Origin of the sequence: Micromonospora humidisoli, from assembly GCF_016900955.1 — a bacterium.
Lineage (GTDB): Bacteria > Actinomycetota > Actinomycetes > Mycobacteriales > Micromonosporaceae > Micromonospora > Micromonospora wenchangensis.
Genome location: NZ_JAFEUO010000003.1, coordinates 678839 through 733676, shown reverse-complemented (window position 1 = coordinate 733676; position 54838 = coordinate 678839). Strand labels below are relative to the sequence as shown.

Annotated in this window: 61 protein-coding genes (2 of these 61 cut by a window edge); 43 read left to right on the top strand and 18 right to left on the bottom strand. The window is 73.2% G+C overall.

The window, feature by feature from the left end; genetic code table 11:
* Positions 1-821: the final stretch of a helicase-associated domain-containing protein gene (locus JQN84_RS14210; protein ID WP_204958805.1), read on the top strand. 1645 nt of this gene lie to the left of the window's left edge; only the last 821 of its 2466 coding nucleotides appear in the window; its start codon lies off the left edge, out of view; its stop codon occupies positions 819-821.
* A 30-nt stretch (positions 822-851) separates the two neighbouring features.
* Here the strand turns inward: JQN84_RS14210 and JQN84_RS14205 are convergent, their stop codons facing one another.
* Together JQN84_RS14205 and JQN84_RS14200 are read right to left on the bottom strand one after the other, a co-directional pair.
* On the bottom strand, positions 852-1103 hold the full coding sequence (locus JQN84_RS14205; RefSeq protein ID WP_204958804.1) for a fatty acid desaturase family protein: 252 nt from the start codon (positions 1101-1103) through the stop codon (positions 852-854).
* A gap of 153 nt (positions 1104-1256) precedes the next feature.
* The gene (locus JQN84_RS14200; RefSeq protein ID WP_204958803.1) at positions 1257-2144 is read right to left on the bottom strand and encodes a L,D-transpeptidase family protein; all 888 of its coding nucleotides are present in this window, start codon (positions 2142-2144) and stop codon (positions 1257-1259) included.
* Positions 2145-2315: 171 nt separating this feature from the next.
* On the opposite strand from JQN84_RS14200, the gene JQN84_RS14195 reads away from it, so the two are divergent.
* Both JQN84_RS14195 and JQN84_RS14190 read left to right on the top strand, forming a co-directional pair.
* Positions 2316-3995 carry a DNA repair helicase XPB gene (locus tag JQN84_RS14195; RefSeq protein ID WP_204958802.1) on the top strand — a complete coding sequence of 560 codons (1680 nt, stop codon included), beginning with the start codon at positions 2316-2318 and terminating at the stop codon, positions 3993-3995.
* A gap of 309 nt (positions 3996-4304) precedes the next feature.
* Complete coding sequence (locus JQN84_RS14190) at positions 4305-4601, top strand: hypothetical protein (protein ID WP_204925850.1); 297 nt, start codon at positions 4305-4307, stop codon at positions 4599-4601.
* Positions 4602-4752: 151 nt separating this feature from the next.
* On the opposite strand, the gene JQN84_RS14185 is transcribed toward JQN84_RS14190, so the two are convergent.
* Complete coding sequence (locus JQN84_RS14185; RefSeq protein ID WP_204958801.1) at positions 4753-5508, bottom strand: TIGR03089 family protein; 756 nt, start codon at positions 5506-5508, stop codon at positions 4753-4755.
* Positions 5509-5608: 100 nt separating this feature from the next.
* On the opposite strand from JQN84_RS14185, the gene JQN84_RS14180 reads away from it, so the two are divergent.
* Together JQN84_RS14180 and JQN84_RS14175 are read left to right on the top strand one after the other, a co-directional pair.
* Positions 5609-5890, top strand: a complete 282-nt coding sequence (locus JQN84_RS14180; protein ID WP_204958800.1) for an SCO0607 family lipoprotein — start codon at positions 5609-5611, stop codon at positions 5888-5890.
* A 248-nt stretch (positions 5891-6138) separates the two neighbouring features.
* Positions 6139-8448, top strand: coding sequence for an esterase-like activity of phytase family protein (locus JQN84_RS14175; RefSeq protein ID WP_204958799.1), 2310 nt, complete (start codon positions 6139-6141; stop codon positions 8446-8448).
* A gap of 58 nt (positions 8449-8506) precedes the next feature.
* On the opposite strand, the gene ligD (JQN84_RS14170) is transcribed toward JQN84_RS14175, so the two are convergent.
* Together ligD (JQN84_RS14170) and ligD (JQN84_RS14165) are read right to left on the bottom strand one after the other, a co-directional pair.
* On the bottom strand, positions 8507-9415 hold the full coding sequence (gene ligD, locus JQN84_RS14170) for a non-homologous end-joining DNA ligase (protein ID WP_204958798.1): 909 nt from the start codon (positions 9413-9415) through the stop codon (positions 8507-8509).
* Complete coding sequence (ligD, locus tag JQN84_RS14165) at positions 9408-10346, bottom strand: non-homologous end-joining DNA ligase (RefSeq protein ID WP_204958797.1); 939 nt, start codon at positions 10344-10346, stop codon at positions 9408-9410. The genes ligD (JQN84_RS14170) and ligD (JQN84_RS14165) overlap by 8 nt, the downstream gene beginning before the upstream one ends.
* Before the next feature lie 86 nt (positions 10347-10432).
* Here ligD (JQN84_RS14165) and ku point away from each other — a divergent pair, with 86 nt between their 5' ends.
* Positions 10433-11434, top strand: a complete 1002-nt coding sequence (ku, locus tag JQN84_RS14160) for a non-homologous end joining protein Ku (RefSeq protein WP_204958796.1) — start codon at positions 10433-10435, stop codon at positions 11432-11434.
* Between the two features lie 61 nt (positions 11435-11495).
* Here ku and JQN84_RS14155 read toward each other — a convergent pair whose 3' ends face one another.
* Positions 11496-11888, bottom strand: coding sequence for a PPOX class F420-dependent oxidoreductase (locus JQN84_RS14155; protein ID WP_204958795.1), 393 nt, complete (start codon positions 11886-11888; stop codon positions 11496-11498).
* Between the two features lie 189 nt (positions 11889-12077).
* Here JQN84_RS14155 and JQN84_RS14150 point away from each other — a divergent pair, with 189 nt between their 5' ends.
* The 7 genes from JQN84_RS14150 to JQN84_RS14120 all read left to right on the top strand — a co-directional run bounded on the left by JQN84_RS14150 (position 12078) and on the right by JQN84_RS14120 (position 23970).
* Positions 12078-12725 (top strand): FKBP-type peptidyl-prolyl cis-trans isomerase, encoded by a 648-nt coding sequence (locus JQN84_RS14150; protein ID WP_281901028.1) that lies wholly within the window; start codon positions 12078-12080, stop codon positions 12723-12725.
* A 140-nt stretch (positions 12726-12865) separates the two neighbouring features.
* Positions 12866-13690, top strand: a complete 825-nt coding sequence (locus tag JQN84_RS14145; RefSeq protein ID WP_204958973.1) for an SCO6745 family protein — start codon at positions 12866-12868, stop codon at positions 13688-13690.
* A 314-nt stretch (positions 13691-14004) separates the two neighbouring features.
* Positions 14005-15798, top strand: a complete 1794-nt coding sequence (locus JQN84_RS32275) for a hypothetical protein (protein WP_204958793.1) — start codon at positions 14005-14007, stop codon at positions 15796-15798.
* On the top strand, positions 15795-19277 hold the full coding sequence (locus tag JQN84_RS14135) for an AMP-binding protein (RefSeq protein ID WP_204958792.1): 3483 nt from the start codon (positions 15795-15797) through the stop codon (positions 19275-19277). The genes JQN84_RS32275 and JQN84_RS14135 overlap by 4 nt, the downstream gene beginning before the upstream one ends.
* Entirely contained in the window at positions 19274-20248 is a 975-nt protein-coding gene (locus JQN84_RS14130; RefSeq protein WP_204958791.1) for a hypothetical protein, read from the top strand. Before JQN84_RS14135 ends, JQN84_RS14130 begins: the two co-directional genes overlap by 4 nt.
* A 5-nt stretch (positions 20249-20253) precedes the next feature.
* Positions 20254-22179: an ABC transporter ATP-binding protein gene (locus tag JQN84_RS14125; RefSeq protein WP_204958790.1), complete on the top strand. Its 1926-nt coding sequence runs from the start codon at positions 20254-20256 to the stop codon at positions 22177-22179.
* Positions 22180-22182: 3 nt separating this feature from the next.
* Positions 22183-23970 carry an ABC transporter ATP-binding protein gene (locus JQN84_RS14120; protein WP_204958789.1) on the top strand — a complete coding sequence of 596 codons (1788 nt, stop codon included), beginning with the start codon at positions 22183-22185 and terminating at the stop codon, positions 23968-23970.
* Here the strand turns inward: JQN84_RS14120 and JQN84_RS14115 are convergent.
* Entirely contained in the window at positions 23961-24212 is a 252-nt protein-coding gene (locus JQN84_RS14115; protein ID WP_372445977.1) for a hypothetical protein, read from the bottom strand. The two genes, JQN84_RS14120 and JQN84_RS14115, sit on opposite strands and share 10 nt — an antisense overlap.
* Positions 24213-24596: 384 nt before the next feature.
* Here JQN84_RS14115 and JQN84_RS14110 point away from each other — a divergent pair, with 384 nt between their 5' ends.
* The 3 genes from JQN84_RS14110 to JQN84_RS14100 are packed head-to-tail and all read left to right on the top strand — an operon-like array spanning position 24597 to position 27455.
* A complete protein-coding gene (locus JQN84_RS14110; RefSeq protein WP_204958788.1) occupies positions 24597-25253 on the top strand; it encodes an HAD family hydrolase in 657 nt (218 codons plus the stop codon).
* Between the two features lie 42 nt (positions 25254-25295).
* The gene (locus JQN84_RS14105) at positions 25296-26432 is read left to right on the top strand and encodes a glutathione-independent formaldehyde dehydrogenase (protein WP_204958787.1); all 1137 of its coding nucleotides are present in this window, start codon (positions 25296-25298) and stop codon (positions 26430-26432) included.
* A gap of 9 nt (positions 26433-26441) precedes the next feature.
* On the top strand, positions 26442-27455 hold the full coding sequence (locus JQN84_RS14100; RefSeq protein WP_204958786.1) for an NADPH:quinone reductase: 1014 nt from the start codon (positions 26442-26444) through the stop codon (positions 27453-27455).
* A 202-nt stretch (positions 27456-27657) separates the two neighbouring features.
* Here JQN84_RS14100 and JQN84_RS14095 read toward each other — a convergent pair whose 3' ends face one another.
* On the bottom strand, positions 27658-29307 hold the full coding sequence (locus tag JQN84_RS14095; RefSeq protein ID WP_204958785.1) for a fatty acid--CoA ligase: 1650 nt from the start codon (positions 29305-29307) through the stop codon (positions 27658-27660).
* Positions 29308-29391: 84 nt separating this feature from the next.
* Between JQN84_RS14095 and JQN84_RS14090 the strand changes: the two genes are divergently transcribed.
* Positions 29392-29883 carry an NUDIX domain-containing protein gene (locus JQN84_RS14090; RefSeq protein ID WP_204958784.1) on the top strand — a complete coding sequence of 164 codons (492 nt, stop codon included), beginning with the start codon at positions 29392-29394 and terminating at the stop codon, positions 29881-29883.
* 259 nt (positions 29884-30142) lie between these two features.
* Here JQN84_RS14090 and JQN84_RS14085 read toward each other — a convergent pair whose 3' ends face one another.
* Positions 30143-31816: an MDR family MFS transporter gene (locus tag JQN84_RS14085; RefSeq protein ID WP_204958783.1), complete on the bottom strand. Its 1674-nt coding sequence runs from the start codon at positions 31814-31816 to the stop codon at positions 30143-30145.
* A gap of 109 nt (positions 31817-31925) precedes the next feature.
* Positions 31926-32474 (bottom strand): type 1 glutamine amidotransferase domain-containing protein, encoded by a 549-nt coding sequence (locus JQN84_RS14080; RefSeq protein ID WP_204958782.1) that lies wholly within the window; start codon positions 32472-32474, stop codon positions 31926-31928.
* A 122-nt stretch (positions 32475-32596) separates the two neighbouring features.
* Between JQN84_RS14080 and rfaE2 the strand changes: the two genes are divergently transcribed.
* Positions 32597-34516 (top strand): D-glycero-beta-D-manno-heptose 1-phosphate adenylyltransferase, encoded by a 1920-nt coding sequence (rfaE2, locus tag JQN84_RS14075; RefSeq protein ID WP_204958781.1) that lies wholly within the window; start codon positions 32597-32599, stop codon positions 34514-34516.
* Positions 34513-35385 (top strand): glycosyltransferase family 2 protein, encoded by an 873-nt coding sequence (locus JQN84_RS14070; protein ID WP_204958780.1) that lies wholly within the window; start codon positions 34513-34515, stop codon positions 35383-35385. The genes rfaE2 and JQN84_RS14070 overlap by 4 nt, the downstream gene beginning before the upstream one ends.
* Before the next feature lie 147 nt (positions 35386-35532).
* Here JQN84_RS14070 and JQN84_RS14065 read toward each other — a convergent pair whose 3' ends face one another.
* From JQN84_RS14065 to JQN84_RS14055, 3 genes are read right to left on the bottom strand one after another with little or no spacing between them, the layout of a single operon-like run.
* Positions 35533-36660, bottom strand: coding sequence for a glycosyltransferase family 9 protein (locus tag JQN84_RS14065; RefSeq protein WP_204958779.1), 1128 nt, complete (start codon positions 36658-36660; stop codon positions 35533-35535).
* Between the two features lie 7 nt (positions 36661-36667).
* A complete protein-coding gene (locus JQN84_RS14060) occupies positions 36668-37201 on the bottom strand; it encodes an Hsp20/alpha crystallin family protein (protein ID WP_204958778.1) in 534 nt (177 codons plus the stop codon).
* On the bottom strand, positions 37198-37704 hold the full coding sequence (locus JQN84_RS14055; protein WP_204958777.1) for a DUF2231 domain-containing protein: 507 nt from the start codon (positions 37702-37704) through the stop codon (positions 37198-37200). Before JQN84_RS14055 ends, JQN84_RS14060 begins: the two co-directional genes overlap by 4 nt.
* Positions 37705-37853: 149 nt before the next feature.
* On the opposite strand from JQN84_RS14055, the gene JQN84_RS14050 reads away from it, so the two are divergent.
* Positions 37854-38474 (top strand): pyridoxamine 5'-phosphate oxidase family protein, encoded by a 621-nt coding sequence (locus JQN84_RS14050; protein WP_204958776.1) that lies wholly within the window; start codon positions 37854-37856, stop codon positions 38472-38474.
* A gap of 58 nt (positions 38475-38532) precedes the next feature.
* Here JQN84_RS14050 and JQN84_RS14045 read toward each other — a convergent pair whose 3' ends face one another.
* The 3 genes from JQN84_RS14045 to JQN84_RS14035 all read right to left on the bottom strand — a co-directional run bounded on the left by JQN84_RS14045 (position 38533) and on the right by JQN84_RS14035 (position 40139).
* Complete coding sequence (locus JQN84_RS14045; protein WP_307821209.1) at positions 38533-39120, bottom strand: HAD family hydrolase; 588 nt, start codon at positions 39118-39120, stop codon at positions 38533-38535.
* A 72-nt stretch (positions 39121-39192) separates the two neighbouring features.
* Positions 39193-39345: a hypothetical protein gene (locus tag JQN84_RS14040; protein ID WP_204958775.1), complete on the bottom strand. Its 153-nt coding sequence runs from the start codon at positions 39343-39345 to the stop codon at positions 39193-39195.
* Between the two features lie 149 nt (positions 39346-39494).
* Positions 39495-40139, bottom strand: a complete 645-nt coding sequence (locus JQN84_RS14035) for a TetR/AcrR family transcriptional regulator (protein WP_204958774.1) — start codon at positions 40137-40139, stop codon at positions 39495-39497.
* Positions 40140-40269: 130 nt separating this feature from the next.
* On the opposite strand from JQN84_RS14035, the gene JQN84_RS14030 reads away from it, so the two are divergent.
* Both JQN84_RS14030 and JQN84_RS14025 read left to right on the top strand, forming a co-directional pair.
* Positions 40270-40815, top strand: a complete 546-nt coding sequence (locus JQN84_RS14030; RefSeq protein ID WP_204958773.1) for an SRPBCC family protein — start codon at positions 40270-40272, stop codon at positions 40813-40815.
* Between the two features lie 51 nt (positions 40816-40866).
* Positions 40867-41229, top strand: coding sequence for a hypothetical protein (locus JQN84_RS14025; RefSeq protein WP_204958772.1), 363 nt, complete (start codon positions 40867-40869; stop codon positions 41227-41229).
* Positions 41230-41492: 263 nt separating this feature from the next.
* On the opposite strand, the gene JQN84_RS14020 is transcribed toward JQN84_RS14025, so the two are convergent.
* Positions 41493-42710: a tyrosine-type recombinase/integrase gene (locus JQN84_RS14020; RefSeq protein ID WP_204958771.1), complete on the bottom strand. Its 1218-nt coding sequence runs from the start codon at positions 42708-42710 to the stop codon at positions 41493-41495.
* The gene (locus JQN84_RS14015; RefSeq protein ID WP_239485289.1) at positions 42710-43111 is read right to left on the bottom strand and encodes a hypothetical protein; all 402 of its coding nucleotides are present in this window, start codon (positions 43109-43111) and stop codon (positions 42710-42712) included. The genes JQN84_RS14020 and JQN84_RS14015 overlap by 1 nt, the downstream gene beginning before the upstream one ends.
* A 220-nt stretch (positions 43112-43331) precedes the next feature.
* On the opposite strand from JQN84_RS14015, the gene JQN84_RS14010 reads away from it, so the two are divergent.
* From JQN84_RS14010 to JQN84_RS13910, 21 genes are all read left to right on the top strand, one after another.
* Positions 43332-43601 carry a helix-turn-helix domain-containing protein gene (locus JQN84_RS14010; RefSeq protein WP_204958770.1) on the top strand — a complete coding sequence of 90 codons (270 nt, stop codon included), beginning with the start codon at positions 43332-43334 and terminating at the stop codon, positions 43599-43601.
* Complete coding sequence (locus JQN84_RS14005) at positions 43598-44725, top strand: hypothetical protein (RefSeq protein ID WP_204958769.1); 1128 nt, start codon at positions 43598-43600, stop codon at positions 44723-44725. Before JQN84_RS14010 ends, JQN84_RS14005 begins: the two co-directional genes overlap by 4 nt.
* Positions 44725-45444, top strand: a complete 720-nt coding sequence (locus tag JQN84_RS14000; RefSeq protein ID WP_204958768.1) for a hypothetical protein — start codon at positions 44725-44727, stop codon at positions 45442-45444. The genes JQN84_RS14005 and JQN84_RS14000 overlap by 1 nt, the downstream gene beginning before the upstream one ends.
* The gene (locus tag JQN84_RS13995; protein ID WP_204958767.1) at positions 45441-45689 is read left to right on the top strand and encodes a hypothetical protein; all 249 of its coding nucleotides are present in this window, start codon (positions 45441-45443) and stop codon (positions 45687-45689) included. Before JQN84_RS14000 ends, JQN84_RS13995 begins: the two co-directional genes overlap by 4 nt.
* Positions 45689-45979 (top strand): hypothetical protein, encoded by a 291-nt coding sequence (locus tag JQN84_RS13990; RefSeq protein ID WP_204958766.1) that lies wholly within the window; start codon positions 45689-45691, stop codon positions 45977-45979. The genes JQN84_RS13995 and JQN84_RS13990 overlap by 1 nt, the downstream gene beginning before the upstream one ends.
* The gene (locus JQN84_RS13985; RefSeq protein WP_204958765.1) at positions 45976-46203 is read left to right on the top strand and encodes a DUF6011 domain-containing protein; all 228 of its coding nucleotides are present in this window, start codon (positions 45976-45978) and stop codon (positions 46201-46203) included. The genes JQN84_RS13990 and JQN84_RS13985 overlap by 4 nt, the downstream gene beginning before the upstream one ends.
* On the top strand, positions 46200-46439 hold the full coding sequence (locus JQN84_RS13980; RefSeq protein ID WP_204958764.1) for a hypothetical protein: 240 nt from the start codon (positions 46200-46202) through the stop codon (positions 46437-46439). The genes JQN84_RS13985 and JQN84_RS13980 overlap by 4 nt, the downstream gene beginning before the upstream one ends.
* A 4-nt stretch (positions 46440-46443) precedes the next feature.
* Positions 46444-46857, top strand: a complete 414-nt coding sequence (locus tag JQN84_RS13975) for a hypothetical protein (RefSeq protein ID WP_204958763.1) — start codon at positions 46444-46446, stop codon at positions 46855-46857.
* A complete protein-coding gene (locus JQN84_RS13970) occupies positions 46854-48260 on the top strand; it encodes a hypothetical protein (RefSeq protein ID WP_204958762.1) in 1407 nt (468 codons plus the stop codon). The genes JQN84_RS13975 and JQN84_RS13970 overlap by 4 nt, the downstream gene beginning before the upstream one ends.
* The gene (locus tag JQN84_RS13965) at positions 48253-49164 is read left to right on the top strand and encodes a hypothetical protein (RefSeq protein WP_204958761.1); all 912 of its coding nucleotides are present in this window, start codon (positions 48253-48255) and stop codon (positions 49162-49164) included. The genes JQN84_RS13970 and JQN84_RS13965 overlap by 8 nt, the downstream gene beginning before the upstream one ends.
* Entirely contained in the window at positions 49161-49442 is a 282-nt protein-coding gene (locus JQN84_RS31390; RefSeq protein ID WP_204958760.1) for a WhiB family transcriptional regulator, read from the top strand. The genes JQN84_RS13965 and JQN84_RS31390 overlap by 4 nt, the downstream gene beginning before the upstream one ends.
* On the top strand, positions 49439-49660 hold the full coding sequence (locus tag JQN84_RS13955) for a hypothetical protein (protein WP_204958759.1): 222 nt from the start codon (positions 49439-49441) through the stop codon (positions 49658-49660). Before JQN84_RS31390 ends, JQN84_RS13955 begins: the two co-directional genes overlap by 4 nt.
* Positions 49657-50307, top strand: coding sequence for a 3'-5' exonuclease (locus tag JQN84_RS13950; RefSeq protein WP_204958758.1), 651 nt, complete (start codon positions 49657-49659; stop codon positions 50305-50307). The genes JQN84_RS13955 and JQN84_RS13950 overlap by 4 nt, the downstream gene beginning before the upstream one ends.
* The gene (locus tag JQN84_RS13945; protein WP_204958757.1) at positions 50307-50690 is read left to right on the top strand and encodes a hypothetical protein; all 384 of its coding nucleotides are present in this window, start codon (positions 50307-50309) and stop codon (positions 50688-50690) included. The genes JQN84_RS13950 and JQN84_RS13945 overlap by 1 nt, the downstream gene beginning before the upstream one ends.
* Positions 50690-50869, top strand: coding sequence for a hypothetical protein (locus JQN84_RS13940; protein WP_204958756.1), 180 nt, complete (start codon positions 50690-50692; stop codon positions 50867-50869). Before JQN84_RS13945 ends, JQN84_RS13940 begins: the two co-directional genes overlap by 1 nt.
* Positions 50870-51018: 149 nt before the next feature.
* Positions 51019-52116, top strand: a complete 1098-nt coding sequence (locus JQN84_RS13935; protein WP_204958755.1) for an HNH endonuclease — start codon at positions 51019-51021, stop codon at positions 52114-52116.
* Positions 52113-52988: a hypothetical protein gene (locus JQN84_RS13930; protein ID WP_204958754.1), complete on the top strand. Its 876-nt coding sequence runs from the start codon at positions 52113-52115 to the stop codon at positions 52986-52988. The genes JQN84_RS13935 and JQN84_RS13930 overlap by 4 nt, the downstream gene beginning before the upstream one ends.
* Positions 52985-53287: a hypothetical protein gene (locus JQN84_RS13925; RefSeq protein ID WP_204958753.1), complete on the top strand. Its 303-nt coding sequence runs from the start codon at positions 52985-52987 to the stop codon at positions 53285-53287. Before JQN84_RS13930 ends, JQN84_RS13925 begins: the two co-directional genes overlap by 4 nt.
* 152 nt (positions 53288-53439) lie before the next feature.
* Positions 53440-53712 (top strand): HNH endonuclease signature motif containing protein, encoded by a 273-nt coding sequence (locus JQN84_RS13920; protein ID WP_307821208.1) that lies wholly within the window; start codon positions 53440-53442, stop codon positions 53710-53712.
* 164 nt (positions 53713-53876) lie between these two features.
* Entirely contained in the window at positions 53877-54380 is a 504-nt protein-coding gene (locus JQN84_RS13915) for a helix-turn-helix domain-containing protein (RefSeq protein WP_204958752.1), read from the top strand.
* Positions 54361-54838 carry the start of a terminase large subunit domain-containing protein gene (locus JQN84_RS13910; RefSeq protein WP_204958751.1) on the top strand. The gene runs 1142 nt beyond the window's last position, so 478 of the gene's 1620 nt are visible here — the first part of the coding sequence; its start codon is at positions 54361-54363; the stop codon falls past the right edge of the window. The genes JQN84_RS13915 and JQN84_RS13910 overlap by 20 nt, the downstream gene beginning before the upstream one ends.

Sequence of the window (54838 nt, the reverse complement as noted above, 5' to 3'; positions counted from 1 at the left end):
CCGAGCCGGAGTCGGCGGGTGGGGCCAGCGTGCACCGGGTCACCACGGCCAGCGTCCGGCGGGCCCTGGACTCCGGCTATACGGCCGACGACCTGCACGACCTGTTCCGGCGGCGGTCGCGGACCCCGATCCCACAGGGGTTGACCTATCTGGTGGACGACGTGGCCCGTCAGCACGGTGGGCTGCGGGTCGGCTCCGCCGGCGGGTACGTGCGCAGCGACGACGAGGCGCTGCTCGCGGAGGTGCTGGCCGACCGGCGGTTGACGGCGTTGGCGTTCCGCCGGCTGGCCCCGACGGTGCTGTGCACCCCGTACCAGGTGGGGCGGATGCTGACCGCGCTGCGTGACGCCGGGTACGCCCCGGTGCCGGAGGACGCCACCGGCACGACGGTGCTGGCCCGGCCCCGGGTGCGACGGGCCCCGACCCGGGTGCCGTTGACCGGGCGGGCGGTGGACCCGCTGGCCACGCCCCGGTTGGCGCTGCCCCGGCTGCTCGGTGTGGTGGAGCAGATCCGGCGGGGCGAGGCGGCGGCGCGGGCGGCCCGGCGGGCCCCGGCAGTGGTCCGTGGTGGTGCGGCCCGCGCGGCGGCCGGCCCGCTGCCCGCGCACGGTCACGCCGAGGCGCTGGCGGTGCTCCAGCAGGCGGTCCGGGACAAGGCGCTGGTCTGGGTCGGCTATGTCGACGCGCACGGGGCGACGCTGTCCCGGCTGCTGCGCCCGGTGTCGATCGGTGCCGGCTACCTGCGTGCCGAGGACGAGCGGACCGAGATGCTGCACACCTTCGCCCTGCACCGGATCACCGCGGCCGTCCGGGAGGAGTGACCGTTCGGCAGCCCCGTCAGTCGTTGCGACTCAGCGGCGGCTGCGGCGTACGGTGCCGATGACCGAGACGATGAGCAGCAGGGCGAACCCCGTGCCGGCGGCCTCGCCGACCGAGTCGATGAAGCCCTGCCGTTGCACCAGCCAGCCGAAGAGGAACCAGCCGACGACGGCGATCCCGGCGACGGCGTACCCGACCATGGTGGCCGTGGACACCTCGTCGGTCGGTGTCACCCGGTCGCCGTTCGACGCGTCCTCGGCGATCATCTCGTGATCGACGGTCATCCCAGCCCTCCCACCCCGTCCGGCCCCCGACTTCCAGGGTGGCACCCGGTCGCCAGGACGGACAGGGGGAAATACCCCCGATCCGGCCCCTATGGACAACTACCGACGGGCCGACGGCGAGACGGGCAGGGTGGGACGGATGGGACGGACGGCTCAGGTGCCGGGGCGGCGGCCGACCAGGACCACCCGGGAGCCGACCTTGCCCAGTTCCCACCAGCGCACCGCGTCGGTGTGCAGCAGGTTGACGCAACCGTGCGAGCCGATCCCCGCGTTGTGCAGGTAGGTGGTGGTCTCGTGGAAGCCGATCCCGCCGTTGAAGCGCTGCCAGTAGGGCAGCCACACCTCGTACGGGTTGGACCATTCCTTCAGGTTGCGCAGGTTCACCTTGTACGTGCCGGCGGGGGTGGCGTACCCGGCCATCCCGGTCCGGGTGACGGTGGGCTTGGCGACGACCTTGCCGTCGCGCATCACCCAGGTGGTCTGCCGGGTCAGGTCCACACAGAAGGTGGTGCCGGAGCCGGCGGAGCAGCGCTTGACGTCGGTGGTGGCCAGTCGCTTCGCCACGTCGAGCGTCAACGGGCCGGCGCGACCCTCGGCCGGGCGGATGTCGTACCGCTGCTGGAACTTCTTGATCGCGGCGCAGTCGGCGTCGGTCTGCCGGCCGTCCACGGTGACGGTGCCGAACCCACCCAGCCGGGCCAGGTACGTCTCCACCTCACGCTGGTGTTCACCCTGCTGGCAGCGGGTCAGGTTGGACTTCTGCGGGACGCGCGGCCGGTGCCCGGTCGACGCCTTCGGGGTCTTGGTGGCGCGGACCTCCGGTTGTGGCTTCTTCCGGGGCCGGGGCTTCGTGTCGGACCCGGTCAGCTGGTCGGGCAGGGAGGAGGCACCCGCCCCCGTTACCTGTTCCGCACTGCCGACCGGGGCGAGCCCTCCTCCTGTGCCACCCGGATCGGCCTGCGGCACGGACGCACACCCACCGGCGCCGACCAGCATGACCATGGCCAGGGCGACGACCCGGGCTCTGTGGCGGACCTGCATCGTGTGCCTCCCCGGGTTGGTCGTCCCACTGGTAGACGCGTGCGCTCTGGGAAACGTTGCACCCATTGCGAAGATTTTCTGGCAGTCTCCCACCCCCGTGCAACACTGGATGGTCGACCTGCGGCGGGATTCGCCGCCGGTCGGGGAATCCGGCCGAGGAGGGGACCTGGCGTGAGCGGTGGACCACTGATCGTGCAGTCCGACAAGACGCTGCTGCTGGAGATCGACCACCCGGACGCGCAGTCCTGCCGGATGGCGATCGCCCCCTTCGCCGAGTTGGAGCGTTCCCCGGAGCACGTGCACACCTACCGGCTCACCCCGTTGGGGCTGTGGAACGCCCGCGCCGCCGGCCACGACGCCGAGGCCGTGGTCGACGCGCTGCTGAAGTTCTCCCGCTATCCGGTGCCGCACGCCCTGCTGGTCGACGTGGCCGACACGATGGACCGGTACGGCCGGCTCCAGCTCGCCAACGACCCGGCGTACGGCCTGGTGCTGCGGGGGCTGGACCGGATGGTGCTGATCGAGGTCGCCAAGAGCAAGAAGCTCGCCGGCATGCTCGGCGACAGGATCGACGACGACACGATCCGGGTGCACCCGTCGGAGCGGGGTCGACTCAAGCAGGCGCTGCTCAAGCTGGGCTGGCCGGCGGAGGACCTGGCCGGGTACGTCGACGGTGAGGCGCACCCGATCGAGCTGACCGAGGCCGGCAAGGACGGTGGCAAGCCGTGGACGCTGCGGTCGTACCAGCGGGAGGCGGCGGAGGCGTTCTGGGCCGGCGGGTCCGGGGTGGTGGTGCTGCCGTGCGGGGCGGGCAAGACCATGGTCGGCGCGGCGGCGATGGCCGAGGCGAAGGCGACCACGCTGATCCTGGTCACCAACACGGTCGCCGGCCGGCAGTGGAAGCGGGAGCTGATCGCCCGTACCTCGCTCACCGAGGAGGAGATCGGGGAATACTCCGGCGAGCGCAAGGAGATCCGTCCGGTCACCATCGCCACGTACCAGGTGCTCACCTCGCGGCGCGGCGGCGCGTTCACCCACCTGGACCTGTTCGGGGCCCGCGACTGGGGCCTGGTCGTCTATGACGAGGTGCACCTGCTGCCCGCGCCGATCTTCCGGTTCACCGCCGACCTCCAGGCCCGCCGCCGGTTGGGCCTGACCGCCACCCTGGTCCGCGAGGACGGCCGGGAGGGTGACGTGTTCAGCCTGATCGGCCCCAAGCGGTACGACGCGCCGTGGAAGGACATCGAGTCGCAGGGTTGGATCGCCCCGGCCGAGTGCACCGAGGTCAGGGTCACCCTGACCGACGCGGAGCGGATGTCGTACGCGACGGCGGAGGCCGAGGAGCGTTACCGGATGGCGGCGACCGCCCGGACGAAGCTGCCGGTGGTGAAGGCGCTGGTCGGCCGGCACCCCGACGACCAGGTGCTGGTGATCGGGGCGTACATCGACCAGTTGCACCAGCTCGGGGAGTACCTGGACGCGCCGATCATCCAGGGTTCCACCACCAACAAGGAGCGGGAGCGGCTGTTCGACGCGTTCCGCTCGGGTGAACTGCGCACGCTGGTCATCTCGAAGGTCGGCAACTTCTCCATCGACCTGCCCGAGGCGGCGGTGGCTATCCAGGTGTCCGGCACGTTCGGCTCCCGGCAGGAGGAGGCGCAGCGGCTGGGCCGGGTGCTCCGGCCGAAGGCCGACGGCCGGCAGGCGCACTTCTACACGGTGGTCTCCCGGGACACCATCGACACCGAGTACGCCGCGCACCGGCAGCGCTTCCTCGCCGAGCAGGGGTACGCGTACACGATCGTGGACGCCGACGACGTCCTCGGCCCGAGGCTCCCCACGGTCGACTGACCTGCGCCGGCGGGGTGCCGGCAGCCGGTCGCGGCAGGCGTGCCCCACGCGCGGGGCGACTGCGGCCGGTCGGGGGTGCGCTGGTCCCTCGCGCGCCCGGGTCTGGTTGCGTCGCTCCTCTCGTTCTGCGTGCGGCGGGGGGTGGGTGGTCCCTCGTGCGTCCTTTAGAGCTGATGACGTCAGCGATTCGGCCGGCGTTTCCGCGACTCGCCCAGCCGGGGCTCGTCCCGCCCGACAGGCGGTCGTCTCCCCCGGCGGGTACGGTGTCCACAGTCGACAGTTGACACCGGCACGTCGAAGGGGATCCGAGTGAAGCGCCGAATTCTGCACGTCCTGACGATCGCGGTCGTCGCCGTCCCGGGGACCGCCGTGGCCGCCGCCCCGGCCTCGGCCAGCGACGCGCCCGGTTTCCTCTGCAACCTCACCCAGAACACCTGGCTGCGCACGGCACCGCACGGCCAGGTGTTGCGCACCCTGACCGCCGGGCGTGGGTTCCGCTGGCACGGCCAGGGCTGGTCCGAGGACAACGACACCTGGATCTACGGCCACGGTGCCGAGGACCCGTCCCTGGACGGCTGGGTCCCCGCCGGCAACACCACCTGCTGACCGAACCGCCGAGCAATCCCCTGGGTCGACCCCGGGACAGCGGCCGACCCAGGCCCGGTGATCAAGAGGTTTGCGTCAATCTGAAGATCAAAGTTGACGCAAACCTCTTGATCACCGGGGGAAACGGGGTCGGCGGCGGGTGCGGGCGGGGTTAGAGGGTGCGGGTTATGTGTTCGGTGGAGATGCGGGCAGCCGATCTGGTGGGGTCGGGGTTGGCGCAGATGACCACGGAGGCGCCGGCTGCCAGCGGGGCGAGCAGCCACTTCACCGGCTGCTCGTGTTCGGCGGCGTCGACCAGCAGGCGGTCGCCGGGACGCAGGTCGAGTTGGGTGGCGACCTCCTTCGCCAGGCGTCCCCAGACGGCGTAGGTCGTGCCGTCGGGGGTGGCCGGGGCGGCGGGGTGGACGGCCCCGTAGTCGGGCGGGGTGTCGGTGTGCCGCAGCACCTCGGCGGACCAGTCGAGCCACCCCACCGGCACGTCGGTCAACGCCCCGGGGCGGGTGCCGACGAGGTAGCGGTGCACCCCGTCGGGCACGTCCTCCAGCCAGTCGTCGAGGCGTTCCGGGGTGACGAACACCGCGTCGTACGCCAGATCGCCGCCCGGTTCGAGGACCGGCAGGCCGGCGGTGGCGCGCGGCCGGAACGACACCGCCATGCCCACCGACCAGGCCCCTAGCAACACCGCAGCGGTACGCCAGTGCGGCGGCAGCAGCACCGCGACCCGGCTGCCCGGCCCCAGCCCGCACCCGTCGCGCAGCAGACCGGCGGTACGCGCCGCCCAGCCACCGAGCTGACTCGCGGTCAGCGCGGTCCGCTCGCCCGTCGCGTCGTCGTAGTAGGTCAGCAGTGGCAGGTCGACCTGTTCGGGCGCATCGGTCGACGGGGTGACGGCGAGGTGGGCAGCCATCGGTCCTCCTGTCCGGACGAAACGCCCCACCCTACCGATCCGGGAAGAGTTGAGTACGCGTGCGCATGACAGCGTCGCCCGCCGCGACAAGACTCGACCCATGCGAACGAGGGTCATGATCATCCTTGCCGGAGTGGGCCTGAGCGGGCTGCTGTTGACCAGCGGCTGCGGCTATCGGGAGAGCATCTGCAGCGACGGCGAGTACCCGGCGATCGCGGTGGGCGGGCAGGGCGGCAGCGCCTGCTTCCCCGACGGCCAGGAGCCGACCGCCCCCTACGTCCGCTACCCGCAGGGCAAGGTCCCGCAGCACGTCGACGACGAGTGGGACGTCTACTGGCGGGACCACGGCATCGACGCGAACGGCGTCATCATCGACCGGTGAACCGGTCGGCCTGTCATCGGGCGGTGACCCGGTCAGCCCATTGCCGCGTGGTGGCCGGGTGGACCGTCATCGATCGGCGACCGGGTCGGCCCCGCCCGGCCACCGCCTTGACCGGGGAAGACCGGCCGAAACGACGAGGCCCGCGAGCCAGCTCACCGCCGGCCCGTCGCCGGCCGTTAACCCGCTGGTCGACCTGCGCTCGGTCACGCCTGCCAGCCTCCGTCCGAATCGAAACGTTCGGAGGAGCAGTGACAGCGAGAAGAGTGTTCGCCTCGACAGTGGTGACCGGCCTGACGGTGGCCACCCTGACCGTGCCCGGCAGCGCCGTCGCCGCCCAGGGTTACCCGGACCGGAAGCTCAACTTCGACCGCACCGCCACCTACCCGGTGTTCCAGAACCGGCCCGAAGGCGAGGACCCGGCCACCGCCACGGTCGCCGAGATCTCCGCGGTCAGCCCGAACGGCCGTACCCTGGTCTACACCGACGCGGCGGCCCGGCGGATCGGCTTCCTCGACATCGGCCGGCCGGACCAGCCGCGCGGCCTCGGCACCCTCTCCCTGGCCCAGTTGGGCGACGCCGAGGACGAGCCGACCTCAGTGGCGGTCGTCGGCCGGTGGGTGCTGGTCGTGGTGAACACCAGCGCCAGCTACACCGCCCCCTCCGGCCGCCTCGACGTGATCGAGCTGGCCACCCGGCAGCGGGTGCGCAGCATCGACCTCGGCGGGCAGCCCGATTCCATCGCGATCAGCCACGACGAGCGGTACGCGGCGATCGCCATCGAGAACGAGCGGGACGAGGACGCCACCCCACCCGGTCACAAGAAGGGTGACCTGCCACAGGCACCCGCCGGTTTCGTCCAGCTCATCGACCTCGACGGGAAGACGACGCCGCAGCGGTGGAAGCTGCGTACCGTCGCATTGACCGCGCCCGACGGCCGGGCGTTGCCGGTGCTGGCCGCCGCCGGGATCACCGAGCCCACCGACCCGGAACCCGAGTACGTCTCGATCAACGGGCGTAACCAGCTCGCGGTCACCCTTCAGGAGAACAACGGCGTCGTGCTGGTGGACGTGCCGACCGGCCGGATCACCCGGGCGTTCAGCGCCGGCACCGCCTCGGTCAGCGGCATCGACACGGTCAAGGACGGCCGGATCGACCTGACCGGCTCGATCACCGACGTCCCCCGTGAGCCGGACGCGGTCGCCTGGATCAACGACCGTTACCTGGCCACCGCCAACGAGGGTGACTGGCGGGGCGGCACCCGGGGCTGGTCGGTCTTCGACAGCCGGACCGGCCAGGTGGTCTGGGACGCCGGCAACACCTTCGAACGGCTGGCCGTCCGCTACGGGTTGCACAACAACGACCGGGCCGCCAAGAAGGGCACCGAGCCGGAGGGCGTGGCGATCGCCGAGTACCACGGCGTGCGGTACGCGTTCGTCGGGTCGGAACGGAGCAACTTCGTCGCCGTCTACGACCTCACCCGGCCCACCGCCCCGGTGCTGCGCCAGGTGCTGCCCGCCACCAACGGCCCGGAGGGGCTGCTCCCCATCCCCTCCCGGGACCTGCTCGCGGTCTCCAGCGAGACCGACGACGCCTCGGTGGGCGTCCGCGCCTCGGTGTCGCTCTACCGGTTGGGTGCGGACAAGCCGGGCTTCCCGAGCTTCGTCTCGGCCGACGACGCCTCGGGCGCGCCGATCGGCTGGGGGGCGCTCGGCGCGCTGTCCGCCGTGCCGGGCCAGCCACAGCAGCTCTACACCGTCACCGACGCCGCGTACACCCCGACCCAGATCCTGAGCGTCGACACCCGGAAGTCGCCGGCCGTGATCACCGGGTCGACGACCGTGACCGATGCCGCCGGCAAGCCGGTCGGATACGACACAGAGGGGATCTCCGCCCGACCGCAGGGCGGTTTCTGGCTGGCCGTCGAGGGCGCCAAGGGCAGCGAGAACAGGCTGGTCCGGCTGAACGGGGACGGGCGTACCGAGCAGACCGTGCCACTGCCGGCGGAGATCGCCGCCGGGCTGGGCAAGCAGGGCTTCGAGGGGGTCACCGCGAGCACCGACCGGCACGGCCGGGAGATCGTCTGGGCGGTGCTCCAGCGCGAGGTGGCCACCGACCCGACCGGTGTCGTCCGGATCGGCCGGTACGACGTGGCCGCCGACAGTTGGAGCTGGTTCGGCTACCGGCTGGAGGGCACCACCGTCCCCGGTGACTGGATCGGGCTCTCCGAGATCACCGTGGTCGGTGACCGGCTCGCCGTGATCGAACGGGACAAGCTCAACGGGCCGGCCGCCGCCGTCAAGCGGATCTACACGGTGCCGCTGCCGACCGGTCCGGCCGCCGCCGGCCCGCTGACGGTGCTGCCCAAGACCCTCGCCGTCGACGTGCTGCCGGCGCTGCGGGCCACCAACGGCTGGACCCAGGAGAAGCTGGAAGGGCTGACCGTCGGCGGTGACGGTCAGGTCTACGCGATCACCGACAACGACGGCGTACTCGACGCCACCGGGGAGACCGTGCTGCTGCGCCTCGGCACGTACCGGAAGGTCTTCGGGGTCCGCTGACCCGACGTCCCGGCCGACCCGCCGCAGCTCACGCGAGTCGGCCGGGACGTCACTCGGCTCATGCGGGCAGCGTCGGGCCGCCGTCGAGCAGCGGGGCGAGCAGGTCGCCGGACTTCTCCACCCGCCGCAGCACCTCCCCGGCGGTGTACGGCTTCGCCGCCGGCCGTTTCCCCGCCGCCCCCGACTCGACCTCGTCCCAGGTCAGCGGGGTGGACACCGCCGGCACCGCCTGCGCCCGCAGCGAGTACGGCGCGACTGTCGTCTTCGCCGCGTTGTTCTGACTCCAGTCGATGAAGACCTTCCCGGGCCGCAGGTTCTTCGCCATCCGCGACACGACCAGCTTCGGGTGTTCCTGCTCCAACTCCTGGGCGATCCGCTTCGCGTAGTCGGAGACGACGTCGGCGTCCTGGGTGGCGCTGATCGGGCAGCAGAGCTGCATGCCCTTCTTGCCGGAGGTCTTCGGGTACGCCGTGACCCCGTCGAGGGCGAGCCGGTCGCGCAGCAGGACCGCCACCCGGCAGCACTGCGGCAACCCCGCCGGCGGGCCGGGATCGAGGTCGACGACCATCAGGTCCGGGTGGGTGCCGATCCGCCACTGCGGGGTGTGCAGTTCGAGGGCGGCGAGATTCGCCAGCCAGACCAGGGTGGGCAGGTCGTCGGCGACCACGTAGTCGATGGTCTCCCGACCCTTGCTCGACCCGGGCACGGGCAGCGTCTCGGTGCGTACCCAGGCGGGGGTGGCGGCCGGGGCGTTCTTCTCGAAGAACGAGCCGCCGGTGACGCCGTTGGGGAAGCGGATCCTGGTCAACGCCCGGTCGGCCAGGTGCGGCAGCAGCACCGGGGCGATCCGGGTGTAGTAGTCGATCACCTCGCCCTTGGTGAAGCCGGCCTCCGGAAAGAGCACCTTGTCCAGGTTGGACAGCTCCAACGCCCGGCCGTCCACCTCCACCTTCACCCGCTCAGGCATCCTCCACCTCCCCGGGCGGCTTGTCGGGGCGCAGCCGCAGCACCCGGGGGAACCGTAGCCGCCCGTCCGGGGTGCGCTGGCCGTATCTGACCTCCACCACGATCCGGGGGGTCACCCAGATCGCGCCCCGGGCGTCCTCGCGCGGCAGGTCCCCGGCGAACGGCGACCCGGCGGCGCGCAGCGGTTCGAGCTGGCCCAGCAGGTCCCGTTCCAGGGCCGCGCCGATCCCGCCACCGACCCGCCCCCGGTAGGTGAGCCGACCGTCGGGGCCGGGCACCCCGACCAGCAGCCCACCGATCCTGCGCGCGCCGGGCCGCCAGCCGCCGATCACGAAGTCGGCTGTCACCTCCAGTTTGACCTTGACCCAGTCCGGCGAACGCACCCCGGGCCGGTAGACCGAGTCGGCCCGCTTGGCCAGCACCCCCTCCAGGCCGTGTTCCCCGGCCGCCTGGTAGGTCGCGGCACCGTCGGTGAAGCAGGGGGGCACCGCCCACCGGGCCGCGCCGAGCCCCAGGCCGTCGAGCGCCGCCCGCCGTTCGTGGTACGGCCACCCGGTGAGATCCTCGCCCCGCAACCGCAACACATCGAAGATCATGTACGTGACCGGGATGGTCGCCGCCAGCCGGGCCGCCTTCGCCCGCTCCCGCACGTGCATCCGCTCGGCGAGGGCGGTGAACGAGGGCTGCCCGGCCGGGTCGAACAGGACCACCTCACCGTCGAGCAACGCGTCGTCGACCTGCTCGGCCAGCGTCACCAGTTCCGGGTACGCGGCGGTGATCTCCACACCGGAGCGGGCGAACAGGTGCGGATGGCCGCCTGTCAGGTCGGCGAGCGCGCGGACCCCGTCCCACTTGAACTCGTACGCCCAGCCGGCACCCACCGGGAGCGGCCCGGTCATCGCGAGCATCGGCTTCAACGGAGCGCCGGGCACCTGTCCGACTGTAGTTGCGCACGGAAGCACGTGCGGGGGCTTCGATCGTTTGCGATCCTGGTCAGGTCGGGGAGAGGAGCATCGGGATGCGGGCGATCTGGAAGGGAGCCGTGTCGTTCGGGCTGGTCTCGATCGGGGTGAAGCTCTACTCGGCCACCGAGGAGAAGGACATCCGGTTCCACCAGGTGCACCGCGACGACGGCGGCCGGATCCGCTACAAGCGCACCTGCTCGGTCTGCGGCGAGGAGGTGAGCTACGACGACATCGCCAAGGGCTACGACCTGGGTGGTGGCGAGCTGGTGATCCTCACCGACGCCGACTTCGCCGACCTGCCGCTGACCAGTTCCCGGGCGATCGACGTGCTGGAGTTCGTCCCCGCCGAGCAGGTCGACCCGATCCTCTACAACAAGGCGTACTTCCTGGAGCCGGAGGGGACCGCCACCAAGCCGTACGTGCTGCTGCGCGACGCGCTGGCCGACTCGGAGCGGGTGGCGATCGTCAAGGTAGCGCTGCGCCAGCGGGAACAGTTGGCCACCCTGCGGGTCCGTGACGGGGTGCTGCTGCTCAACACGATGCTCTGGCCCGACGAGGTGCGTACCCCCGACTTCGGTTTCCTCGACGAGGACCTCAAGGTCCGCCCGCCGGAGCTGGCGATGGCCGCCTCGCTGATCGACTCGATGGCCGGGGAGTTCCGGCCGGACGCCTTCACCGACGACTACCGGGCGGCGCTGCAGGAGGTCATCGACGCCAAGGTGGAGGGCCGTGAGGTGGTCCAACCGGCGGAGGAGGAGGCGACGCCGGCCGCCGCGGTGGACCTGATGGCGGCGCTGAAGGCGTCCGTGGAGCGGGCCCGGGTGGCCCGGGGCGAGACCGGGGCCGGCGAGCCGACACCGATCTCGTCGGCCCGGTCGGCCAAGCAGGCGGCGAAGAAGACCACCGCCGGTAAGACCACCCCGAAGAAGACCCCGGCCACGAAGGCGGAGCCGGCGAAGAAGACCGCCGCGAAGAAGGCCACCGAGAAGAAGGCCACCAAGTCCCCTGCGAAGAAGACCACCGGGAAGAAGGCCGCCCCGCGCCGCAGCGCCTGAGCGGCGGACCCGCCCGACGCCCGGCGCGACGGTGGGCCGTCCGCCGGGCGTCGGGCGTCGGTCAGCCCCGGCCGAGCTTCTCGGTGGGGGTGATCCGGACGATCACCCGCTCCTCGTCGGGCTGCCGGAACGGATAGGTGTCCTGCCCGAGGTACTTCTTCGCCAGCCGGTCGATGTGCGCGTCGGCACCCTCGGTGACGAACTCGGCGGTGCCCTTCACCCAGAGGGTGCGGAAGTCGTCGGCCCGGTCGACCACGGAGACCGCGACCACCGGGTTGCGGGCGATGTTGTGGTATTTCTGCCGCCCCTTGGCGGTGTTGAACAGGATGTGCTCGCCGTCGACGTCCACCCAGACCGGGGTGACGTGCGGGGTGCCGTCCGCCTCGATGGTCGCCACGTGGGCGAGCTGCGGCTCGGCGAGCAGGGCCTTGTCGTCGTCGGTGAGGATCGCCATGGTCGAGAACCTACCGCCGGTCGGCTCCCGGCACCCGGAAAGAACGGCATGTGCCGGCACGACCCGGCCCGTTCGGGGACACCACGGGCGGGCGACGGCCCACCCTCGGCATCGATCCGGGTACCGTGTGCGCTGGCCACGGAACCGGGTCGCCGGGCCGGCCACCCACATCAGCAGGGAGTCGAGGACGTGAGCGAGCGTACGGAGAACCGTTCGGCGGGCCAGGGTCAGGCCCCGGAGACGAAGGCACAGCGGCGACTCGCCGCCCAGTTGGCGGCGCAGAAGGCCGCCGAGAAGCGCAAGCGCCGCCAGGCGTGGCTGGGCGCCGTCGCCGGCGTGGCCGTCATCGCGGTGATCGTCGGGGTGTTCGTGGTGGTCCGCAACGGCGAGAAGGACGACCCGAAGCCGGCGGCGGCACCGGCCGGCTGCACGGGTGACTTCCCCAAGCTGCCCGACGGGGCCGACCAGGCGCTGTGCACCAAGCCGCAGGCCACCAAGGGCGAGGGCGAGCTCACCGGGCTCAAGGCCACCCCGCTGATCCGGGGCACCGGCCCGGCCGCCCAGGCCGGCCAGCAGATCACCGTGAACTACGTGGGTGTGTCGTACAAGACCGGTGAGGAGTTCGACGCCTCCTGGAAGCGGTCCGAGCCGTTCACCTTCGGCCTCGGCCAGGGCAACGTCATCCCCGGCTGGGACCAGGGCATGCAGGGTCAGACCGTGGGCAGCCGGGTCCAGCTCGACATCCCCGCCGACCTGGCGTACGGCGACACGCCGCAGCGTCCCGGCGCGCCTTCCGGCCCGCTGCGGTTCATCGTCGACGTGCTGGCGGTGCAGTAGACCACACGGGTCTTCCGGCCGGCACCCACCGGCAGTAGGTTCGGGGTCACCGTGAGCGGCCGGTCCGCGCCACGGTGACCCCCACCGACCCGGAGGTGCGCGTGCCGCCGCTGGACGACCCCGGGCGGACCGCCCGGTTGATGTGGACGCACGTCGAACCCCTGCACGCGATCACCTACTTCCATCCCCGGGCCCGCGCCGCCTACGAGGCGATCGGGCTGCGCGGCTACTGGCGGGGTTACTTCGCGGGCCGGACCGCCCCGCTGGGGCCGGTCGACGCCGCCCCGGTGACCGCCGCCTTCTTCACCTTCGCCCCGCCGATGGTGAGCCGGGCGCTGCCGGCGGTGTGGCAGCTCGCCGCCCCCGAGGAGGCGTTGCGCGCCCGGCTCACCGGGGCCGTGCAGGCGCTCGCCGAGCTCACCTACGAACTTCCCGAGGCGCACCTGGCCGAGGCGGCCACGCTGCTGGAGGCCGCGGCCGTCGGGGCGGACACCGCCGGCCGGGTGCTCGGCGCGGCCAACGCCGCCCTGCCGCGCGGCGACTACCCGCTGGCCCGGCTCTGGCAGGCGGCCACCACGCTGCGCGAACACCGCGGGGACGGGCATGTGGCCGCGCTGGTCGCCGCCGGTCTGGACCCGATCGAGACGTTGGCGTTCCGGGTCGCCGTCAACCTGCCGGAGGAATACCTGCTCGGCCGGGGCTGGACCGGGGACGAGTGGGCGCGGGCGCGGGCCCGGCTGGTCGACCGGGGGTGGCTGACCGACGAGGGCGCCCCCACCGAGGCGGGGCGCACCGGCCTGCGGGCGGTCGAGGACGCGACCGACCTGGCCGCCGCCCGCCCCTGGCTGGCCCTCGGCCCGGACGGCACACAACGGCTCCGCGAGCTGCTGGTTCCGGTCGCGCGTGCCTGCCACACGGTCATCCCCCGGGACAACCCGATCGGGCTTCCCGCGCTCTCCTCCTGACCGCCCGGCCCGGACGACCCGAATCCGGACTACCGGTGTCGCACCGGGCAGTCACGTCCTAGCAGGTCATCGGTGGCCGACACACGTTGTTGACACATGTTTCATCGTCGGCGAGACTTCCTGATCGGGAGCGCTCCCACACCGGTGTGGAGTGTCGTCTCCTCCTCGCCGTGGCACTGCCACGGGAGCCTTCCACCCTCCAGGTCGGCTGCCGGCCGCCGCATGCCCTGTCGTCACCGCACGGCGGTGGCTGTCGTCGTACGAGCCGCATCGTGCGAACGCCGCAGCCTGCCCTGGTCGAGAAAGGCGGGACCGTGCGACGTACGAAATTCGACCAGTGGAGCCAGGAACTGCGCGACGTGCGTGATCCCGTCGAACTGTTCGGCGGCAGCGCCCAGACGGCCGTGCTGCGACTGCTCACCATGGCGGGCAAGGTGCCCTTCCGGTCCGCCTTCGACGGCCTGACCCTGCGCGAACAGGCGATCGTCAGGCACCTGCTCGGCCGGCAGCACCTCCGGCTGACCGCACCGGACGCCGACGCCTCCCCCGCCGGGTTCGTGCTGGCCCACTCGGCGTTGGGCAAGCTGACCATCCACGAACCGGCGCGCGGCGACGTGCCGGTCGAGGAGGTGGTGGCCGAACTCGCCCTGCCCGGGTGGATGGTCGAGATGATCGACGAGGAGTGGCTGCCGGCCCAGGCCGAGGAGGAGCACCAGCGCCGCGAACTCGACCGGATGCTGCGCACCTGGGACGCCGACGGCAGCCTGGCGGAGCGGCTGGAGGAGGTCATCGACTGGGTCGAACGGGTCGAGACCGTCCTGATCTTCGTCGAGCGTCGGGTGTTCTCCCGCTCCGACTCCGGCTCCAGCACCCTCATCCGCGACGGCGTGCTGCCCGCGTTGCGGGGTCGCCCACCGGCCGACTGGAGCCCGGAGGAGCGGCTCTTCGTCGCGTCCATCCAGTTGCTGTTCCGCACCGGCCGGGCGGTCCGGTTCGAGGAGTTCAACGGCCGCCAGCTCAACGCGGTCAGCCTCCGCAAGGTGCTGACCACCCGCTGTGCGGAGTACCTGCGCGCGCTCGACGGGCACACCACCGGGGAGCTGAGCACCGGGGAGTTGAGCACCGCGACCCTGGCCGAGTTGGCCACGCTCGCCGGTGAGCTGGTCGAACTCGTCGACGGCAGCGGTCACATCCGCTACCGGCGGATCAACGGCCTGACCTACGCCAAGGACGAGTACCTGCTGCCCTGGCAGGAGGGGCAGCGCAGCCAGGTCGAGCTGCCGCCGACCCTGACCGGCGTCCGGCCCGCGCCTGTCGACGGCGAGGACGCCGCCTCCTGGGTACGACGTGCCACCGCCGCCGCCCTGCACAGGGTGCACACGGGCGGCGACGAGCGCGAGCTGACCGGCATCCTGGAGGGCATCGTGCTGGGCGCGGTCGTCGGCAGCCGCGCCGACTATGGCATGTCCAGCGGCATCCGCGACCTGTCCCGCCTCGACGGTCCGGCCGGGCGGTACGACGAGGAGGTGGCGGGGCTGAAGAAGCCCGACTTCTTCTGCTGCGTGCTGCCCAGCCCTCAGATGGCAGCGGACCTGCCCGCCCCCGCCGTCACCGACATCCTGTGGCAGGTCGCCCAGCGGATGATGTACAACCGTTGGCACTTCGTGCCCGGCAACTTCGACCGGGTCGAGGTGCCCCGGCAGCGGCACTACTTCTTCCCGCCGCTGGTGCCCGACATCGCCGAGTGGGGCGACCTGCGCCACGGTGGACACAGCACCTCCCGCGTCCGCTACACCCTGCGGGCCCCCGGGGCGGCGATGTGGAAGCAACCGTTCACGGTCGGCGGCCGGCAGTACCGGGGCGCGTTCGACATCCGCCTGGTCCGCATGGACGGGCCGCCGTTCACCCTGGCCGACCTGCGGACCGCCTGCCGGTACTCGGCGCTGGTGGACGTGTTCTGGCGGGAGGTCGCCGGCTACGCCGACGCGCACGACGGCTGGACCCCGACGATCGACTCGTTCGGCGGCGACTGGTACACCAAGGAAGCCTGGCGGCACCCCGTCGACCGGCTCGACGCGGCACGGCAGACGGTCGGGGGGCCCGCGTGAGCGTCGACCCGCACCAGGTCGTCGTCAACGGCGAGGACCAGTACTCCCTCTGGCCGGCGGACCGGCCGCTGCCGGGCGGCTGGACGACGGTCTTCACCGGGCCGGTCGAGGCGTGCCTGGAGCACGTCGCGGCACACTGGACCGACCTGCGGCCCGCCTCGCTGCGTACCCCCGGGGGTGCCGACGGCGGCCCCGCCGCCCGGACCGGGCCGGCCACGGTGGACGCTGCGTCGTCGGTCGCCACCGGCCCCCGCCGCCCGTTCGGCGACACCCCGCTGCACGTCCTCGTCGACCGGGCGCTGGCCGCCGATCCGGAGCGCGTCGCGGTGCGCTGCGCCGGGGTCGCGGTCACCGCCGGGGAGCTGCGGGCCCGGGTCCGGCACGCCGCCCGGGTGCTGCGGGGCCACGGGGCCGGGCCGGAGACGCCGGTCGCGGTGCTGCTCCCCCGCTCGGTGGACGCGGTGGTGGCGATCCTCGCGGTGCTGGCCGCCGGGTCGGCGTACCTGCCGCTGTCGGTGCACGACCCGGCGGACCGGCGGGCCCGGATCCTCGCCGACGCGGGCGATCCGGTGCTGCTGACCGGCCCGGAGCACCGGGGCCTCGTGGACGCCGGCTACCCGTCGACCGTGCTCGACGTGACCGACCTGCCGGAGCCGGTGGGTGACGACGGTGACGGCGGCTGCCGGATCGAGAACCTGGCGTTCATCATGTACACCTCCGGCACCAGCGGCGCCCCCAAGGGGGTGCTCGGCACCCACCGGCAGCTCGTCAACTACGTGCACTGGTGCGCCGGGGAGTTCGCGTTCCAGCCCGGGGAGCGGGCGGTGCTGCACGCCCCGCTGTACTTCGTCGGGTCGGTGATGACGCTGTTCACGGCGCTGGTCGCGGACTGGGAGCTGGAGGTCGCGCCCGAGCCGGTCGCGTTCGACGACCTGATCGCGTTGACCGCCGCCGCCCCGTGCGGGTTCCTGAAGCTCACCCCGTCGCACGTGCGGGCGATGACCGCGCTCGGTGGCGTCGACGACGTCGCCCGCCAGGTGATGATCGGCAGCGAGCCGCTCTATCTGACCCCCGAGTTCGACGCGTGGATCAGCGGCAGCCCCAAGTCGGGCTTCGGCAACCACTACGGCATGAGCGAGACCGTCGGCGCGACCTGGTACTGGATCGGCGCGAACCGTACGGTCGGGCGGCGGCTGCCGGTCGGTGCCCCCATCCCCAACGCCGAGGTGCACATCCTCGACGAGCAGGGCCGGCCCGCGCCGCCGGGGCAGACCGGCGAAATCTGCCTCGGCGGGGCGGTGATCGGCCGGGGCTACCACGGCCAGCCGGTGCTGACCGCCCAGCGGTGGATCCCGCACCCGGGTGGCGACGGGCGGCGGCTGCTGCGCACCGGGGACCTGGGCCGGCTGGACCCGGACGGGGTGCTGGACGTGCTCGGCCGCGCCGACCGGCAGGTGAAGATCCGGGGCCAGCGCGTCGAACCGCCCGCCGTCGAGGACGCGCTGCGCCGTTGCCCCGGCGTCGCCGAGGCGGTGGTGATCGCCGAACCCGACGGCCACGACCTGCACCTGGTCGCCTACCTGCGGTCTGAGGAGGAGCCCCGGCCGACCGAGGCGCAGCTGCGCGCCCACGCCGCCGGTCTGCTGCCGGAGGCGTCCGTCCCGAGCCGGTTCCTGTACGTGGCGCAGTACCCGCTCACCCCGAACGGCAAGGTCGACACCCGTCGGCTGCCCACCACGCCGACGGTACGGCCCGCGCTGAGCACCACGTACGTCCCGCCCTCGGGTGAGCTGGAGACGGCGGTGGCCGGGGTGGTCGGCGCGGTGCTTCGGGTGGACCGGCTCGGTGTCGACGACGACTTCTTCGAACTCGGCGGCGACTCCATGCAGGTGGTCGAGGTCGTCACCCGGCTGGACGAGGAGCTGGGCCTGCCGGTGGGCATCGCCGACCTGTTCGACAGGCGCACGGTGCGCGCCCTGGCCGCCGGGATGCCCGACCACCAACTGCCGACCCCCGTGGCCACGGCGACGCCCGCCGGGGAACAGCCGGACCGGTCCCCGCACGCGGACACCGGCCAGCCGGCGGTCGGGGACGCGGCGGTCCAGGCCCGGTTCTCCGGGGGGTCCACCGGTTCCGCGCCGCTGACCTGGGGACAGCTGGCCATGTACCGGCCGATGCAGTGGTTCGGCGAGGCCAGCCGGGACTTCAACATCCGGCGGGTGCTGCGGCTGACCGCCCCGGTCACCATCGAGCGGGTCACCACGGCCTGGTCGGCGCTGGCGCTGCGGCACCAGGTGCTGCGGACCCTGATGACCGAGGACGCCGACGGGCCCCGCCAGCACCTGCTCGCCGACGGGTCGTACGCGCCACTGGTGCGGGACACCACAGCCGCCGACCTGCCGGAGGCGGCGGACGCCGCCGCCGCCGAACTGGCCGGCACCGCGTTCCGGCTGGACCGGGACTGGCCGGTCCGGTGGGCGCTGCTGCGCGTCGACGGGCTGGTCGAGGCGGTGGCCGTGGCCGCCTCGCACGTGTCGCTGGACGGCTGGTCGCTGGAGCTGCTGTTGGCGGAACTGCGCACCCTGATCGAGGGCGAACGGACCCTGCCCGCGCCGGGCTGGCAGCCGCTGGATCAGGCCGGCTACGAGGCGTCGCCGGCCGGGCAGCGCCGGGCCGCCCGGTCCCTGGCGTACTGGCGGGAGCGGCTGCCCCTGGTGCCGCAGCGGATCTTCGACGGGCCGGAGCAGGACGCCGGCCCGCTGCCGGTCGTCACCTGGCGGATGGAGTCCACCGCCGTGGCGGCGGCGGCCGGCGCGCTGGCCGAGCGGACGGGTGCGTCGTCGTCCACCGTGGTGCTGACCGCCGCGCTGCTGGTCCAGGCGGCGTTGACCGGCCGGGACCGGGCCGTGGTGAAGCTGATCGCCGGCAACCGGAACACCCCCCGCCAGCGGCAACTGGCCACCGGTATAGCCCAGAACGCGCTGCTGGTCTTCGAGATCGGCAACGGTGACGTCGACGACGCCGTGCGGCGCTGCTACCGCGACTCGACGGAGTCCTACTTCCACGCCACCTATCCGCCGGACGCCCTGGACGAGCTGATCGCGGCCGAGGGCGCGCAGGCCGACCTGTCGGTGTACTTCAACGACGCCCGCCTGGGTCGCGACTTCGACGTGCCGGCGGGGCCGCCCGACCGGGCCACGCTGACCGCCCTGGCGGCGCAGACCACCGTGCGGCAGGTCGCCGCCGTGGCCCGGCACGACATGACCTTCTTCCTGGCCATGCCCTACCTGGCAGGTGGCTGCGCGCTGCAGTTGCTGGCCGACACCCGGCGGGTGCCCGGCTCGGTCTGCGAGCGGGTGCTGCGGGGCGTCGAGACGCTGCTGTGCGAGGCCGCGCTGCGTCCGGTGGCCCTGCGGGACGTCGCCGCGCTGCTCGAACTCGGCCGCACCCGCCCCTCCGACCACCGGGAGTCCCGATGACCGATCCCTATCCGCTGCTGCGCCGGCTGGCCGCCACAGGCGACGACGCGCTCACCACCGTCGCGCTGCCGCCCGACGACCGCTACCAGGTCGTCACCACCACCGTCGACAAGGTGACCGCCCGGATCGTGGCCACCCTGCGGGACGGGTTCGCCGGTCGCAGCCCGGACGACTTTCCGCTGCTGGTGCTCGGCTGGGGACGCTGCCGGGTCGGCTCGACCGCCGTGACCAACCTGTTCGGCATGGCGCGGGCGGCGGCCTACTACCAGCCGGTCAAGACCATCGGCCGGTTCGTGCTCACCGGTGGCGAGGGTTCGCCGTGGAAGCTGCCCGACGGCGAGCCGGTGTTGTTCGCCAAGGAGATGGCCGGGCCGTACGTGCCGTTCGAGGCGCTGTTCAACCCGGCCCGCTGCCTCGTCGAGGCCGGCTGGCCGGTCGACCGGCTGCGCCTGCTGGTGCTGGACCGGCAGCCGCGCGCCTCGCTCGACTCGTGGATGGCCAAGTGGGAGGGCAAGATCGGGCGGGAGCGGGTGGTGGAGAACTTCGTGCTCAGCACGCTCAACTACGCGCGGATGCGGGCCTGGGCCGCCGCCGAGGGGCTGGCGGTGACGCACTTCCCGTACGAGTGCAGTCGCGCCCCGCAGGAGACGGTGTCCCGGTTGTTCGACCGCCTCGGCATCGGTCACCTGTACCGGCCGGAGATGCTCACCGGTTGGGGTGCGGCCGGTGACCTCAACTCCGACCAGTCAAAGATCCACAACCCGGTGGAGCCGGAGCCCTACGTCGTACCCGGTCTGCACGGCAACGCCGACGAGTACCGCTTCCGGGCCCGGTCGGTGACGGTGCTGACCGACGCGGAGCTGGCCGTGGCCGACAGCGCCGAGGTGGTGGAGTCGTACGAGGTCTCGGTGCGGTCCTGTGCGCAGGAGCTGGACCTGCCCGCGCCCCTGCGGGACGAGATCTTCGGCTGACCGTGATGACCGCCTCCCCCTCCGGCGTCGGGCCGTGGCGTGCGGCCGTCGCCGCCCGGCTGCGCATCGCCCGGCAGTGGCCCGCCGCCGGAGCCGGTTGGAGTGCCGTCGCGCTGGCGCTCAGCGTGACCCGGGGGGTGCTGCCGGTCGTCTTCGCGATCGCCGTCAGCACCACCGTCGGCCGGATCGGCCCGGTGCTGCACGGCACCGCCGGGGCGGCCGGGGTGTGGTGGCCGCTGGCCGTCGCCGGAGCGGCGCTGATCGTGGCGCAGTTGGCGGAGGCGGCGCAGAAGGCCGTCGCCGAGCAGCTCAGCCGCCGCGTCGACGGGCACATGTACCGGCGGCTCATCCAGGCGTCGTTGTCGACCCGGGAGATCACCCCGCTGGAGGACCCGGCGGTGCTGGACGAGCTGGGCGAGGCCGGGCACGAGCTGCGGTTCGCGTTCCGCACCCCGGGTGCCGCGTACGCCGGGTTGATCGCCCTCGTCGGGCCGTACACCCAGGTCGCCGGGTTCACGGTGGTGGTGGCGGTGGTGCTGGGGCCGTGGGCGGCGGCGGTCATGCTGGCGGTGGTGCTGCTGTTCCGGCACGGCCAGCGTGGCGGGTTGCGGCGTTACGCCCGGGTCATCCGCGACGTGGCGGCCCTGCGCCGGGAGAGCCGCTACCTGCGGGGGCTGGCGATGGGCCCGGCCGCCGCCAAGGAGCTGCGGGTCTTCGGGCTCACCGGCTGGCTGACCGAACGCTACCGGCAGGTCTACCGCCGGGCCCTGGCTCCCGTCTGGGCCGAGCGCCGCCGGATCTACCTGCGGCCCTACCTGGCGTACACGGCGGTGGGGCTGGTCGGCGTCGCGGCGGTGCTGGCGCTGGCCGGGGTGCGTGCCGCCGACGGGGCGTACGACCTGGCCGCGCTGGCGCTGGTGTTGCAGGCGGTGCTGGCCCTGATCCGGCTGGGCGAGTTCTACCCGGACTCCGACACCCAGACCCAGTACGGCATGAACGCCGCGACCGCCATCACCGCGTTCGAGCAGGCCATGGCCCGCTACCCGGAACCCGCCGACCGGGGCCGTGCCGGGCCGCCCGCCACCACCGCCCCGGCCATCGACTTCGCCGGGGTGCGCTTCGGCTACCCGGGCTCTGCCACTCCGGTGGTCGACGGTCTGGACCTGCACATCCCCGCCGGACGCTGCACCGCCCTGGTCGGGGTGAACGGCGCGGGCAAGACGACCCTGGTGAAACTGCTGGCCCGGCTCTACTCGCCGGACGCCGGTGCGGTGCGCGCCGACGGCGTCGACCTCGCCGATCTGCCGGCCCGGGACTGGCAGCGGCGGATCGCCGTGGTGTTCCAGGACTTCGTCCGCTACGAGCTGTCGGTGGCGGCCAACATCGGGTTCGGCGCGGTGGAGCATCTCGACGACCGGGCCGGGATCCGCCGTGCGGCGGAGGCGGCCGGGCTGCTCGACACCCTCGACGCGCTGCCGGACGGCCTGGACACGCTGCTGTCGCGCGCGTACGACGGCGGGGTCGACCTGTCCGGCGGGCAGTGGCAGCGCATCGCCATCGCCCGTGCCCTGTTCGCGCTCTACCACGGGAGCACGGTGCTGGTGTTGGACGAGCCCACGGCGGCGCTGGACGTGCGGGCCGAGGCCGAGTTCTTCGCCCGATTCGCCGAGCTGACCCGGGGCCGCACGACGGTGCTCATCTCGCACCGGCTGTCCAGCGTCCGGCTGGCCGACCGGATCGTCCTGCTCGACGGGGGGCGGGTCGTCGAGCAGGGCAGCCACGACGAGCTGATGGCGGCGGGCGGCCGGTACGCGGCGATGTTCACCCTCCAGGCGGAGCGGTTCGCCGAGGACGACGCGGACCGGGACACCGGCGGGGCCGACCGGGAGACCGACGAGGGCGCCGGTCCGCTGGCGCAGCGGGTGGGCTGAGCGATGCTGCGGGCGATCACCGGGCTGCTGCGGCTGTCGTGGCGGCAGGACCGGCGCAAGATGGCCGTGGCGCTGGCGTTGATGGCGGGCAACGCGGTGGCGGTGCCGGCGAGCGCGGTGGCGCTCAAGCACCTCACGAACGCGGCGGCGGCCGGCCGGGCCGGGGCGGCGGCCTGGGCGGGGCTGGCCGTCGCGGTGGCCGCGATCGCGGCGCTGACCTGCGCGCACTTCGCCCACATCGGGTACTTCGAGGTGTCCGAGCTCAACGTGCTCAGCACCGACGAGCAGCTCATCGAGATCAGCAACGGCACCCCGTACCTCGACCACCACGAGCGGCCCGAGCACGCCGACCGGATGGCGTTGGCCCAGGACGAGCTGCAACGCATCGGCGAGGGCCTCCAGGCGCTGCTGACCGGCGGGTCGCTGGCGGTCGGCCTGCTGCTGACCACCGTGCTGCTCACCCTGACCCATCCGGCGCTGGTGCTGCTGCCGCTGCTGGCCGCGCTGCCGGTGCTGGCCGGTCGCCGGGCGCAGGCCGCCGCCGACCGGGCCCGTGCGGACAGCGTCGTCGACACCCGGCAGGCCCGGCACCTGTTCGAGCTGACCACCACGGCGGCCTCGGCCAAGGAGCTGCGCCTGTTGGGCCTGGAGGGGCATCTCCAGCAGCGCTACGCCACGCACTGGCAGCGGGCCACCGCCCGGCTGTGGCGCGGCGAGCTGACCGCCGGGCTGTGGCGGGCCGCCGGGCAGGCCGTGTTCGCCCTCGGCTACGTCGCCGCCCTGGTCCTGGTCGTCCGCGACGCCGTACGCGGCCGGGCGGACGTCGGCGACGTGGTGTTGGCGATCATGCTCGCCTCGCAGCTCAACCATCAGGTCGCCGCCGCCGTGACGATCACCCAGCAGTTGGCGCGCAGCGGCCGGTCCCTGCAACGCCTGGACGAGGTGCGTGAGCTGGTGCCGCAGCCGGTCACCCCGCCCGACGCGCCCGCCACGCCGCTGCTCCCGCCCGCGCGCCTGCTGGAGGGCATCCGGCTGCGGCAGGTCACCTTCAGCTACCCGGGCGCGGCGGAACCGGTGCTGCGCGACGTCGACCTGCTGCTGCCCGCCGGCAGCACGGTGGCGGTGGTGGGCGAGAACGGCGCGGGCAAGACCACGCTGGTCAAGCTGCTCAACCGGTTCTACGAGCCCGACCGGGGGGCGATCCTGGTCGACGGGGTCGACCTGCGGCACCTCGACCTGGCCGCCTGGCGGGCGCGGACCACCGCCGCGTTCCAGGACTACGCGCGGCCGGAGCTGACCGCCCGGCTGGCGGTCGGCATCGGGGACCTGCCCCGGGCCACCGACGACGACGCGGTCCGCACCGGCCTGGCCCGCGCGCACAGCGAGGTCGCCGACAAGCTGCCGTACGGGCTGGACACCCGGCTGGGGCGCAGCCACGCCGACGGCGGGGTGGACGCCTCCGGCGGGCAGTGGCAGCAGTTGGCGCTCGGCCGGGCGATGATGCGTGACGCCCCGCTGCTGATGGTGCTGGACGAGCCGGCGTCGGCGCTGGACGCCGAGGCCGAGCACCGGTTGTTCGCCAGGTACGCCGACGGGGCGGCCCGGGTCGCCGCCGACAGCGGCGGGGTGACGGTGTTCGTGTCGCACCGCTTCTCGACGGTCCGCACCGCCGACCTGATCATCGTGATCGGTGAGGGCGGGGTACGCGAGGTGGGCACCCACGACGAGCTGATCCGCCTCGACGGCGTGTACGCCACCCTCTACGGCACCCAGGCCGCCGCCTACCGCTGAGTTCGGGGCCGCACGGTCGAGCCGGACCGCCGCTGCTGCCCGACCGGAACGGGGACGGTCCGGCGGTGGACGACCAACCCCGCCGGCCGTACGAAGATCGACCGTCGGGCCACCGCGTCGCCCCTGTCGTCCAGTTGGTAGACGTCGAGCCAGCACCAGCCGTCGTAGGTGATCCAGTCCAACACCCGGATGACCCGGCACCGGATGGGCTTGACGAACTGCACGCTGGCAGCCCGGCCCACCTGGATCAGGTCACCCCGCGCGGAGTGTGGCCATCGCAGGTCCTCAGCTGCCCGGTCACGACTCACGGCCCACCCAGATAGAGGGCGAGGGACCCCGGAGGGCCGTCGCAACACCGTTGCGCCAACCCCATGAGCGGCTGGCCAACCAGCGACAGGAAGGGTGGTCCCGCTTGGCGATCATGGAGTTGTGGTGCCGATTTTGGGGGTTTTACGGGCGTTTTGTTACCCACCACAACTCCATGATCGGCGAGGCAGCGCTGGTTGACGAACAGCGTGGATCGCCACGAACCGGCCCAGCCCCGCCGACGAGGACTGACCCCGCCGGGGCCACCACACGCCGACACCGGGCGACCGGGGTCGGGCGGGGTCGGGGAGGATGGCGGGGTGACGGTGGATGCGGTGGTGTTCGACCTGGACGGCGTGATCGTGGACTCGGAGCCGGTCTGGGAGGAGGTGCGCCGGGCGTACGTGGCGGCGCGGGGCGGCACCTGGCAGCCCGACACCCAGCGGCGGCTGATGGGGATGAGCACCGGTGAGTGGGCCGAGTACCTCAGCGGTGAGCTGGGCGTCGACCGCAGCGCCGAGCAGGTCGCCGTGGACGTCGTCGAGGAGATGGCCCGGCGGTACGCGGTGCGCGTACCGCTGATCGACGACGCCGACCTGGTGGTGCGCCGGTTGGCCGCGCGGTGGCCGCTGGGGTTGGCCAGTTCCTCGCCGACCCGGCTGATCGCGGCGGCACTGGCCGCCGCGGACCTCACCGCCGAGTTCCGGGTGACCCTGTCGACCGAGCGGACCGCCCGGGGCAAGCCCGCGCCCGACGTGTACCTGGCCGTCGCCGAACGGCTCGGGGTCGACCCGGCCCGGTGTGCCGCCGTGGAGGACTCCTCCAACGGGGTCCGCTCGGCCGCCGCCGCCGGGATGCGGGTGATCGCGGTGCCGCACGGGTCGTACCCGCTGGACCCGGACGCGGCGGAGCTGGCCGCGACGGTGCTCTCCTCGGTGCACGACCTCACCCCGGAGGTGGTGGACCGGCTCGACTGAAACCGCCCCCGTGACCCGGCCGGGCCGCCTAGCGTCGGGACCATGAGAGCTGTGGTGTACCAGGGGCCGCACGAGGTGGCGGTCAACGACGTCGAGGACCCGCGCATCGAGCACCCGGACGACGTCGTCGTGCAGATCACCACGACCGCGATCTGCGGCTCGGACCTGCACATGTACGAGGGGCGCACGCTCGCCGAACCGGGCATCGTCTTCGGCCACGAGAACATGGGCACGGTGGTCGAGGCCGGCACCGGGGTACGCGGGATCAGGGTCGGCGACCGGGTGTCGATGCCGTTCAACGTGGCGTGCGGGTTCTGCCGCAACTGCCGGGAACAGAAGACCGGCTTCTGCCTCACCGTCAACCCCGGCTTCGCCGGTGGCGCGTACGGCTACGTGGCGATGGGGCCGTACCGGGGTGGGCAGGCGGAGTACCTGCGGGTGCCGTTCGCCGACTTCAACTGCCTGAAGCTCCCGCCCGGCACCGAGCACGAGAACGACTACGCGATGCTCGCCGACATCTTCCCCACCGGCTACCACGGGGTGGCGATGACCGGGCTACGGCCGGGCGAGAACATCACCGTGATGGGTGGTGGGCCGGTCGGGCTGATGGCCGCGTACTCGGCGGTCCTGATGGGTGCCGCCGAGGTGTTCCTGGTGGACAAGGTGCCGGACCGGCTGCGGCTGGCCGAGTCGATCGGGGCGACCCCGATCGACTTCTCGGCCGGGGACCCGGTCGCCCAGATCTTCGACCGGACCGACGGGGTGGGCACCGACCACGGGGTGGACGCGGTCGGCTACCAGGCCACCGGGGAGGGCGGTGTGGAGCATCCGGCCTCGGTGTTGAACAGCCTGGTCGAGGTGGTCCGGGCGACCGGCGCGATCGGCGTGGTCGGCCTCTATCTGGCCAACGACCCGGGTGCGCCGGACGAGCACTCCGGCAAGGGTGAGCTGCTGTTCAAGATGGGCAAGCTCTTCGAGAAGGGCCTGCGGATGGGGACCGGGCAGGCCAACGTGAAGACCTACAACGAGTACCTACGGAACCTGATCATGGCGGGGCGGGCCACGCCGAGTTTCGTGGTGAGCAAGGAGTTGCCGCTGGACGCGGCACCGGACGCGTACCAGCGTTTCGACCGCCGCGAGGCGGGCTACTCGAAGGTGGTGCTCAAACCGGCGGCCTGAGGAGACGGCATGCAGACGATCGTGTACGAACGCACCGGTGACCCGTCGGTGCTCCGGCTGGTCGACCGGCCGGTGCCGGAGCCGGGCCCGGGGGAGGTGCTGGTCCGGCTGGCGGTGGCCGGGGTGAACCCGACCGACTGGAAGAGCCGCCGGCAGCAGCCGCTGCCGGTCGGCTGGCAGACCCCGGGGCAGGACGGGGCGGGCGTGGTGGAGGCGGTCGGCGCGGGGGTCGACCAGGGCCTGGCCGGGGAACGGGTGTGGGTCTGGGAGGCGGCCTGGCAGCGCCCGTGGGGTACGGCCGCCGAGTACACGGTGGTGCCGGTCCGGCAGGTGGTGCCGCTCGGGGACGCCTCCTTCGAGCTGGGTGCCTGCCTGGGCATCCCGTTCCTCACCGCGCACCGCTGCCTGACCGTCGGGGAGTACATGCCGGACACCCTGCACGCGGGGGCGCTCAGTGACCACGTGGTGCTGGTGCAGGGCGGGGCGGGCGCGGTGGGCAACGCGGCGATCCAGTTGGCCCGCTGGGCCGACGCCTGCGTCATCGCGACGGTGAGCAGCCCGGAGAAGGCGCAGCTCGCGGCGGCGGCCGGAGCCTCCTTCGTGATCAATTACCGGGAGCAGAACGTGGTCGACGAGGTCCGCAAGGTCTCGCCCGACGGGGTGCACACGATCGTCGAGGTCTCCGCCGCCCGCAACGCCGCCGTCGACGTACAGGTGCTGCGGGCCGGCGGGGCGGTCTGCGTCTACGCCGACGACGGTGGTGGCGAGGTGACCCTGCCGATCCGGCCGTTGATGGCCCCGAACGCCCGCTGGCAGTTCGTGCTGGTCTACACCGCGCCGAAGGCGGCCAAGGCGCAGGCGGTGACCGACGTGGCGGCGGCGGTCGCCCAGGGGGCGGTACGGGTGGGCGGTGAGGCCGGCCTGCCGTTGCACCGTTTCCCGTTGGCGCAGGCCGCCGACGCGCACCGGGCGGTGGAGGACGCGGTGGTGGGGAAGGTGCTGCTGGACACCGCCGGGCAGTAGTTCCGGACACCGCCGACCGGTGAATCTGAGGACATTTCGCAATCACCCGGACAGACGCGAGTAATTATCGCAACAATGGCATGGCGGGTCACCCCGCAAGGAAGGGCGGCCCCGGCGCGGTGCGAACGCCGGGGCCGCCCCTGGGGAGGGATGTTTCAGGAGTGACGTCCCTACCCCATCGGCGACGAGTCGCCGAAAAGTGTTACGGCCCCGCCAGCTCCCGTACCTCCAGGTCGCCGGCGGCGTACCGCGAACGCACCACCTTCTTGTCGAACTTGCCCACGCTGGTCCTGGGCACCGCGTCGATGACCGCCCACCGTTCCGGCAGCTGCCAGTGTGCCACCGATTCGGCGAGGAACGCACGGAGCTGCTCCACACTGGTCGACGCGCCCTCACGGACCACCACGGTGGCCAGTGGACGCTCACCCCACCGCCGGTCGGGCACCCCCACCACGCAGGCCTCCTGCACGTCCGGGTGGGCCATCAGCGCGTTCTCCAGCTCCACCGAGGAGATCCACTCCCCACCGGACTTGATCACGTCCTTGGCCCGGTCGGTGAGGGTGAGGAACCCGTCCGGCGAGAGCATGCCCACGTCACCCGTACGCAGCCAGCCGTCGTGGAACTTCTCCGGGTCGGGGGCGTCGTCACCGAAGTACCGGGCGGTCACCCACGGGCCGCGTACCTCCAGCTCGCCCACGGACGTCCCGTCGGCGGGCAACGGCTCACCCAGCGGGCCGACGATCCGGGCCGCCACCCCGGCCGGAATCCGGCCCTGCGTGTAGCGGAACCGCCAGGCGTCCTCCCCGGTCACCCCGGCCGGGGCCCGGGACACCGACCCCAACGGGGACGTCTCGGTCATCCCCCAGGCGTGGATCACCTCGATGCCGTGCCGCTCGGAGAACGCGCGCATCAGCGTGGGCGGGCACGCCGAACCGCCGACGATCACCTCCTTCAGCGACGAGGTGTCCACGTCGTGGGTATCCAGGTAGGCCAGCAGGTCGTTCCAGATGGTCGGCACCGCACCGGCCAGGGTGGGCCGCTCGGCGGCGATCATCTCGGCGATCGGCGCGGCCTGGAGGAACCGGTCCGGCATGATCAGCGACGCGCCGGAGAGGAACGCCGCGTACGGCAACCCCCAGGACATCGCGTGGAACATCGGCACGATGGCCAGCTCCCGGTGGCCCGGCCCGAGCCCGAACCCCTCCGGCAGGCACACCTGCAACGAGTGCAGATAGATCGACCGGTGCGAGTACGCGACCCCCTTGGGGTTCCCGATGGTGCCGGAGGTGTAGCAGAGCGCGGCGGCGTCCCGCTCGTCGACCTCCGGCCAGTCGTAGTGCTCGGGCCGGCCGGCCAGCAGGTCGTCCCAGTGGTGGAAGGTGACCCGGTCACCGGCGACCGCCCGCAGCGGCTCAGGGTCACCCCCGCCGACCACCACCACGTGCCGCACCGTGGTCAGCTCGCCGAGCACCCGGGCCAGCAGCGGGATCAACGTCGAGTCGACGAGTACCACCCGGTCCTGCGCGTGGTTGGCGATGTAGGCGACCTGGCCGGGGAAGAGCCTGATGTTCAGGGTGTGCAGCACCGCGCCCATGCTCGGCACGGCGAAGTACGCCACCAGGTGCTCGGTGTTGTTCCACATGAAGGTGGCGACGCGCTCGTCGCCGGTAACCCCGCACTCGTCGCGCAACGCGTGGGCCAGCCGGGCCGCCGCCCGCCCCACCTCGGCGTACGATATCCGGCGCGGCTCGGCCCCCGTCCAGGTGACCACCTCGGCCGTGCCGTGCACGGTGGCACCGTATTCGAGGATCCGGGCGACCTGAAGCGGGGCGTCCATCATCGTGCTACGCATGGGTGACAAGCTAGTGTCGCCGGTCACACGTTGGGAACCCCCGGAACGTCCGACCGTTACCGAGATGCTGCGTAGATTGTCCGGGTGAGTATCTCCTGGGCCGACTCGTACGTGGGACAGCTACGCGCCCTGGCCGGTGACCGGACGCTGATGTTCGTCGGCGCCCGGGCCGTGGTGCGCGACGACGCCGGGCGGGTGCTGTTGATCCGCCGGTCGGACAACGGCCAGTGGGCGCTGCCGGCGGGCGCAATGGAACTCGGCGAGTCGATCGCCGACTGCGCGGTGCGTGAGGTCCGCGAGGAGACCGGATTACGCGCCCTGCGGGTCAGCGCCTTCGCCCTCTACACCGGCCCGGACCGCACCCACACCAACATGTACGGCCACACCTACCAGATCTTCACCACCGCGTTCCGGGTCGACGACTGGGACGGCGAGCTGGCCCGGGTCACCGACGAGACGACCGACGCCGCCTTCCTGCACCCGCACGAGTTCCCCGCCCCGCTCTCCCTGTCGGTCCCGGAAACCCTCGCCGACCTCGACGTCTTCACCCAGACCAACCGCCTGATCCTCAAGTAACCCCCTCCCGCCCACCCCCGCCCACCCCCGCCCACCCCCGCCCTCCTCCCGCCGCCCGCCCACCCCGCCGGCCCCGGCCCGCCCGCCCCGCCCGCCCCGTCCGTCCCGCCGCCTTCCCGGTGATCAAGAGGTTTGCGTCAGTTGATCAAGAGGTTTACGTCAACACATCCGCGATTCTTGACGTAAACCTCTTGATCACCGGGGCGAGGCGGGCGGGGCGCGGGCAGGGCGCGGCGCGGACGGGGCAGGCGGGGGCGGGTCAGAGCATGGTTTGGGATTTGGCGTTGAGGTCGGCGGCGGCTTCCTCCTTGGACTCCCTGGTCAGGGGCTTGCCGCCGGGGGCGGGGGCGGTGCCGCCGAGCGGGTCGGTGCCACCGGTCGCGCCCTGCGGGCCGGCACCCCGGAGCTGGTCGTTCGGCAGGGCCAGGGTGACCAGCACGGCGAGCAGCGCGATCAGGCCGGTGGTCAGGAACACCAGGTGCAGCGACTCGACGAAGGACGCCTGGATGGCCGCCCGGACCGGACCGGGCAGGGCGAGGATCGTCGCCGGGTCGTTGATCGAGATGTTCGTGCCGCTGCCCGCCACCGCCGCCCGCTGCTCGGGCGGGAGCTGGGCGATCGCCCCGGGCAGCCGGTCGGCGAGCCCGCTGGCGAGCCGGGTGGAGAGCACCGCGCCCAGGATGGCCACCCCGAACGAGCCGCCCAGCGACCGGAAGAACGTCGCCGAGGAGGTCGCCGCGCCCAGGTTCCGGACGTCCACCGCGTTCTGCACGCCGAGGATGAGCGACTGCATGCACAGGCCCAGCCCGACGCCGATCACCACCATGTAGCCGAACGCCGCCCAGAGCGAGCTGTCCACCTGGAGCCTGGTGAACAGCAGCATGCCGACGACCAGCACCACCGAACCGGCCACCGGGAACCACTTGTACCTGCCGATCCGGCTCATCGCCCGGCCGGTCACGATCGAGGTGACGATGATGCCGGCCATCATCGGCAGCATCAGCAGACCGCTGCGGGTGGGCGAGGCGCCCTTGACGATCTGCAGATAGAGCGGGATGAAGATGATCGACCCGAACATCACCAGACCGAGCACGAAGCCGGCCGAGTTGGCCAGCGCGAACGTCGCCGAGCGGAACAACCCCAGCGGCAGGATCGGCTCGGCGACCCGGGCCTCCTGGAGCACGAACGCCACCCCGAGCACCGCGCCCGCCACGAACAGCCCGATGATCGTCGCCGAGCCCCAGGCGTACGAGTTGCCGCCCCAGCTCAACGCCAGCAGCAGCGCGCTCACCCCGGCGACCAGCAGCGCCGCGCCCAGCCAGTCCACGGTGTGCTCCCGCCGCTCGAACGGGATCAGCCGCAGCACGTGGTAGCAGACCACGATCGCCAGCAGCGCCAGCGGCACGTTCAGATAGAAGATCCACCGCCAGTTGGTCTCGGCGAAGTAGCCGCCGACCAGCGGCCCGGCCACCGAGGAGACGCCGAAGACCGCCCCGAACAGCCCCTGGTAGCGGCCACGGTCCCGGGGCGACACCACGTCGGAGATGATGGTGAACGCCAGCGTCATCAGGCCACCCGCGCCGATGCCCTGCACGCCCCGGGTGACGATCAGCTGGGTCATGTCCTGCGACAGGCCGGCCAGCAGCGAGCCGAGCAGGAACGTGCCGATCGAGAAGAGGAAGACGGGGCGGCGGCCGTACAGGTCGGCCATCTTGCCGTAGAGCGGGGTGGAGGCGGTCGAGGCGAGCAGGTAGGCGGTCACCACCCACGAGTAGTGGTCGATCCCGCCCAGCTCGCCGACGATGGTGGGCAACGCCGTACCGACGATGGTCTGGTCGAGCGCGGCCAGCAGCATGCCGGTCATCAGGCCGAACATCAACAGGCGGAGCTGGCGGGCCTGGAGCACCGGCTGGCCGTGGGTCTGGGCGGTCATCCCGCCTTCTTTCCCGCTCCCCCGCGAACATGCCTGCGGGCCGGGGAAACCTGCCCCGGACCCACCGACGGGCACGCGGGCGGACCCCGCGTGCCCGTCGCGGGACGGCTCAGTCGCCGGCGGCGAACCGGTCGACGATCGCGGCGCAGAACGCCGGCAGGTCGTCGGGCTTGCGGCTGCTGACCAGGTTGCCGTCGGTCACCACCTGTTCGTCGACCCAGGTCGCGCCGGCATTGGTCAGGTCGGTACGCAGGCTCGGCCAGCTGGTGATCCGGCGGCCCGCCACCACGCCCGCCTCGACCAGCGTCCACGGGCCGTGGCAGATCACCCCGACCGGCTTCCCGGCGGTGAAGAACGCCTGCACGAACCGGACCGCGTCCGGGTCGGTGCGCAGGAAGTCCGGGTTGGCCACCCCGCCGGGCAGCACCAGCGCGTCGTAGCCGTCGGCGTCCGCGTCGGCCGCCGTCACCGCCACGTCGTACGTCTTGGCCTGGTCGAGGTGGTTGAAGGCCTGGATGGTGCCGGGCTTGAGCGACACCAGCTCGGCGGTCGCACCCGCCTTCTCGACCGCCTCGCGCGGCTGCACGTACTCGACCTCCTCCACGCCGTCGGTGGCGAGGAACGCGATCCGCTTGCCCTGCAATGTCGTGGCTGCCATGTCGGTTTTCCCCTCTCCGGATACCTCTGGTCGGTTCCCGGGGCTCGGGGCCCGAAACGTGACCCCGGTCGCCGGCCAGGGCGGTGGGTTTGGCCTGGTCGGGGCGGGGGACCCCGGTGGGCATGGCAGGAGCAGCAGCGGAACAGCGCCGGCTCGCCACCGTCGTGGAGAGCTGGCGGGAACGCGCCGTCCTCGTCGTCGGCGACGCCATGCTCGACGAGTGGCGCTTCGCCGAGTCGGAGCGGCTGTGCCGGGAGGCCCCCGCGCCGATCCTCACCCTGCGCCGACGGATCACCGCCGCCGGCGGGGCCGCGAACACGGCGGTCAACATCGCCACCCTCGGCGGGCGGGCTCTGCTCGTCGCCCCGGTCGGCGCGGACGTGGCCGGCGACGAACTGCACGACTGCCTGGACCGGGCCGGCGTGTGGGACCGTACGGTCAGCGAACCGCACCGGCCGACGCCGGTGAAACGCCGGATGCTCGCCGGCAACCAGATCCTGCTCCGGGAGGACTCCGGTGACCCGGACGACCCGCTCGACGACGACGGCGTCGGCCGGCTGCTCACCGCCCTGAGCTGCGCCACCGAGGAGCTGCGGGCGGTGGCCGGCGGGGTCGCGCCCACGCTGGTGGTCTGCGACTACGGTCTCGGCGCGCTGCCCGCCCCGGTCCGCGCCTGGCTGGTCGCCCACCGGCACCGGTACGCCACCGTCGCCCTGGACGCCCACGACCTCGCCGACTGGCGGGGGCTGAACCCGACGGTGGTGACCCCCAGCTTCGCCGAGGCGACCCGGCTGCTGGCCCGCGCCGCCGCCGGCTTCGGCGCGCCGCCCGCCCCGACCCGTACCGGCGGCACCGGCCTGCACCTGGACCACCCGCCGAACGATCCGGCCGACGGGCCGTCGGAGCTGGTCGTGGGCACCGCCCCCGGCGGGGTCGGCCGGGCACCGACCGGCCCGACCGGGGAACCGACCCCGGGTGAGGGGCGGGTCGCGATGACCGGGGACGGGTTGAGCGTGACCGGGGCCGGGGTGACCGTCAACGCGACGGTCGGCGAGGGGGTCGACCGGGCCGGGCTGGCCCAGGCGCGACTGGCCGAGCTGCGGGCGCACACCGGCGCGGACGTGGTCGCGGTGACCCTGGACACCGAGGGTGCCATCGTCGGCGGCCCGGACGGCGCACCCCGGCGCAGCCACAGCACCCCCGTCCCGGCCAGTCACGCCGTCGGCGCGGGCGACGCGTACCTGGCGGCGATGACCCTCGCGCTGGCCGCCGAGGCGTCGCTGCCCACCGCCGCCCAGTTGGCCCAGCTCGCCGCGACCATCACCGTCTCGGACACCGGTACCTGCGTGTGCCGCCGGGAGGACCTGCTCGACGCGCTCGGCGGCGCACCCGACGGCACCGCCCACCCGACGCTGGTCGGCACCGGCGAACTGGACGCGATCGTCGCCGACCACCGACGGGCCGGCCGGTCGGTGGTGTTCACCAACGGCTGCTTCGACGTGCTGCACCCCGGCCACGTGCGTTACCTGGAACAGGCCCGTGCGCTCGGCGACCTGCTGGTGGTGGCGGTCAACTCCGACTCCAGCGTCCGCCGGCTCAAGGGTGCCGACCGGCCGGTCAACCCGGTGGAGGACCGGATCGCCCTGCTCGCCGCGTTGTCCTGCGTGGACCACGTGGTGGTCTTCGAGGAGGACTCGCCGGCCGACCTGATCGAGGCGGTCCGCCCCGACGTGTACGTCAAGGGCGGCGACTATCCGCCGGAGATGGTCCCGGAGGCACCCCTGGTCCGCCGGCTCGGCGGTCAGGTGCGCACCCTCGGCTACGTGCCGGACCGGTCCACCTCGGCGATCATCGACCGGATCCGCGCACAGGCCGCCAGCAGCCTGGGCACCGCCACCGACCCGCCGGCCGGTCCGGTACGACCCGCCGACGCGCCGGCCGACCGGGTACGACCCGCCGCCGGTACGTCTGCGGCACCCGGCCCGGAAGCCACAGCGGTCGCCCCGACCCCGACCGCCGGACACCTGGGCAGGTCCACGTGAGCCGACCGCTCGACCTCGGCTCGGCCGGGGGGTTCCGCCGACCCCGTCGGCTCGACGTGCTGATCCCGACCCGCAACCGGCCGGCCGAACTGGCGGTCACCCTGGCCGGGCTGGCCGCCCAGGTCGAGGTCCCCGACTTCGGGGTGGTGGTCAGCGACCAGTCCGACCACGACCCGGCGTACGCGCACCCGGCGGCGGCCACCATGGTGCGCGCGTTGCGCCACCGGGGGCACCCGGTGCTGCTGACCCGTCGGCTGCCCCGGCGCGGGCTGGCCGAACACCGGGCGTACCTGCTGGACCGGTCGGTGGCCCGGTACGTGCTCTGCCTCGACGACGACGTCTGGCTCGAACCGGGCACCCTGGACCGGCTGGTCACCGCGATCGGGGAGCTGGGCTGCGGGTTCGTCGGCAACGCGGTGCACGGCCTGTCGTACGCCGACGACGTCCGCCCCGAGACGCACCGACACTACGAGGAGTGGGCCGGGCCGGTGGTGCCGGAACTGGTCCGCCCCGACACCCCGCAGTGGCAGCGGGCCGCCATCCATCCGGCCGCGAACCTGCTGCACGTGCAGCAGAAGCTGGGCCTGCCGGCGGGGGCGTGGCGGGCGTACAAGGTCTCCTGGATCGGCGGTTGTGTGCTCTACGACCGGGCGGCACTGGTCGACGCGGGCGGCTTCGAGTTCTGGCGGCGGGTGCCGGCGAACCACCAGGGCGAGGACGTCGCCGCCCAGCTCGCGGTGCTGGCCCGGTACGGCGGCGCGGGTGTGCTGCCCAGCGGCGCGTACCACCTGGAGTCACCGACCACCGTGACCGAACGCGACGTCGAGGCATGGGAGGTCGTCGCCGCCGACTCCCCCCAGCCGGCCTGAGCCTTGCCGGCACCGGCCGGCGACCCGCCAGGGTCGTCCCGGCCCGGGGCCCGGTCGACCGGCGGCACCGCCCGGCCCCAGGCCCGGCGACCGGCGGCGCTGCCCTGCCCTCGGCCCGTCGACCGGCCGCACCGCCCGACCGGACCGTCAGCCGGCGGCGCTGCCCGGGTCAGGGCGGAGCAGGTCGGCGGCGGCTTCGAGCACCTCGGCCACCGGCACGTCGGCGACGAACGAGTCCCGGTGCGGGCAGTTGCCGTCGCCGGGCCGGTGCGGATAGATGCCCGGGGTGCAGTCGACCCCGCAGACCGGGCAGCGCGTCGTCCAGGCGGCGATCGGGCGGTGCCGGGCGCGCAACGGCGTCGCCCCGTTGATCATGTTGCCGACCCAGTAGACGCCCACCGTCGGGGTGCCGACCGCGCCGGCCAGGTGCAGCGGGCCGGTGTCGTTGGAGACCACCAGCGCGCAGCCCGCGTACGCGCCGACCAGCCCGCCGAGGCTGAGCGTGCCGACCTGGGGACGGACCGGCACCCCGGCCGCCGCGACCACCTCGTCCACCACCGCCCGCTCGGCGGGGGTGCCGGTGACCAGCACCTCGTACCCGTCGTCGTGCAGCACCCGGGCCACCTCGGCGAACCGCCGCGCGGGCCAGCGCCGCCGGGTGTCGCTCGCCCCGGGGTGCAGTGCCACCCGGGGCCGGTCCGGCTCGCCCAGCACCGCCCGTGCCTGCGCCCGGTCCGCGTCGGTCACCGCGAGCTTCGGTACGACGGTGACCGCGTCCGCCCCGACCAGGCCCACCACCTCCAGGTAGCGGATCACCTCGGGCTGGTAGTAGACGTAGCGCAGCCAGCGGTCCAGCGGCGGGGCGTCCTCGGCGCGCAGCCCGGCGGTGACCCGGGCCCCCAACCGGCTCATCACCGGATTCGAGTTGGCCCCGCCACCGTGCACCTGCAACGCCAGGTCGTAGCCCTCCCGGGCGGCCTCGGCCAGGAAGTCGTCGAGCGAACCGGGCGGCTCGTCGGGGCCTGGCTCACGGATGCCGGGGGCCGACGGAACGACCAGCACCCGGTCGACCGGGCCGGGTCGGTCCCGCCAGAACTCCGCGTGCCACGGCGCACCGAACAACACGATCTCCGCCGTCGGGTACGCGGCCCGCAGCGAGTCCAGGGCGGGCAGCAGGAAGACGAGGTCGCCGAGCGCGTTGGCCCGCAGCACGGCGATCCGGGCCACGTCGGGCACCCGCTCGCCCAGCGGGCCACCCAGGGTCGGGCTGTCCACCGGGGCCCTACGGCCGGTCGAGCGGGTCGACGGTGGTGTGCGGGTGGTGTAGTTCCCGGTCCGCCGCCGGGTCCACGCCGGTGGGCGTACCGCTGCGGGTGGGGCCGGGCGGGTAGCCGGCGCGGCCGACGGTGATGGTGCGCGGCGTGGGTCGCGCCGCCCGGGGCAGGTGCACCCGGAGCAGACCGTGGTCCATCACCGCGTCGATGGCGTCGGGGTCGACCCGGGACGGCAGGTCCACCCGGTACTCGAAGCCCCGGGTCTCCACCCCTCCGGGAATGCCCTGGTCGGCGTTGACCTCGGCCTCCGACCGGGCCCGGACGCATAGTTCCCGGTCGTCCAGCTCGACGGCGACCTCCTCCGGCGCCACCCCGGGCAGCCGGACGACCACCTGCCAGCCGTCGGCGACCTCGGTCAGCTCGACGTCGGGCGACGCGCCCCGGCCGCCGACCAGCCGGCTCAGCTCGGCGCGCAGCGCCTGGAGTTCACCGGTCGGGTCCCCGCCCGGCTGAGGGCTGCCCCGGCCCGGCTGCTCGCTCACCGCACCTCCCCCACCGGTCGGCTGGCCGCGGCGGGCCGCAGCGAGCTGGGGGCGTCCAGGCCGGCGTCGGAGTCGACACCAACCCCCAGCCGGTCGACCAGTTCCCCGCCGAGCCAGGCGCTGACACCGAGGATGGCCAGGCCGACCACCTCGATGGCGATCAGCGCGCCGCCGGCCGCCCGGGAGTCGGCATTCAACCGAACCGCCCAGACGGCGGCGAAGAGCAGGATCACCGCGACGTTCGCCGCCGCGTGGGTGAGCGCCACCCGCTTGGCCCGGGTGCCGGCCGGGATAGCCAGCAGGTCGAACGCGCCGGCCCCCGCCGCCAGCAGGCCACCGACCAGGCCGACGGTGATGTTCCAGTACGCCACCTCGGCGAGGAAGTCGGGCCCGCCGACCGTGTCCACGACGTCGAAGAGGGTGCCGGTGACCAGCAACGCCACCGGGAACATCACCAGCATCGGGTGCACCGGGTGCCCGAGCACCTTCAGTCGGCTCTCCATCGCGGTCCTCCACTGCGTCGTCGGGGCGGGGTGCGCCGGTACCCGCCGCCATGGGGGACAAACCGGGCTCGCCACGCCCGCCTAGGCTGACGTACGGCGGCCGGTGCTCCACCGCCCGCCACCGGGACCAACGGACGGGGGAGGCGGACGTGACGGCGGAGATCACCTCACACGAGGAGCTACGCGCGCTGCTGGGGGCACCGATGCCCCGGGCGGCGGCCAAGGAACGCACGGTGCTGCACGAACGGGACCGGCAGTGGCTGGCCGCGTCGCCGTTCTGCCTGGTCGCCACGGCCGGCGCGGACGGCAGCTGCGACGTCTCCCCCAAGGGCGACCCGGCCGGCTTCGCGCTGGTGCTCGACGACCGGACGATCGCCATCCCGGAGCGGCCCGGCAACCGGCGGGCCGACGGCTACCGCAACATCCTCGACAACCCGCACGTCGGGCTGATCTTCCTGATCCCCGGCCGGACGGACACCCTGCGGATCAACGGGCGGGCGAAGCTGGTCCGCGACGCGCCCTACTTCGACGACATGCTGGTCCAGGGGCACCGGCCGGTGCTCGCCGTCGAGGTGGCCGTCGAGCAGATCTTCTACCACTGCGCGAAGGCGTTCCTCCGTTCCGAACTGTGGCAGCCGGAGACCTGGCAGCCGGACGCGCTGCCGTCCCGGGCCCGGCTGGTCAAGGAGGTGGAGACGCCGTCCGAGAGCCTGGCCGACCTGGAGCGCTACTACGGCCCGGCGTACGCGGAGAAGCTCTACCGGGGGTGACGGCGTCCCCCGGGCCGGCGGTGAGCCGGTGCCGCCGGGCCGGATCCCCGGCCCCGGTTCAGCGCTGCCAGGGCGGCGGGACCCGGACCGAGGTCATGCCCGCCGCCGTCGCCGCCGCGACCCCCAGGTCGGTGTCCTCGAACACCAGGCACTGCTCCGGCGGTACGTCGAGCAGCCGCGCCGCCATCAGGTAGCACTCCGGGTCCGGCTTGGCCCGCGTGTAGTCCTCCGCACACACCAGCACGTCGAACCGGTCGAGCAGGTCGAGCGCGGACAGGGAGGCGGTCACCGACTCCCGGGTGCTGCCGGAGACCACCGCGAACGGTACCCGCCGGTGTGCCCGTTCGATGTGCGCCAGCACCCCGGGAACGGCGGTGAGCTGCGGCAGGAAACTCTGGTAGGCGTCCTCCCGGCGACGGGCCACCACCTCGACGGGCATGGCCAGCCCGTGCCGCTCGTTGAGGTCGACGACGATGTCGGCCACCGGCCGGCCACCCCAGGCGTAGAACAGGTCCTCCGGCAGGTCGCAGCCCCACTCGTCGAGCGCCGCCCGCCAGGCCAGGTGGTGCACCGGCATGGAGTCGACGATGGTGCCGTCGCAGTCGAACAGGTAGGCCCGGAAGTCACCGGGCGGCAGGGGCAGCACGGGCCCAGGATAGTCACGGCGGGACCCGCCCCCTCGCCCGCGCCGGCTCCCGCCGGGCGGCGTGCTGGCCGGTCAGCGGTCCGGGTCGGTGCGGGTCAGGTCGCGCAGCGCGTCCTGCGGGGCGGCGCGGCGCAGATAGTCGCGGCGCATCCGACGACGGTCACGCCGGCACCGGCCGCACGACCAGGGCAGCGGCCACCACCGGCCACAGAAGGCACATCTCATCGAGGGGTCCCATCCTCGTATGCGTACGGTAGCCGACTGTTGACCTTAGCCGTACCGGACAACGGGCATCGACCGGTGCCGTTGCGGCGGTGGCGCCGCGTCCCGTCCCGGCGGCCGGTGGCGGTGGTGGCGTGTCCCGTCCCCGGTGCTCAGCGGCCGAGAAGGTCGTCGATCTCGTCGTCGAACAGCAGTGCCGGATCGAACCCCATGCCGGCGAAGTGGCCGGCGAGTTCGAGCGACAGGACGCCGTGCACCCGCGTCCAGAAGGCCAGCGCCTCCCTTAGCGTCGCGGCCGGCACGGTCGGGTCCGTGACCCAGCCGCGATGGTCGTCGAGGTGGGTCTCGATCCGTCGCCCCGAGGGCGGGACGTCGCGGCTGCGGTAGGCGTCGACGATGGTCGCCATGATCTCGGTCGAGATCGCGGTGGTGTCGTCGGGGGCGTGGTAGCCGGGCACGGGCGTACCCCAGATCAGCAGGTAGCGCTGCGGATCGTCGAGGGCCCAGGCGCGGACGGTGTTCGCCAGCCCGGCGACGTCCGCCCCGGCGTCGGCGGCGGCCCGGAGCGCGTCGGCGAGGCTTCGGTACGCGTCGCGGATCAGAGCGGTGATCAGCTCGTCCCGACTGGCGAAGTACCGGTAGAGCGCCGGGCCGCTCATGCCCAGCTGCTCGGCGATCGCCTTGAGCGACAGCGCCGACACCCCGGTTGTGGCGAGCTGTTCCCAGGCCCGCTGCTTGATCTCCGCCCGCACCTGGGCGCGGTACCGCTCACGCGGACCGGTCACGTCGGCACTCATGGACCACCCCTCCACCGCTGCTCTCACGTTAGTTACAGGCTATCACCATCGCTATTGACCGAAGCTCGCGTTGGTTATAGCCTGTAACCACAGCGACACAAGGTCGCAGAAGTGAGATAGGTGGAGACAAATGGCAACGACCGCGAACCAGCCGGTGATCACCTGCGACGGACAGGGCGTCGACCCGGCGGCCCGGATCCGGTACCGCACCGAGACGCTCGTCGACGCGTCGCTGTACACCGTCTGGCACCTGCAGACCGACGTCGGGAACTGGCCCTCCTGGCAGGCGCCGGTCACCTCCGTCACCCGCCTCGACGACGGCGAACTGCGCGCGGGGTCGGCGTTCCGGTGGACCACGCCCGTCCCGGAAACCCCGATGACCCCGGCCACGACGCTGACCATCACCTCGACCGTGACGCACCTGACGCCCTACCGGTGCGTCCGCTGGGCCGGCCCGGGAGTCGGCGACGGCCTGCACATCGACAACGGCGTTCACGTCTGGACCTTCACCGAGGTCACCGGCGGTGTGCTGGTCCGCACCGAGGAGACCTGGACCGGCGCCCAGGTGGAGGCCGACGTGGCGACCTCCACCGCCTACCTCGGCTACGGGCTGGAGGCGTGGCTGGCCGACCTCAAGGCCGCCGCCGAACGCACCGATCCGGCCGCCCGCCCCTGAACCCCGGCGGGGACCACCCGCCGCCCGCCCTCGTACCGGAAGGAACCCGCCATGCCCCCCGCACCGACGACACCCACGCCCCCGGGCGTGCTGCCCCGCTCGCGGCCCCTCGTCAGCAGCGCCTGGGCAGCTGCCGCCCTCGTCGCCGGCCAGTTCGCCATGGTGGCCGTCGTCCCGGTGGCGATCACGCTGGTCACCGTGTTCCGCCACGATGCTCTGCGCCCGCTGCGGTGGTGGGCCGGCGCGCTCGGCGCGGCCTACGGGGCGGGACTGGCGCTCTGGGCGATCGGCCCGGACCGCGCCCCCAGCCTGTCGAAGAACCTCCACCCGGGACACGAGGTCGTCATCGTCGTCCTCGGCATCGCCCTCGCAGTCGCCTACCACGCGCTACGCGGACGCCCCGGCACCCGGTGACCGGGGCGGGCGGAGTCGCGCCCGCAACGACGGGGAAAGGCCGTCCCGGGGTGGCTCGTCAAGGGTCGCAAACAGGAAAGCCCAGGTCGGTTGACCTGGGCTTTCTCACCGAGCCGCCTGACGGAATCGAACCGTCGACCTACGCATTACGAGTTTCCCGCCAATTACTGAACGGGTCTGATGGGGCCTGATCAGGCCACGTTCCGTCAGCGCCATTCAGTGTCATTCAGACCCGTTCAGTACACGGATCGGTACACGGTTGATCATGCTCCGGCCGCGCCGAACAGGTGCCCGCCGAGCTTCTCCACGGCTGCGGCCATCAACTCCTGAGCGCCCTGGGTGTACCCGCCCGTCGTCCGGATGTCCCGGTGACCCAGCACCTCCTGCACCACCCGGATGTCGACCCCCTGGGCCAGCAGCATCGTTGCCGCCGAATGCCGCATGATGTGCAGTTTCTTGTGCGGCACCCCGGCCTCTGCCAGAATCGAAACCCATTCGTCGTAATCGTCGCGCGGGTCGAGTAGTCGGCCGTCCTCGGTCGTGAATACCGCGTTATCGGCATTCCATTTCCCACGGAACGCCATCCGCTCTTTCTGCTGCGCTTTCTTATGCGCCTTGAATGCGGGCAACAACTGCGGAGGAATGGGAATGGAGCGGCGCGACTTGCCTTTCGTCTTGACGAATTGCAGGCCACCGCCGGACCGTTTCGGGCACTCGGCACCCCGCTTCCGTCCACAGGTCTGTCCACAGCCGTGCTCGAAGATCCGCCGCCGCAGCTGCCACCACACGTGCAACACCCCGCCGTCGAGGTCGACCAGGTCCTGGCCGTCAACGCGCCACCGCAGCCCGATCGCCTCGCCCTGCCGCAGCCCGAGCGCGAACGCCACCGACCAGCGGACCGAGTTGCGGCGCCGCCGCGCTACCTCCAGGACCTGTCGGGTGTAGACCTCGGCCAGGGCTTCCACCTTGGCGTCGTCGACGGACGGCGGGTCGACCAGCCGCGCGACGTTCCGCACGACGTGGCCGCGCCGCATGGCGATCTCCAACGCCCGGGACAGGATGCGGTGCACCTTCAGCTGGTGCGATGGTGCCTTGCCCGCCTTCGCCATGGCGGTGTAGATCGCGTCGAGGTGCTCCGGGGCGAGCTTGTCGAGCCGCCGGCCGCCGTGGTCCGGGTACACCCAGTTCCGCATCTTGCTGCGGTAGTCGTAGACGGTGCCCGGGTTGCAGCGGCGCGGGGCGATGGTGTCGAGGTACGTCTCCATCCACTGCTGCACGGTGAGCTTCCCGGCCTTCGGCACGGCTCCGGCGGTGCGCAGCTGGTCGAGCAGCTCGTCGGCGGCGTCCTCGGCTTCACGCTGGGTGGGCCTGCTGATGTGCCGCTGATCCGGCCGGCCGTTCGGCTTGGTGCCGACGGTGACGTAGGCGTGCCAGTAGCCGTCCTTCCCCTGCCGGGCGGTGGGCCGGCGCCGGCGGGCCATCAGTCGACCTCGCTGCGGGTGGACCGGGCCAGCAGCCGGATGGTGTGCCGGATGGCTTGCTTCTCCGTGTCGCTGACGGCCGGGTCGCGGAGCCGGCGGCCGAGCGCGCGTAGGTCCGGGTCGTCGGTCGGGTCCGGCTCCGGCTCGCGGGCGTTGTCGGTCATGCCGAGTGCGGCGCTGGCCGCCGTCAGGGGGATGTCGAGGCCGGCGCAGAACTGGGCGACCTTCTCCCACCGGGGTAGGCCGCCTTCGGTGGTCTGCCAGCGGTGGAACGTCGACGGGGGGATCCCGGTCGCCGCCTTGATCTGGGTGTCGGTCATGCCGCGGTCGCGGGCGTCGCGGAGTGCCCGGCCGATGAAGCGGGCGAAGCGGGCGCGGGCTACTGCTGGGGTGACGGCCACCCGTCCAGTGTCGGTCCGATTCGCGGGACGGTGCTCCGTTGGCCGGGAGTGCTCCGACCTGCGGGAGTGCCGCCAGGGGTGGCGGCGCAGGGGCTGGGTTGCCGCCGTTCGCGGGCGGTAGCAACGACTCATGTCGATGATGCTAGTCGGGCGCGTTCAGTCGAATATCCCCCGAACGTATGACGTGCTCCCATGAACAGGAGCGTGTACGGTCACTCCCATGAATCGGAGCGAGCGCGTTCAGACTCCGGCCCGTCGGAGCGACGAGATCCCCGGCCGGCTCGCCTACAGCGTGCCGGAGGTGGCCGTTCTGCTCGGCGGCGTCACGGAGCGGTACGTCTGGAAGCTGATCGACGGCGGCACCGGGCCCCTGAGGTCGTTCCTGCTCGGCAAGCGGCGGGTCGTCTATTACGAGGACCTCGACACCTTCGTTCGCGAGTTGCGCGAGGACGAGCAGCGGGCCCGGTCCGCAGCAGCGGACGCGGCATGAACGAGCGGACTGTGACCGCGTCGGGTGGCAGCGGCAACAACACCGGCGGCGGCGCCGGCACCGGATCGGGCAACGGGTCCGGGTCCGGGTCCGGGTCGACGAACACCGGCGGCGGTGCCGGCACCGGCCCGAAGGTCGCCACGCTGTGGACGTTGGCCTGGCTGGCCGGGTTCTGGTGGGGGTTCACCCACCCGGCCGAGGCGCTCAGGGCCGCCTGGCGGGGAGGCGACCGGGTGAACACCGTCGCCTACCCGTCCCCAATGAAGAACGCGGGTCGCCTTGTCGGAGGCGACCCGCGCATACCGACCCCATTGCTCTTCGAGGAGGACAAGGTCGTGAGTTCTGATCGTAACCCCCCGCGCGGCGCGGCTCGGCTACCAGTGACCCCCGGTACGACGCCGGGTGGTTTGCCGGAGTGGCCGGAGCCGGTGACACCCAGCATGCCGGCGGGGTTGCCGGCCCTACCTAGCTGCAGTGGTGCCGCTGCCGTCCGCTACGAGATCCAGCGTCCCACCGGTGGCGGTGCATGCAACCTGGTGGGCGCGATCAACGTTTGCCAGGGACACAGCGACGGCGCATTGGCCGCGGCCTCCGAGGCGGGTTTCCGCCTCGTCCCGCTGGACCAGGATGTGTCCTCCCGGCCCTGCGGCAGCGGGATGGACTTCACCGGGGAGCACCCCCGGGCACTGACCCGCCAGGCCGGTTCCGCACCGGCCCCGGTGGAGGGGCAGCCGGCGGGCCGGCGGATCGCCAGGGCGAACACGATGCGGGAGCTGTCGCGGCTCTGCTACGCCGTCGACCAGCCGGCGCTGCCGGCCCCGGTGATGGTCCGGTTCATCGACGACACCGGGCCCGACCGGGTGGTGATCGTACGGTGCGACACGATCGCCGAGGCCGAGGCATGGGCGGAGCGCTTCGACGTCCTTCGGGACGCGCAGGTCATGGACACGATCGCCGAGAACGGTCACCGGGTGAGGGTGTTCACGGCGTGGACGCAGTGGCGGGGGCTGTCGCTGGTGATGTCGGCGGTGGTGCCGCCGGACGGGTGCCCGGTCCCGGCCGGCCCGCGGCCGGCACCGGTGGACCTGTCGACGTACGAGGCCCTGGCCGAGGTGTCGGTGTGATGGCCACGGTGATCGCGGGGCTGCGGGCTACGGGCCCGGAGGTGGGGGGTCTGCTGCTGGCGGTGCTGCTGGTGGCGGTGGCGGTGCGTTGGCAGCGCTGGTGGGACGCCCGGCGCGCCCGGGTGCAGCGGCGTCGGCGGGCGGAGCGGCTCGCGGCGTTCCGTGCCCGCCGGGAGGCGGCGGCCGCGCGTTCTGCTGCGGCCCGCGCGGCCCGGCCGGTGCGCCCGGTGGTGCCGGTCGGGCCGGTCCGGGCCCGGCCCGCGCCGGTGCCGGTGTTCGCCACGGCCGCGGCTGCGGCGGTGCCGGTCGTCGAGTCGACGTTGCCCCGGGCCGGGGAGTCGGAGTTTCCGCGGGCGGTCGATCCGGCGCTGGTCGGCCGGCCCCCGCTGGCCGCCGAGCCTCCCGTGCGCCCGTCCCGGTCTCTGCCGTCGGCGGCCGACCGGCGGTGGTCTCCGGCCGGCGGGTTGGCGGCCGCGCTAGGGGGTGTCGTGGTCGTCGCCGGGCTGGTGGTGGCGCTGCCCGGGTCGCCGGGCCCGGGTGCGCTGGCGGGTGTCGCGGTGCTGGTCCTCGGCTGGCTCGGTGCGGTGATGGTGGCGGTGTCGGTGGGGCAGCGGCGGGCCCGGGCGGGCCGGTACCGGGGTCTGCACGCGGCGTCGGTCCCGCTGCACAGCCGTGGTCGGTGCAGTGACTTCCTGGTGATCCCGGAGGCCCGGCGATGAGCCGCGGGCTGACGGTGCAAGACGTGATCACCCTGCTGCTCGGCCTCGCGGTGCTGGTGCTGGCCGTCGCGGTGTGGCGTCTGACCGACTCCGGCCAGGCCGACGTCGGCGAGGTGACCCAGGAACTGCCCGCTGCCGATGAGGTCGGTGAGGTCGTCGACGAGGTGTGGTTGGACTTCTACACCACCGCGCCGCGTAGTCGGTGGCGCCGCTGGCGGCATCCGGACCGCAGGGAGCTGCGGTGATGGCGACCATCGTTCCCGTCGTTGACTTCCTGGTCGCACGCCCGGGGCTGACCGCCGTGGTGGTGCTCGCGGTGGCGTGTGCCGTGGTGCTGGCGTGGATCACGGTGCTGCTGGGTGCCGACCGGCACGACCGGGTGGTGCGGGTGGTCGGGGTCGCGCCTCGGCCTGCCCCGCCGCCGGCCCGGCCCACCCGGCCGGGGCCACCGGTCAACGCGATGCTCGCCGCGTATGTCGCCCGGCGGGCCGCTGAGTCGACGGCGGCGCTGAATGCCCGGGCTGGTCGACCGTGACGAGCACTGAGCCGGTGCTGTGCCGGCTGTGTGACCGGCCGCTGCGCACGCCCGTGTCCCGGGCCCGGCGGATCGGGGCCGGGTGCTGGCGCAATCTCCGGGCCGAGCTGCGTGCACAGCGCCTGCCGGTCGCCCTGCCCGGCATGTCCGGGCGGGGCGGCCCCACCCAGACCGGCCCGGACCTGCTCGACGACCAGGACCAGGACCAGGGGGTCATGCCGTGACCAGCAAGCCTGGCCGGCGGATCTGCTCGCGGTGGGATCCGGACCCGGACATCGGCGTGGACCACCGCTTCCGGCAGACCTGCCGTACCTGCCTGCGTGTCGGCGAGGCCGGCGACGCCAACCACACCCCGCCCCCGCCGAACCCGCGCCGATCCCGTATCTCGCCCGCTCTCGCCGCCGCCGCCCAAGCGCGCGACGCCGCGATCCTCGGCGAGCGCGACCCTGATGAGGAGTAGGACGATGACCGACCAGACCGCCCCGCGTCTGCTCACCGACGAGCAGCTGCGCCGGGCCGCCGCCGGCCGGCCGGGCTACGCCACCTACCCGGAGTACGCGCCGGGCGGTCCGGAGCGCCTCGGCCAACTGCCCCGGATCACCGCCCGCCGCGCCGGCCGGCCGCCGGCCGCCGCCCCGTTCAGCGCGGTGACCGGCCCGGCCGAGCCGGTCCGGTCCGCCTGCCCGGAGCCGGCCCCCGCCGACGCCCGGGTGCTGTACGGCTTCCCGCCGTGCCTGATCGAGGACCGGCCGTGGTGGCGGCGGCGCTGGCACTGGGCCGTGATGGTCACGGGCGGCCGGCTGCGGCAGGGGTACGCGTGGACCCGGGCCGGTGCCCGCCGGCGGACCGCCCGGATGATGCGGCAGGCCCCGCGGTGAGCCCGGACGTCGTCGCCCTGATCGACCGGTCCACCGAGGAAGCGGCCCGGGCCCGCGCCGACCGGATCCGCCAGGGGCTGCGCGACTACCTGGAGACGGTGGCCGAGTTCGCGCTCGCCTTCGAGCGCGGCGACTGGCAGGTCCTCGGCTACCCGAGCTGGCAGGCGTACCTGGACGGTGAATACGGGGCGGACCGGCTCCGGGTACCGGAGGTGCACCGCACCCAGGCGGTGGCCACGCTGCGGCACGTCGGCATGTCCACCCGGGCGATCGGTGCCGCGCTGAACATCAGTAAGGCCACGGCGGCCAGGGAGGTCGCGTCTGTCTCAACTGAGGCAGACGACCTCCCGTCCACCGTCCGGTCCCTCGACGGCCGGCAGCGCCCCGCGACCCGACCGACCCCGCCGCCGCCCCCGGCCCCGGCCCCGGTGGTCATCGAGGAGCGCGGGCCGGCACCGGCCGAGCGGGTCTGGATCGCGACCGCCCGCAAGGGCATCGCCGCACACGCCATCAAGTCGACCCTGTTCACCCGCTGCTCGCGGGCTACCCGCACCGGGCTGACGCTGACCGCCCAGCAGGCCGCCGACCGGTGGCAGACGACCTGGTGTCGCACCTGCTGGCCGGAACAGGAGACCACCCGCGTCGCGGCGGGTGCGTCCGAGACCCACGACCCCCGGGCCTCGGACACGGCCGGGGCGGAGTTTCGCGGCTCCGCCCCGGCCACCGACACCGACCCGCTGGCCGGGGTCGGCCAGGACTACGAGACCGACCCGGCCCGCCGCATCGCCGCCGTCGCGGCAGTCGCGCCGGAGTTCGTCCAGCCGGTCGCGGCCGGCACTCACACGGCCGCCGGGGCTGACACGGGCCCGGCGGATGGAGCGGCCGGCGGCCCCGACGCCGTGGACGCCGGTTCGCCGGTGGCGCGCGACGCCGACCATGCCGCTCCAGCCCTCGTCCCGCCGTCGACTACTTCCCCGGTCGACGGCGGGACGGGGGTAACCCCCGGGCTGGGCCTGGTGACGATCGCCCGGGTACGTGCGGCGCTGCATCACCTGCGGGCCGTCGGCGGCCGCCGCACCGCGCCGCACCGGTACGAGCTGCCGTTCGCCTCGACGGCACCGCCGCTGCACCGCGGCGACGCCCTTCCGGTCGACGTCGTCGACGTCGAGTGGTTCCGGCCCACCGACGTCGGTATCCGGTGGCTCGCCGGCGGCGGCCGGTACGAACCGGTCGGCGGCACCGACTTCTACCCGGCCAGCGTCGACCAGGCGTTGGACGTGCTCTGCGCTTTCGGCATCCTGCCCGCCCGGATCTCCAGCCAGTTCGCGGCCGGAGTCCAGGTCGGACTACGGGGCGGGGACGCGATCGACGGCGAGATCGTGGAGGTGGTGTCGCGTGGCTGATCTGACCGTGTACGAGGGCTGGCGGCGGGTGCCGAGCGGCTTCTACTCCCGGACGCAGTTGGCGGATCTGGACCTGCCCCGGCTGCCGGGCGGTCCGGTCCGCGCGTACGTCGACGCGCCGAACTGGCGCGGACGGCGGGAGGTCGTCGAGCTGTACTCCCTGGCGGAGGCGACGCCGTCGCCGGCGAGTATCTGGCATCTGGAGGCGGCCCGGGCGCGGGCCGGGGCGGGCCGGGTGTGTGAGGGGTGCGGGGCCCGTCCGGACCGGCCGGTGCCGGTGCTGGGCGACGTGGCCGGGGCGGATCACCTGGCCGGGGGTGAGGCGGACGCGTCCCGTCACCTGTGCCTGGCGTGCGCCCGGGCGGTGCGGCTGCGCGCTGCGGTGGCCGCTGCCGCCGGGGCCCGGACCGAGGCCGCCCGGTGGGCCGCCGAGGTGATCGCCGCCGGGCTGCCGGTGATCCGCTGCACCGAGGTGCTCCGCCCGCCGGCACCGTCGGGCCGGCGGAACCTGGCCCCGGTGGCGCTGCGCGTCGACGCCGTCGACGCCGTCGGCACCGAGCTGCTCCGGGTGACCATCCGCCTCGCCGGTCCACGGGTGAAGGCGGTGCCCGCCGACGCGGTCGACCCGGCCACCGTGGACGAGCGGATCCGGCCGCTGCTGACCGCCCGTGCGGTGACGTGGCGGGCTGAGGAGCTGACGCCGCTGCTGTGCCGGTACTACCCCGACTGGCGCACCCGGCCCCGGGTGGTGCCGTACGCGTTGCGGGAGCGGGTCACCTGGTGGCGTGGCGAGGTCGACCCGGACAGCCTCACCGTCCGGACCGCGATCGACCCGGTGACCGCCGACCGGACGCTGCTGATCCTGCGCCGTATGGCCGCGGCCGCCACGGCAGGTGAGGCGTGACCGGCGGAATCATCACGGTCATCGAAGCGGTGCCCGGCTTCCTACGCGACCGGACCGTCCGGCCGGCGTGCGTGGACGCCGATCCGGACGACTTCTTCCCCGAGCCGGAGTCCGTGGCCGCGGCGGCCGCCGTCCGGGTGCTGTACTGCCAGGGCTGCGCGGTCTACGGGAAATGCCTCGACTGGGCGCTGAGCCAGCCGGTCGACAAGCTGCACGGCCTGTGGGCGGGCACCAACCAGGGCATGCGCCGCCGGATGCGTACGCAGAGGGCGCCGTGATCGCGCCGGCCGGCCGGTGGCTCGGCGCGAGCGTCGTGCTGGGCCGGCCGGTGCCGGTCGCCGCACCGTATCCGCACATCTGCCGAATGACGGTGACCGGCCTGATGACCGGCGTGGTCTACGTCGTCGAGCGCCGGCAGTGCGCCGCCTGCGCCCGACCCCTCCCGCTCCCGACGCCGCCGACGTCGGACCCCATCGACCCCATCGAGGAGACATGACCAGCAGCAGCACCATCGTGGCTCTAGACCTGGAGACCACCGGCCTGGACCCGGACCGCCATCACATCTGGGAGATCGGGGCGATCGTGCGCGACCACCGCGACCCGTCCCTCGACGGGGAGTGGCACTGGCTGCTGCGCCCGAACCTCGCCCAGGCCGAGCCCCGAGCGCTCCAGATCAGCCGCTACTACGAGCGGGCCTGGCCGGTGCAGGACCCGGACCGGCAGGGGTACGCGCTGCGGCTGCCCGCCGAGCACGGCAAGCCGCACACCAACTGGACCCGGATGGCGGTCGCCCGGCGACTGGCCGAGCTGCTCGACAGCGCGAACCTGGTCGGCATCAACCCCGCCTTCGACGCCGGGTTCCTCGGCCGGTTCCTCCGGTCGCACTGGCAGACACCGACGTGGCACTACCACCTCGTCGACGTCGGCGCGCTGACGCTCGGCTACACCGCCGCCCTGTCCCAGGCGCTCGGCCGGCCGGCCCCGGCCCTACCGTGGCGCATCGACGACCTGGCCACCCAGCTCGGCGTTCCGGTCGACCCGGCCGCCCGGCACACCGCCATGGGTGACGCCCGCTTCGCGCTGGCCCTCTACGACAAGATCATGACCGCCACTGCGGCGGACGCACCCGGGGCGCTGGCCTGATGGGCGAGATCGTGTTGATCGCCACCCACGACCAGGCCGTGCACGCCATCCGGCAGCGTCTGGAGCGGCCCGGCACCGACCAGCTGCTGCGCGGTGTCGTGCTGCGCGTCCTCGACATTCACCAGCCGTACCATTCCAAGACCAACGCGCCGGACCCCGACTGCGGCGGCTGCGACGGTGGCGGATTCATCGACAGCGAACCCGAGGACGGTGGTCCGCCGGTCCGGCGTCACTGCCACTGCTCGTGCCCGTGGTGTACGGGATGCGAGGAGCCGCTGTGCCGGGGCGTCTGCCCAACCGTCGCGGCGATCGCCGAACGGCTCGACCTGACGTCCTCCGTCGCCGTGCCGAGCGAGGGCCGGCCAGCGGGCGGTGCCAGCTGATGCGGCCCGAGATCCTGCGGTTAGTCATCGGCCTGGCCGTGGCGGGCGCGCTGCTGCTGGCCTACGCGCGGATGGTCACCGGCCGGTTCTGGTCCGCTCTGGCGGGTTTCCTCGCTCTGCTCGTCGCGGTGGCCGCCGTGGCGGTCGTGGTCACGGAGGCGCTGGGGGTGCTCCCGTGACGGAAGACCCTCCCGAACCACCCCACCCGTGACGGCGCTTCCCGCCGCTCTGATCGTCCTGCTCAACCTTCGGCGCGGCCACCTTGGCAGGTGGCCGCGCTTTGCCGTATCAGGAGAACCATCGATGTTGATCTTTGGGGCGGTGGGTCGTGCCGTACTGGCTTGAGAGCGACACCTTCCACACCGAGCCGGTGTGGGAGGTGCTCGCCGGCGGGGTCGCGGACCTCGTCGACGCGTTGCAGTCGGCGCTGTGCCGCCTGAAATCGGTGGCGTCGTCAGTGCTGTCCGACGGCTACCTGACCGAGGGCATGGCGTTGCAGCAGTGCCGGGGACGGAAGAAGATCCTCGGTCTGCTGACCACCGGGGTACTCGACCAGCCGCCGCTGCTGCACCGCCAGGGCGACGAGTGCGAGTGCCTCGGCGACGGCTGGATCACCGGGTACGCCTACCGGATCCACGGCTTCAGCAAGCGGAACCCGTCCCGGCGGGAGTACAACCGCAACCGGGCGCAGAAGGCCGACCTCCGCGACGCCCGCCTCAAGGCCCTCGTCTACACCCGCGACGGTGGCTGCTGCCGGTACTGCGGCAGCGGACCGCTGTCGCCGAAGTCCGGCCGGGCCAAGGACCCCCGCAAGCGGATCCACTACGACCACGTCGACCCCGACCAGCCCGCCGGTGCCAACGCCGAGAACTTCGTCTTGAGCTGCAAGCGCTGCAACGAGCACAAGGGCCACCGCCTGCCCCACGAGGCCGACATGGTGCTGCTGCCCATCCCCACCCCCGAGCAGGCCGCCCGGATGCGCACCCGCGATCAGGTGCTCCACGACCTGCCCGCCGACGGAGATCACGCACCGATCACCGACGAAACGACGACCAATCACGATCACGAACAAAAACCGATCACCGAACGGACCGATGAACCCATCACCGACCACGAACGCGATCGAAACGCCGATCCGGCACCACCAGTGCGCCTGAACCCCGACAACACCGCCACCACCACGACGACCAATCACCACCCCGAAGGGTCCGGGCTGGGTCGGGGCGGGAAACCCGAGGTGAAACCCCCACCACCCACCCCACCCACCCCCTGGTCACACCAGCCAGCCCGCAGCCCCCAGCACCCCGACATCTACCACCGGCGCTCCCGACCAGCTCCCACCCAACCCGACCCGTACATCTGGCCCCCCGGCGCAGTCCCTGCACACCCCGCCCCGCCCGCACAGCCCGCCCCGGAGGACCGATGACCACCACCTACTCCCCGCCGCCCCGGGTCGTCGACCTGCGCGACGCTGTCGAGCGACTTCGGGAGTCGCTGGCCTGGCTGTGGCTGCTGACGGCCCCCGGCCGGGAGCGCCGGCCCGGCCGGCCCGTCGACGAGGACCAGGCCGAGATCCTCGAAGCGCGCGGGCACGCCGCCCGGACGTGGCGGGAGGCGAACCTGCGGCACGGCATGGGCGCGCTGGCACCGTCGGCGGCGGCCGCGCGGCTCGACGTCGTCGACGCCCTCACCGTCGTCACCCGGATCCTGACCCGGCTGGCCCGCCTCGTCGCCGAGGGCCGCGCCTCGTCGTACGTCGGCGGCGGCCGGCCCGTCGACGTGCTGGACTGGTTGACCGCCGGCGGGCCCGGCCGGCCGTGGGTGGTCGACGCCGCCGGCGACGCGTGGCGGGCCGGCGTCCTCGACGACCTGCACGACAACCGGGACGCGTACCTGGTGGGCAGGATCGCCGAGCACATCGCGTGGGCGGACGAGGTCGCCCGGGCGGCGGCCGGCGTGGTGGCCGAACCGGTGCGGCCGATCGAGCACCGGTGCCCGGCCTGCCGCCACCGATCCCTGCAACTGCGGCACGACGGCCGCGACAAGCGCCGCTGGACGGTGGAGTGTGTACGCCGGACCTGCCTGTGCGCCGGGGCCGGCTGCGGCTGCCTCCGACGCGACCGACGGCCCGGCCTGGCCCACGTGTGGACCCGGGGCGAGATGGAGGGACCGGGCGGGCTGGCCACCGCCGTGGCGATCGCCCGCCGCCTCGACGAGCAGGGCCGGCGCCGGCCCACCGTCCGCAGCACCACCACCGGACACGGCGGCTGGTCCGACCGGCGGACCGGCGCGGCGTGAGCGGCGTGGTCGTGGTCGATGGCGTGCAATGGTGGACCACCGCGTACGCCGTGGCGCAGCTACGCGTCGACCGCAAGCTCATCAACCAGTGGGTGCTGCGGTCCCGCCGTGCTGGCCACGTCGCCGGTGCCAGCCCGCAGGACTGCCCACGCTGCCAGTCGAACCCTGACGGCTTCCCGCACGTCGACCCACCGGTGCGACGGGCCGGAATCTACGGCTACGTCGGGGAGCAGTTGCTGGCCGCCGAGGAGCGGACTTCGTCAGGGATGCGAGGTGGTGTCGTTCGGACAGACGTTTGACAAGATCATCTCTGGCATATCACCATGGGCGCAGCGCCAGGAGTCTGTTCGGTGCCGCGATCTACCCTGCCAGTCACCCGGGATCGGCTCCGGGACGCAGCCCCCGCCCTGGCGGGGGCTGCGGCGTATGGGTAGCCGATGGGTGGGGCCGGGTGAGCCAGCACAGCGAGGACAGCCAGGCGTACCGCCGGTTGCGGCTCCAGTTCCTGGAGGATCACCCGGTGTGCTGGATCTGCCAGCACGGTGGTGCCAACCAGGTGGACCACAAGATCCCGAGGTCGAAGCGGCGCGGCCGGTTGGAGACGTGGAACTGGCGGCCGGCGCACGGCCCGCCTGGCTGCCCGACCTGCAAGCGCTGCTGCAACCAGGTACGCGGCACGGGCGACGTAGCGCCGACTGCATGGGTGACGTCGCCTGATTGGTGAGCACCGATGCGGTGATCACGCCTCGCGGTCGACGTTTGCGCAGGTCAGAGTAGGTGCGGCGTCCGGTTTTTTGGGTTGGTCAGCCTGTCGACCCCGCGCCAAGCCGACATTTTTTTCTCCCCGGGCCACGTACAGGGCCCGGATCTGATCGGGGGGATCAGCAGATGACCGAGCCGATCAGCGCCGCGATCAGCGCCGCAATCGCTGCTGCCCGGACCGCTCACGGCGGAACGCGGGACGACGTCGCCGCGGCGGCCCGGGCCGCCGGTGCGCCGGCGACGTTCACCGCGGCCGCGCTGCGGAACCTGGAGATCGGGCGCCGCTCGCCGTCCGTCGACGACCTGCTCTGGTTGGCGGCCGCGCTGAACGTGCCGGTGCGGCAGCTGCTCGCCGAGCACGCCGACCTGTTCGGCCACGAGGCGTACCGGCCGCCGGAGTGCGGCGCGGTGGAGGACGCCACCCGGTCGGCGGTGGAGGACCTGGGCGAGCTGACCGGCCGGCAGGAGGCCCTGGCGCAGCTGGCGTACTCCCTGGCCGCCGACATCGACGGCGAGGGCGACCGACGGCAGCCCGCGCAGCTGGCCCGGGCGCTCACGGACACCCTGGACCAGCTGTGGCAGCTGAAGCCTGCACCGACCGAGGAAGAAGATGGCCTCGGCGCTGAGTGACCGCCAGCGGATCGGCCCGGTGCCGCTGCGGGTGGGGATGTCCCCGGAGGAGATCTACGCGGCGTACGGGCTGACGTGCCCGCCCCGGGTCGGAACGCTGCGGAACCCGGCCCGCAAGACGTACGGGGTCGGGGTGGCGCGGATCGCCGCCCAGCTAGGCCAGCCGCTGATGCCGTGGCAGCGGTACGCGGTGGACACCGCGCTCGAGGTCGACCCGGACACCGGGTGGTTGGTCTACCGGGACGTGACGCTGGTGGTGCCCCGCCAGTCGGGCAAGACCACGCTGATCCTGTCGGTGAAGGCGCACCGGGCGTTGAAGATGGGCAGCGAGGCGCTCCGGTTCCGGCCGTCGCAGGGTCCGCGCCAGTTCATCCTCTACGCCGCGCAGAAGCTGCTGGCGGCCCGGCGGAAGTTCGTCGAGGAACACCTGCCGGTGCTCCAGGCGTCCCCGTTGTCGT

What these genes read in the sequence shown, in the direction of transcription:
- JQN84_RS14205 (WP_204958804.1), bottom strand. Translation starts at nt 1,103, where the DNA reads ATGACCGTCGATCACGAGATGATCGCCGAGGACGCGTCGAACGGCGAC.
- JQN84_RS14200 (WP_204958803.1), bottom strand. Translation starts at nt 2,144, where the DNA reads ATGCAGGTCCGCCACAGAGCCCGGGTCGTCGCCCTGGCCATGGTCATG.
- JQN84_RS14185 (WP_204958801.1), bottom strand. Translation starts at nt 5,508, where the DNA reads ATGGCTGCCCACCTCGCCGTCACCCCGTCGACCGATGCGCCCGAACAG.
- JQN84_RS14180 (WP_204958800.1), top strand. Translation starts at nt 5,609, where the DNA reads ATGCGAACGAGGGTCATGATCATCCTTGCCGGAGTGGGCCTGAGCGGG.
- ligD (WP_204958798.1), bottom strand. Translation starts at nt 9,415, where the DNA reads ATGCCTGAGCGGGTGAAGGTGGAGGTGGACGGCCGGGCGTTGGAGCTG.
- ku (WP_204958796.1), top strand. Translation starts at nt 10,433, where the DNA reads ATGCGGGCGATCTGGAAGGGAGCCGTGTCGTTCGGGCTGGTCTCGATC.
- JQN84_RS14155 (WP_204958795.1), bottom strand. Translation starts at nt 11,888, where the DNA reads ATGGCGATCCTCACCGACGACGACAAGGCCCTGCTCGCCGAGCCGCAG.
- JQN84_RS14145 (WP_204958973.1), top strand. Translation starts at nt 12,866, where the DNA reads ATGTGGACGCACGTCGAACCCCTGCACGCGATCACCTACTTCCATCCC.
- JQN84_RS14130 (WP_204958791.1), top strand. Translation starts at nt 19,274, where the DNA reads ATGACCGATCCCTATCCGCTGCTGCGCCGGCTGGCCGCCACAGGCGAC.
- JQN84_RS14125 (WP_204958790.1), top strand. Translation starts at nt 20,254, where the DNA reads ATGACCGCCTCCCCCTCCGGCGTCGGGCCGTGGCGTGCGGCCGTCGCC.
- JQN84_RS14120 (WP_204958789.1), top strand. Translation starts at nt 22,183, where the DNA reads ATGCTGCGGGCGATCACCGGGCTGCTGCGGCTGTCGTGGCGGCAGGAC.
- JQN84_RS14105 (WP_204958787.1), top strand. Translation starts at nt 25,296, where the DNA reads ATGAGAGCTGTGGTGTACCAGGGGCCGCACGAGGTGGCGGTCAACGAC.
- JQN84_RS14100 (WP_204958786.1), top strand. Translation starts at nt 26,442, where the DNA reads ATGCAGACGATCGTGTACGAACGCACCGGTGACCCGTCGGTGCTCCGG.
- JQN84_RS14095 (WP_204958785.1), bottom strand. Translation starts at nt 29,307, where the DNA reads ATGCGTAGCACGATGATGGACGCCCCGCTTCAGGTCGCCCGGATCCTC.
- JQN84_RS14085 (WP_204958783.1), bottom strand. Translation starts at nt 31,816, where the DNA reads ATGACCGCCCAGACCCACGGCCAGCCGGTGCTCCAGGCCCGCCAGCTC.
- JQN84_RS14080 (WP_204958782.1), bottom strand. Translation starts at nt 32,474, where the DNA reads ATGGCAGCCACGACATTGCAGGGCAAGCGGATCGCGTTCCTCGCCACC.
- rfaE2 (WP_204958781.1), top strand. Translation starts at nt 32,597, where the DNA reads ATGGCAGGAGCAGCAGCGGAACAGCGCCGGCTCGCCACCGTCGTGGAG.
- JQN84_RS14055 (WP_204958777.1), bottom strand. Translation starts at nt 37,704, where the DNA reads ATGGAGAGCCGACTGAAGGTGCTCGGGCACCCGGTGCACCCGATGCTG.
- JQN84_RS14040 (WP_204958775.1), bottom strand. Translation starts at nt 39,345, where the DNA reads ATGAGATGTGCCTTCTGTGGCCGGTGGTGGCCGCTGCCCTGGTCGTGC.
- JQN84_RS14035 (WP_204958774.1), bottom strand. Translation starts at nt 40,139, where the DNA reads ATGAGTGCCGACGTGACCGGTCCGCGTGAGCGGTACCGCGCCCAGGTG.
- JQN84_RS14030 (WP_204958773.1), top strand. Translation starts at nt 40,270, where the DNA reads ATGGCAACGACCGCGAACCAGCCGGTGATCACCTGCGACGGACAGGGC.
- JQN84_RS14025 (WP_204958772.1), top strand. Translation starts at nt 40,867, where the DNA reads ATGCCCCCCGCACCGACGACACCCACGCCCCCGGGCGTGCTGCCCCGC.
- JQN84_RS14020 (WP_204958771.1), bottom strand. Translation starts at nt 42,710, where the DNA reads ATGGCCCGCCGGCGCCGGCCCACCGCCCGGCAGGGGAAGGACGGCTAC.
- JQN84_RS14010 (WP_204958770.1), top strand. Translation starts at nt 43,332, where the DNA reads ATGAATCGGAGCGAGCGCGTTCAGACTCCGGCCCGTCGGAGCGACGAG.
- JQN84_RS14005 (WP_204958769.1), top strand. Translation starts at nt 43,598, where the DNA reads ATGAACGAGCGGACTGTGACCGCGTCGGGTGGCAGCGGCAACAACACC.
- JQN84_RS14000 (WP_204958768.1), top strand. Translation starts at nt 44,725, where the DNA reads ATGGCCACGGTGATCGCGGGGCTGCGGGCTACGGGCCCGGAGGTGGGG.
- JQN84_RS13995 (WP_204958767.1), top strand. Translation starts at nt 45,441, where the DNA reads ATGAGCCGCGGGCTGACGGTGCAAGACGTGATCACCCTGCTGCTCGGC.
- JQN84_RS13990 (WP_204958766.1), top strand. Translation starts at nt 45,689, where the DNA reads ATGGCGACCATCGTTCCCGTCGTTGACTTCCTGGTCGCACGCCCGGGG.
- JQN84_RS13975 (WP_204958763.1), top strand. Translation starts at nt 46,444, where the DNA reads ATGACCGACCAGACCGCCCCGCGTCTGCTCACCGACGAGCAGCTGCGC.
- JQN84_RS13950 (WP_204958758.1), top strand. Translation starts at nt 49,657, where the DNA reads ATGACCAGCAGCAGCACCATCGTGGCTCTAGACCTGGAGACCACCGGC.
- JQN84_RS13945 (WP_204958757.1), top strand. Translation starts at nt 50,307, where the DNA reads ATGGGCGAGATCGTGTTGATCGCCACCCACGACCAGGCCGTGCACGCC.
- JQN84_RS13940 (WP_204958756.1), top strand. Translation starts at nt 50,690, where the DNA reads ATGCGGCCCGAGATCCTGCGGTTAGTCATCGGCCTGGCCGTGGCGGGC.
- JQN84_RS13930 (WP_204958754.1), top strand. Translation starts at nt 52,113, where the DNA reads ATGACCACCACCTACTCCCCGCCGCCCCGGGTCGTCGACCTGCGCGAC.
- JQN84_RS13915 (WP_204958752.1), top strand. Translation starts at nt 53,877, where the DNA reads ATGACCGAGCCGATCAGCGCCGCGATCAGCGCCGCAATCGCTGCTGCC.